The sequence below is a fragment of the uncultured Jatrophihabitans sp. genome, from assembly GCF_964252635.1.
Classification (GTDB): Bacteria; Actinomycetota; Actinomycetes; order Mycobacteriales; family Jatrophihabitantaceae; genus Jatrophihabitans.
The window spans coordinates 1-54,434 of the sequence record NZ_CAXUNP010000003.1 but is presented as its reverse complement, the minus strand read 5'-3'; the positions used below and the strand labels follow the sequence as shown (position 1 = coordinate 54,434).

General features: G+C 69.3%; 64 protein-coding genes (1 of these 64 running past the window's edge). 36 read left to right on the top strand and 28 right to left on the bottom strand.

The genetic code is table 11. From position 1 onward, the window contains the following. Together ACFFCA_RS02100 and ACFFCA_RS02095 are read right to left on the bottom strand one after the other, a co-directional pair. On the bottom strand, positions 1-1,066 hold the 5' portion of the coding sequence (locus tag ACFFCA_RS02100) for an AAA family ATPase (protein ID WP_375481332.1). It extends 731 nt beyond the left edge of the window; 1,066 of the gene's 1,797 nt are visible here — the first part of the coding sequence; its start codon is at positions 1,064-1,066; its stop codon lies beyond the left edge, outside the window. 101 nt (positions 1,067-1,167) lie between these two features. Beyond that, positions 1,168-2,154 (bottom strand): aldo/keto reductase, encoded by a 987-nt coding sequence (locus ACFFCA_RS02095; protein WP_375481330.1) that lies wholly within the window; start codon positions 2,152-2,154, stop codon positions 1,168-1,170. A 62-nt stretch (positions 2,155-2,216) separates the two neighbouring features. On the opposite strand from ACFFCA_RS02095, the gene ACFFCA_RS02090 reads away from it, so the two are divergent. The 5 genes from ACFFCA_RS02090 (at position 2,217) to ACFFCA_RS02070 (ending at position 6,365) form a co-directional block, all read left to right on the top strand. Then, positions 2,217-3,269 carry an LLM class F420-dependent oxidoreductase gene (locus ACFFCA_RS02090; protein ID WP_375481328.1) on the top strand — a complete coding sequence of 351 codons (1,053 nt, stop codon included), beginning with the start codon at positions 2,217-2,219 and terminating at the stop codon, positions 3,267-3,269. 40 nt (positions 3,270-3,309) lie between these two features. Continuing rightward, positions 3,310-4,158: an undecaprenyl-diphosphate phosphatase gene (locus ACFFCA_RS02085; RefSeq protein WP_375481326.1), complete on the top strand. Its 849-nt coding sequence runs from the start codon at positions 3,310-3,312 to the stop codon at positions 4,156-4,158. 16 nt (positions 4,159-4,174) lie between these two features. After that, positions 4,175-4,882, top strand: a complete 708-nt coding sequence (locus tag ACFFCA_RS02080; protein WP_375481325.1) for an MSMEG_4193 family putative phosphomutase — start codon at positions 4,175-4,177, stop codon at positions 4,880-4,882. An 83-nt stretch (positions 4,883-4,965) separates the two neighbouring features. Further along, the gene (locus tag ACFFCA_RS02075) at positions 4,966-5,529 is read left to right on the top strand and encodes a DUF3090 domain-containing protein (protein WP_375481527.1); all 564 of its coding nucleotides are present in this window, start codon (positions 4,966-4,968) and stop codon (positions 5,527-5,529) included. A 92-nt stretch (positions 5,530-5,621) separates the two neighbouring features. Beyond that, the gene (locus ACFFCA_RS02070) at positions 5,622-6,365 is read left to right on the top strand and encodes an SCO1664 family protein (protein ID WP_375481525.1); all 744 of its coding nucleotides are present in this window, start codon (positions 5,622-5,624) and stop codon (positions 6,363-6,365) included. Positions 6,366-6,443: 78 nt separating this feature from the next. Here the strand turns inward: ACFFCA_RS02070 and ACFFCA_RS02065 are convergent, their stop codons facing one another. Beyond that, positions 6,444-6,809, bottom strand: a complete 366-nt coding sequence (locus tag ACFFCA_RS02065; RefSeq protein ID WP_375481323.1) for a VOC family protein — start codon at positions 6,807-6,809, stop codon at positions 6,444-6,446. After that, positions 6,796-7,239: an SRPBCC family protein gene (locus tag ACFFCA_RS02060; RefSeq protein WP_375481321.1), complete on the bottom strand. Its 444-nt coding sequence runs from the start codon at positions 7,237-7,239 to the stop codon at positions 6,796-6,798. Before ACFFCA_RS02060 ends, ACFFCA_RS02065 begins: the two co-directional genes overlap by 14 nt. Before the next feature lie 44 nt (positions 7,240-7,283). Between ACFFCA_RS02060 and mshC the strand changes: the two genes are divergently transcribed. After that, complete coding sequence (mshC, locus tag ACFFCA_RS02055) at positions 7,284-8,519, top strand: cysteine--1-D-myo-inosityl 2-amino-2-deoxy-alpha-D-glucopyranoside ligase (protein ID WP_375481319.1); 1,236 nt, start codon at positions 7,284-7,286, stop codon at positions 8,517-8,519. A 224-nt stretch (positions 8,520-8,743) separates the two neighbouring features. Continuing rightward, positions 8,744-9,574 (top strand): hypothetical protein, encoded by an 831-nt coding sequence (locus ACFFCA_RS02050; protein WP_375481317.1) that lies wholly within the window; start codon positions 8,744-8,746, stop codon positions 9,572-9,574. Between the two features lie 63 nt (positions 9,575-9,637). Here ACFFCA_RS02050 and ACFFCA_RS02045 read toward each other — a convergent pair whose 3' ends face one another. Further along, a complete protein-coding gene (locus ACFFCA_RS02045; protein WP_375481315.1) occupies positions 9,638-10,567 on the bottom strand; it encodes a PAC2 family protein in 930 nt (309 codons plus the stop codon). A gap of 247 nt (positions 10,568-10,814) precedes the next feature. On the opposite strand from ACFFCA_RS02045, the gene metH reads away from it, so the two are divergent. Beyond that, entirely contained in the window at positions 10,815-14,609 is a 3,795-nt protein-coding gene (gene metH, locus ACFFCA_RS02040) for a methionine synthase (protein ID WP_375481313.1), read from the top strand. 33 nt (positions 14,610-14,642) lie between these two features. On the opposite strand, the gene ACFFCA_RS02035 is transcribed toward metH, so the two are convergent. Continuing rightward, positions 14,643-14,846, bottom strand: coding sequence for a DUF2945 domain-containing protein (locus ACFFCA_RS02035; RefSeq protein WP_375481311.1), 204 nt, complete (start codon positions 14,844-14,846; stop codon positions 14,643-14,645). Positions 14,847-14,931: 85 nt separating this feature from the next. On the opposite strand from ACFFCA_RS02035, the gene ACFFCA_RS02030 reads away from it, so the two are divergent. The 5 genes from ACFFCA_RS02030 to ACFFCA_RS02010 all read left to right on the top strand — a co-directional run bounded on the left by ACFFCA_RS02030 (position 14,932) and on the right by ACFFCA_RS02010 (position 18,859). Further along, positions 14,932-15,585, top strand: coding sequence for an NAD(P)H-binding protein (locus tag ACFFCA_RS02030; RefSeq protein ID WP_375481309.1), 654 nt, complete (start codon positions 14,932-14,934; stop codon positions 15,583-15,585). 139 nt (positions 15,586-15,724) lie between these two features. Continuing rightward, the gene (locus ACFFCA_RS02025) at positions 15,725-15,958 is read left to right on the top strand and encodes a hypothetical protein (RefSeq protein ID WP_375481307.1); all 234 of its coding nucleotides are present in this window, start codon (positions 15,725-15,727) and stop codon (positions 15,956-15,958) included. A gap of 34 nt (positions 15,959-15,992) precedes the next feature. Continuing rightward, entirely contained in the window at positions 15,993-17,120 is a 1,128-nt protein-coding gene (locus ACFFCA_RS02020; RefSeq protein WP_375481305.1) for an alkaline phosphatase family protein, read from the top strand. A gap of 72 nt (positions 17,121-17,192) precedes the next feature. Further along, positions 17,193-18,401 carry a molybdopterin-dependent oxidoreductase gene (locus ACFFCA_RS02015; RefSeq protein WP_375481303.1) on the top strand — a complete coding sequence of 403 codons (1,209 nt, stop codon included), beginning with the start codon at positions 17,193-17,195 and terminating at the stop codon, positions 18,399-18,401. Next, positions 18,401-18,859, top strand: a complete 459-nt coding sequence (locus ACFFCA_RS02010; RefSeq protein ID WP_375481301.1) for a hypothetical protein — start codon at positions 18,401-18,403, stop codon at positions 18,857-18,859. Before ACFFCA_RS02015 ends, ACFFCA_RS02010 begins: the two co-directional genes overlap by 1 nt. Here ACFFCA_RS02010 and ACFFCA_RS02005 read toward each other — a convergent pair. Then, on the bottom strand, positions 18,816-19,490 hold the full coding sequence (locus ACFFCA_RS02005; RefSeq protein ID WP_375481299.1) for a UdgX family uracil-DNA binding protein: 675 nt from the start codon (positions 19,488-19,490) through the stop codon (positions 18,816-18,818). The genes ACFFCA_RS02010 and ACFFCA_RS02005 overlap by 44 nt on opposite strands. Before the next feature lie 120 nt (positions 19,491-19,610). On the opposite strand from ACFFCA_RS02005, the gene ACFFCA_RS02000 reads away from it, so the two are divergent. Then, positions 19,611-19,961, top strand: a complete 351-nt coding sequence (locus ACFFCA_RS02000) for a VOC family protein (RefSeq protein ID WP_375481297.1) — start codon at positions 19,611-19,613, stop codon at positions 19,959-19,961. Here ACFFCA_RS02000 and ACFFCA_RS01995 read toward each other — a convergent pair. Genes ACFFCA_RS01995 through ACFFCA_RS01985 form a run of 3 tightly spaced genes read right to left on the bottom strand, consistent with a single transcriptional unit; the run spans position 19,943 to position 23,620 of the window. Beyond that, a complete protein-coding gene (locus tag ACFFCA_RS01995) occupies positions 19,943-21,535 on the bottom strand; it encodes a phytoene desaturase family protein (protein WP_375481295.1) in 1,593 nt (530 codons plus the stop codon). The genes ACFFCA_RS02000 and ACFFCA_RS01995 overlap by 19 nt on opposite strands. A 4-nt stretch (positions 21,536-21,539) precedes the next feature. Continuing rightward, positions 21,540-22,427 (bottom strand): SDR family NAD(P)-dependent oxidoreductase, encoded by an 888-nt coding sequence (locus tag ACFFCA_RS01990; RefSeq protein ID WP_375481293.1) that lies wholly within the window; start codon positions 22,425-22,427, stop codon positions 21,540-21,542. Continuing rightward, entirely contained in the window at positions 22,424-23,620 is a 1,197-nt protein-coding gene (locus ACFFCA_RS01985) for a zinc-dependent alcohol dehydrogenase (RefSeq protein ID WP_375481291.1), read from the bottom strand. The genes ACFFCA_RS01990 and ACFFCA_RS01985 overlap by 4 nt, the downstream gene beginning before the upstream one ends. A gap of 141 nt (positions 23,621-23,761) precedes the next feature. On the opposite strand from ACFFCA_RS01985, the gene ACFFCA_RS01980 reads away from it, so the two are divergent. Continuing rightward, the gene (locus tag ACFFCA_RS01980) at positions 23,762-24,211 is read left to right on the top strand and encodes an SRPBCC domain-containing protein (RefSeq protein ID WP_375481289.1); all 450 of its coding nucleotides are present in this window, start codon (positions 23,762-23,764) and stop codon (positions 24,209-24,211) included. Positions 24,212-24,229: 18 nt separating this feature from the next. Here the strand turns inward: ACFFCA_RS01980 and ACFFCA_RS01975 are convergent, their stop codons facing one another. Beyond that, a complete protein-coding gene (locus ACFFCA_RS01975) occupies positions 24,230-24,988 on the bottom strand; it encodes a DeoR/GlpR family DNA-binding transcription regulator (RefSeq protein WP_375481287.1) in 759 nt (252 codons plus the stop codon). Positions 24,989-25,130: 142 nt separating this feature from the next. On the opposite strand from ACFFCA_RS01975, the gene ACFFCA_RS01970 reads away from it, so the two are divergent. The 9 genes from ACFFCA_RS01970 (at position 25,131) to ACFFCA_RS01930 (ending at position 32,217) form a co-directional block, all read left to right on the top strand. Then, on the top strand, positions 25,131-25,385 hold the full coding sequence (locus ACFFCA_RS01970) for a hypothetical protein (protein ID WP_375481285.1): 255 nt from the start codon (positions 25,131-25,133) through the stop codon (positions 25,383-25,385). 26 nt (positions 25,386-25,411) lie between these two features. Then, complete coding sequence (locus ACFFCA_RS01965) at positions 25,412-25,864, top strand: hypothetical protein (protein WP_375481284.1); 453 nt, start codon at positions 25,412-25,414, stop codon at positions 25,862-25,864. After that, the gene (locus tag ACFFCA_RS01960) at positions 25,861-26,154 is read left to right on the top strand and encodes a WhiB family transcriptional regulator (protein WP_375481282.1); all 294 of its coding nucleotides are present in this window, start codon (positions 25,861-25,863) and stop codon (positions 26,152-26,154) included. The genes ACFFCA_RS01965 and ACFFCA_RS01960 overlap by 4 nt, the downstream gene beginning before the upstream one ends. Positions 26,155-26,282: 128 nt before the next feature. Further along, positions 26,283-26,951, top strand: a complete 669-nt coding sequence (locus ACFFCA_RS01955) for an HAD-IA family hydrolase (RefSeq protein WP_375481280.1) — start codon at positions 26,283-26,285, stop codon at positions 26,949-26,951. 48 nt (positions 26,952-26,999) lie between these two features. After that, entirely contained in the window at positions 27,000-28,241 is a 1,242-nt protein-coding gene (locus ACFFCA_RS01950; RefSeq protein ID WP_375481278.1) for a sedoheptulose 7-phosphate cyclase, read from the top strand. Further along, on the top strand, positions 28,225-29,070 hold the full coding sequence (locus ACFFCA_RS01945) for an O-methyltransferase (protein ID WP_375481276.1): 846 nt from the start codon (positions 28,225-28,227) through the stop codon (positions 29,068-29,070). The genes ACFFCA_RS01950 and ACFFCA_RS01945 overlap by 17 nt, the downstream gene beginning before the upstream one ends. Then, on the top strand, positions 29,067-29,861 hold the full coding sequence (locus tag ACFFCA_RS01940) for a TauD/TfdA dioxygenase family protein (RefSeq protein ID WP_375481274.1): 795 nt from the start codon (positions 29,067-29,069) through the stop codon (positions 29,859-29,861). The genes ACFFCA_RS01945 and ACFFCA_RS01940 overlap by 4 nt, the downstream gene beginning before the upstream one ends. Next, the gene (locus tag ACFFCA_RS01935) at positions 29,858-31,192 is read left to right on the top strand and encodes an ATP-grasp enzyme (RefSeq protein WP_375481272.1); all 1,335 of its coding nucleotides are present in this window, start codon (positions 29,858-29,860) and stop codon (positions 31,190-31,192) included. Before ACFFCA_RS01940 ends, ACFFCA_RS01935 begins: the two co-directional genes overlap by 4 nt. After that, complete coding sequence (locus ACFFCA_RS01930; protein ID WP_375481270.1) at positions 31,192-32,217, top strand: D-alanine--D-alanine ligase; 1,026 nt, start codon at positions 31,192-31,194, stop codon at positions 32,215-32,217. Before ACFFCA_RS01935 ends, ACFFCA_RS01930 begins: the two co-directional genes overlap by 1 nt. Positions 32,218-32,240: 23 nt before the next feature. On the opposite strand, the gene ACFFCA_RS01925 is transcribed toward ACFFCA_RS01930, so the two are convergent. After that, the gene (locus ACFFCA_RS01925) at positions 32,241-32,432 is read right to left on the bottom strand and encodes a hypothetical protein (RefSeq protein WP_375481268.1); all 192 of its coding nucleotides are present in this window, start codon (positions 32,430-32,432) and stop codon (positions 32,241-32,243) included. 11 nt (positions 32,433-32,443) lie between these two features. Continuing rightward, on the bottom strand, positions 32,444-33,667 hold the full coding sequence (locus ACFFCA_RS01920) for a TDT family transporter (protein ID WP_375481266.1): 1,224 nt from the start codon (positions 33,665-33,667) through the stop codon (positions 32,444-32,446). Between the two features lie 91 nt (positions 33,668-33,758). On the opposite strand from ACFFCA_RS01920, the gene ACFFCA_RS01915 reads away from it, so the two are divergent. The 6 genes from ACFFCA_RS01915 (at position 33,759) to ACFFCA_RS01890 (ending at position 37,339) form a co-directional block, all read left to right on the top strand. Beyond that, positions 33,759-34,700, top strand: a complete 942-nt coding sequence (locus ACFFCA_RS01915; protein WP_375481264.1) for a LysR family transcriptional regulator — start codon at positions 33,759-33,761, stop codon at positions 34,698-34,700. A gap of 250 nt (positions 34,701-34,950) precedes the next feature. Continuing rightward, a complete protein-coding gene (locus ACFFCA_RS01910; protein ID WP_375481262.1) occupies positions 34,951-35,748 on the top strand; it encodes a helix-turn-helix transcriptional regulator in 798 nt (265 codons plus the stop codon). Between the two features lie 65 nt (positions 35,749-35,813). After that, positions 35,814-36,083, top strand: a complete 270-nt coding sequence (locus ACFFCA_RS01905) for a hypothetical protein (protein WP_375481260.1) — start codon at positions 35,814-35,816, stop codon at positions 36,081-36,083. A 133-nt stretch (positions 36,084-36,216) separates the two neighbouring features. Then, positions 36,217-36,456 carry a helix-turn-helix domain-containing protein gene (locus tag ACFFCA_RS01900; RefSeq protein ID WP_375481258.1) on the top strand — a complete coding sequence of 80 codons (240 nt, stop codon included), beginning with the start codon at positions 36,217-36,219 and terminating at the stop codon, positions 36,454-36,456. A 37-nt stretch (positions 36,457-36,493) separates the two neighbouring features. Then, positions 36,494-36,940 (top strand): DUF2510 domain-containing protein, encoded by a 447-nt coding sequence (locus tag ACFFCA_RS01895; protein ID WP_375481256.1) that lies wholly within the window; start codon positions 36,494-36,496, stop codon positions 36,938-36,940. A gap of 36 nt (positions 36,941-36,976) precedes the next feature. Then, a complete protein-coding gene (locus ACFFCA_RS01890) occupies positions 36,977-37,339 on the top strand; it encodes a hypothetical protein (RefSeq protein ID WP_375481254.1) in 363 nt (120 codons plus the stop codon). Here ACFFCA_RS01890 and ACFFCA_RS01885 read toward each other — a convergent pair. Both ACFFCA_RS01885 and ACFFCA_RS01880 read right to left on the bottom strand, forming a co-directional pair. Beyond that, entirely contained in the window at positions 37,336-37,698 is a 363-nt protein-coding gene (locus tag ACFFCA_RS01885) for a hypothetical protein (protein ID WP_375481252.1), read from the bottom strand. The two genes, ACFFCA_RS01890 and ACFFCA_RS01885, sit on opposite strands and share 4 nt — an antisense overlap. Before the next feature lie 461 nt (positions 37,699-38,159). Continuing rightward, complete coding sequence (locus ACFFCA_RS01880) at positions 38,160-38,711, bottom strand: helix-turn-helix domain-containing protein (RefSeq protein WP_375481250.1); 552 nt, start codon at positions 38,709-38,711, stop codon at positions 38,160-38,162. A 283-nt stretch (positions 38,712-38,994) separates the two neighbouring features. Here ACFFCA_RS01880 and ACFFCA_RS01875 point away from each other — a divergent pair, with 283 nt between their 5' ends. From ACFFCA_RS01875 to ACFFCA_RS01865, 3 genes are all read left to right on the top strand, one after another. Then, positions 38,995-39,675, top strand: coding sequence for a hypothetical protein (locus ACFFCA_RS01875; protein WP_375481248.1), 681 nt, complete (start codon positions 38,995-38,997; stop codon positions 39,673-39,675). 8 nt (positions 39,676-39,683) lie between these two features. Then, positions 39,684-40,424, top strand: a complete 741-nt coding sequence (locus ACFFCA_RS01870; protein WP_375481246.1) for a hypothetical protein — start codon at positions 39,684-39,686, stop codon at positions 40,422-40,424. Between the two features lie 82 nt (positions 40,425-40,506). After that, positions 40,507-40,743 carry a hypothetical protein gene (locus tag ACFFCA_RS01865; RefSeq protein WP_375481244.1) on the top strand — a complete coding sequence of 79 codons (237 nt, stop codon included), beginning with the start codon at positions 40,507-40,509 and terminating at the stop codon, positions 40,741-40,743. Between the two features lie 227 nt (positions 40,744-40,970). Here the strand turns inward: ACFFCA_RS01865 and ACFFCA_RS01860 are convergent, their stop codons facing one another. The 11 genes from ACFFCA_RS01860 to ACFFCA_RS01810 form a co-directional block, all read right to left on the bottom strand. Then, the gene (locus ACFFCA_RS01860; protein ID WP_375481242.1) at positions 40,971-41,408 is read right to left on the bottom strand and encodes a hypothetical protein; all 438 of its coding nucleotides are present in this window, start codon (positions 41,406-41,408) and stop codon (positions 40,971-40,973) included. A gap of 172 nt (positions 41,409-41,580) precedes the next feature. Then, entirely contained in the window at positions 41,581-41,955 is a 375-nt protein-coding gene (locus ACFFCA_RS01855; protein ID WP_375481240.1) for a hypothetical protein, read from the bottom strand. A 21-nt stretch (positions 41,956-41,976) separates the two neighbouring features. Then, the gene (locus ACFFCA_RS01850; protein WP_375481238.1) at positions 41,977-46,002 is read right to left on the bottom strand and encodes a phage tail tape measure protein; all 4,026 of its coding nucleotides are present in this window, start codon (positions 46,000-46,002) and stop codon (positions 41,977-41,979) included. After that, positions 46,002-46,469, bottom strand: a complete 468-nt coding sequence (locus tag ACFFCA_RS01845; RefSeq protein ID WP_375481236.1) for a hypothetical protein — start codon at positions 46,467-46,469, stop codon at positions 46,002-46,004. Before ACFFCA_RS01845 ends, ACFFCA_RS01850 begins: the two co-directional genes overlap by 1 nt. 386 nt (positions 46,470-46,855) lie before the next feature. Next, positions 46,856-47,122: a hypothetical protein gene (locus ACFFCA_RS01840; RefSeq protein ID WP_375481234.1), complete on the bottom strand. Its 267-nt coding sequence runs from the start codon at positions 47,120-47,122 to the stop codon at positions 46,856-46,858. Then, a complete protein-coding gene (locus ACFFCA_RS01835; protein ID WP_375481232.1) occupies positions 47,119-47,787 on the bottom strand; it encodes a hypothetical protein in 669 nt (222 codons plus the stop codon). The genes ACFFCA_RS01840 and ACFFCA_RS01835 overlap by 4 nt, the downstream gene beginning before the upstream one ends. Further along, a complete protein-coding gene (locus ACFFCA_RS01830) occupies positions 47,784-48,158 on the bottom strand; it encodes a hypothetical protein (RefSeq protein WP_375481230.1) in 375 nt (124 codons plus the stop codon). Before ACFFCA_RS01830 ends, ACFFCA_RS01835 begins: the two co-directional genes overlap by 4 nt. A 972-nt stretch (positions 48,159-49,130) precedes the next feature. After that, on the bottom strand, positions 49,131-49,373 hold the full coding sequence (locus ACFFCA_RS01825; RefSeq protein ID WP_375481228.1) for a hypothetical protein: 243 nt from the start codon (positions 49,371-49,373) through the stop codon (positions 49,131-49,133). Further along, entirely contained in the window at positions 49,370-49,564 is a 195-nt protein-coding gene (locus ACFFCA_RS01820) for a hypothetical protein (RefSeq protein ID WP_375481226.1), read from the bottom strand. The genes ACFFCA_RS01825 and ACFFCA_RS01820 overlap by 4 nt, the downstream gene beginning before the upstream one ends. Next, positions 49,561-49,929, bottom strand: a complete 369-nt coding sequence (locus tag ACFFCA_RS01815; protein WP_375481224.1) for a hypothetical protein — start codon at positions 49,927-49,929, stop codon at positions 49,561-49,563. Before ACFFCA_RS01815 ends, ACFFCA_RS01820 begins: the two co-directional genes overlap by 4 nt. Continuing rightward, entirely contained in the window at positions 49,926-50,108 is a 183-nt protein-coding gene (locus ACFFCA_RS01810) for a helix-turn-helix transcriptional regulator (protein ID WP_375481222.1), read from the bottom strand. Before ACFFCA_RS01810 ends, ACFFCA_RS01815 begins: the two co-directional genes overlap by 4 nt. A 187-nt stretch (positions 50,109-50,295) precedes the next feature. Here ACFFCA_RS01810 and ACFFCA_RS01805 point away from each other — a divergent pair, with 187 nt between their 5' ends. Genes ACFFCA_RS01805 through ACFFCA_RS01795 form a run of 3 tightly spaced genes read left to right on the top strand, consistent with a single transcriptional unit; the run spans position 50,296 to position 52,687 of the window. Next, entirely contained in the window at positions 50,296-50,889 is a 594-nt protein-coding gene (locus ACFFCA_RS01805; protein WP_375481220.1) for a hypothetical protein, read from the top strand. Continuing rightward, entirely contained in the window at positions 50,889-51,998 is a 1,110-nt protein-coding gene (locus tag ACFFCA_RS01800; RefSeq protein WP_375481218.1) for a tyrosine-type recombinase/integrase, read from the top strand. Before ACFFCA_RS01805 ends, ACFFCA_RS01800 begins: the two co-directional genes overlap by 1 nt. Before the next feature lie 38 nt (positions 51,999-52,036). Beyond that, the gene (locus ACFFCA_RS01795; RefSeq protein ID WP_375481523.1) at positions 52,037-52,687 is read left to right on the top strand and encodes an HAD family hydrolase; all 651 of its coding nucleotides are present in this window, start codon (positions 52,037-52,039) and stop codon (positions 52,685-52,687) included. Here ACFFCA_RS01795 and ACFFCA_RS01790 read toward each other — a convergent pair. After that, positions 52,676-53,581, bottom strand: coding sequence for a RecB family exonuclease (locus ACFFCA_RS01790; protein ID WP_375481216.1), 906 nt, complete (start codon positions 53,579-53,581; stop codon positions 52,676-52,678). The genes ACFFCA_RS01795 and ACFFCA_RS01790 overlap by 12 nt on opposite strands. A 71-nt stretch (positions 53,582-53,652) precedes the next feature. After that, positions 53,653-54,434: signal peptidase I (gene lepB / locus ACFFCA_RS01785; protein ID WP_375481214.1), on the bottom strand; the 782-nt coding region annotated here is incomplete at its 5' end.

The following is a 54,434-nucleotide window of genomic DNA, read 5'->3' as shown; positions in this document are numbered from 1 at the left end:
TCAGCGACGTCACCGGGACCCGCGCGGAGTCGATGAGGTCGCCCAGCACCCGGCCCGGGCCGATGGACGGCAGCTGCGCGGCGTCGCCCACGAAGACGAGGTGCGTGCCGTCCGCACACGCCGACAGCAGCGCGTCAGCGAGCTCGACGTCGAGCATCGACGCCTCGTCGACGACCACGACGTCCTCGTCCAGGGGCCAGTCCTCGCCGCGGGCGAAGCCGCCGTCGAAGCTGACGCCGTCGCCGGACTGACGGGGCTGGGCACCGAGCAGGCGGTGCAGCGTCGAGGCCGGGGCGTCGCACAGCTCCTCGAGCCGTTTGGCCGCACGGCCGGTCGGCGCGGCGAGCGCGACGGACTTCCCGGCCGCCTCGGCCAGCGCCACCAGGGTCGCGACGGTGCGGCTCTTGCCGGTGCCGGGCCCGCCGGTCAGCACCGTCACCCCGCCGCCGAGCGCGGCCGCGACCGCGGTGCGCTGGGTGGCGTCGAGCTCCTTGAGGGCCTTGGCGGACTTCGCGAACGCGACCGGCTCGGCCGTGGCCAGCAGCCGGGCGATGCCCTGGGCCACGCCGTCCTCGGCCTCGGCGTAGCGGGCCAGCCCCAGCATCCCGTCGTCGGACTCGACCACGGTGGCCGCCTCGACGGCAGCGTCGATGGCGGTCTCGGGGTCGCCGGGGGAGAACTCGCGCAGGGCCCCGGCGACGTCGTCGCGGGTATCGACGGTGTGCCCGTCGCGGGCCTGGCGGGCCAGCACCCAGCCGACGAGGGCCCGGGCCCGTCGCGGGTCGTCGCGGCCGACGCCCGGGATGGCGGCGCGGGCCACCCGGTCGGCGTCGCCCGGGGTCACCCCGAGCAGGCTGAGCAGGCGCCAGGGGTCGTCGCGGACCAGGCGCGGGGCCGGTGGGCCGAAGGCCTCGACCGCCCGGCCGGCGAACCGGGCGTCGACCCCGGCCGGGACGAGCAGCTCGGCCAGCTCGTAGGCCGACGAGGCGGCGATGAACGACGAGAGCAGGCGACCGGCGCGTTGCGGGCCCACGGCGGGCAGCTTGGTGAGCGCCGCGGCGGTCACGTCCTCGGGGCCGCGGATGCCGGCCTCCTCGAGAGCCCCGGCCAGCCGCTTGCCGAGCCCGGGCCAGAGCCCGGCCGCACAGAACGCGGTGAAGACGTCGGTCAGGACACGTTCCCGGTGATCGAAACGGCCGGGGCCGACACGTCGTCGAGCGCACTGCGGATCTCGGCGGGCAGGTCGAGGGTCTCGGAGACCAGCGCGCCGGTGAGCTGGCCGAGCGTGCGGGCGCCCAGGATCGGAGCGACGACGCCGGGCCGGTCGCGCACCCACGCCAGGGCGATGGCGATCGGCGACGTGGCCAGACCCTCGGCCGCGGTGGCCACGGCCTCGACCACGCCGATGGTCGCCGGGTCGTCGAGGTCGGCGAGATGGCGCCCGCCCAGGGCGGCGCGGGAGTCCGACGGGATGCCGCCTCGGTACTTGCCGGTGAGCGCGCCGCCGCCGAGCGGGGAGTACGGCAGCACGCCGATGCCCAGCTCGGCACCGGCGGGCACGATGTCGCGCTCGGCCGAACGGTCGAGCAGCGAGTACCGCACCTGGTTGGAGACAATCGGCGCGTAGCCGGGCTTGCCGGCCTGCACGGTGGCCGCGTGGGCCATCCGCCACGCGGAGTAGTTCGACACCCCGACGTAGCGGACCTTGCCGGCCGTGACCGCGGCGTCGAGGGCCGACAGCGTCTCCTCGACCGGGACGGACGGGTCGGGGACGTGCACCTGCCAGAGGTCGAGGTGGTCGACGCCGAGCCGGCGCAGCGATACGTCGAGGTCGTGCAGCAGCTGTCGTCGCGAGCCGTCCACGCGCGCCTGCACGTCCGCGCCGTCCGCCCCGCCCACGAAGCGGTGGCCGCCCTTGCCGGCGATGACGAGCTCCTCGCGGGGCACGACGTCGGCGATCAACCCGCCGAGGATCTCCTCGGACGCGCCGTCGGCGTAACCGACCGCGGTGTCCACCAGCGTCCCGCCGGCGTCGTGGAAGGCGACCAGGAGCGCCGCGGCCTCGTCGGCGTCGGTCTCGCGCCCCCAGCGCCACGTGCCGAGCCCGAGGTGCGAGACCGTCAGGCCGCTGCGTCCGACCGTGCGCTGCTTCACGCTGAAGGAAACTACCGGCTCGCGGCGACGGCGCCCCGGACGGTGCTCGATAGGGTGGCCCGATGCGGTTGGGACTGAACGTCGGGTACTGGGGGTTGCGCGGCGATTCCGGTCAGGATCTCGCTCTCGTGCAGGAGGCCGAACGCCTCGGTTTCGCAACGGTGTGGGTCGCCGAGGCCTACGGGTCGGACGCGGTGTCGGTGCTGTCGTGGATCGCGGCCCAGACCACGTCCATCGACGTCGGCAGCGCCATCCTGCAGATCCCGGCTCGCACCCCGGCCATGACCGCGATGACCGCGGCGACCCTCGACACGCTCTCGCAGGGCCGGTTCCGCCTGGGGCTCGGGGTCAGCGGCCCCCAGGTGTCCGAGGGGTGGCACGGCGTGCGGTTCGCCAAACCGCTGGCCCGTACCCGCGAGTACGTCGACGTGGTGAACCTGGCGCTGTCCCGCCAGCGGGTCGAGTACCACGGGAGCACCTACGAGCTCCCCCTGCCCGACGGGCCCGGGAAGGCGCTGCACCTGATGCTGCACCCGGTGCGCGAGCACATCCCGCTCTACCTGGCCGCGATCGGGCCGAAGAACCTGGAGCTCTGCGGCGAGATCGCCGACGGCTGGCTGCCGGTGTTCTTCGCCACCGGCCACGTCGACGACTCCGTCGACCGGATCCGGGCCGGTCGGGCCAAGGCCGGCAAGGACCTCACCGGCTTCGACATCGCGCCCACCGTGCCGCTCGTCGTCGGCGACGACGTCGCGGCGTGCGCCGACCCGGTCCGCTCCTACGCCGCCCTCTACGTCGGGGGCATGGGCAGCCGCGAGCAGAACTTCTACAACGCTCTCGCCACCCGGATGGGCTTCGGCGACGCCGCGGTCGAGGTCCAGAACCGCTACCTGGCCAAGGACTACGACGGCGCGGCGGCCGCCGTGCCGCAGGAGTTCATCGACGCCACGTCGCTGCTCGGCCCGGTCGAGCGCATCGCCGAGCGGATGGCCGACTTCGCGGCCGCCGGTGTCGGCACGCTGTCCGTCTCCCCGTTCGGCGACACCCCGGAGCAACGCATCGACGCCCTGCGCGTCGCCGCCCAGGCCCTGGAGAAATCCGGCGTGGCCTCATGAGGGTCAGCCTCGTGAACAGCTCCCTCGCGAGGGCCCCCCGATGACGCTGCTGCAGGCGATCGTCCTGGGCATCGTCCAGGGCCTGACCGAGTTCCTGCCCATCTCCTCGACGGCGCACCTGCGCATCGTGCCGGCGCTGTTCGGCTGGCACTTCTCCTACAACCACGGCAAGAACGACCCCGGCGCGCCGTTCACGGCGATCATCCAGCTCGGCACGACCGTGGCGATCGTCGGCTACTTCTGGCGCGAGCTGCTGCAGGTGACGGTCGCCTGGTTCAGGGGCCTGCGCGACAAGCAGGTGCGGTCGAGCCTGGAGTACAAGCTGGGCTGGTACCTCATCCTCGCCACCGTCCCCGTCAGCGTGTTCGGGCTGATCTTCAGCGACCAGATCACCACCGGCGCCCGCAACCTGTGGATCATCGCCGTCACGCTCATCGCCCTGGCGCTCGTGCTGCTGGCCGCCGAGAAGGTCGGCAAGCGCGACCGCGAGGAGGAGCAGATCACCGTCGTCGACGCGGCCGTCGTCGGTACTGCCCAGGCCCTGGCCCTGATCCCCGGCGCATCCCGGTCGGGCACGACCATCACCGCCGGGCTGTTCCGTGGGCTCACCCGCGAGGCCGCCGCCCGGTTCTCCTTCCTGCTCTCCATCCCGGCCGTGGTGCTGTCCGGCGGCTACGAGGCCATCAACCCCGGCAAGGGCGGCAGCCCGGGCGTCGGGCTCACCGGCGTCGCACTGGTGCTCGCCTTCGTCGTCGGGCTGGCCTCGATCCACTGGCTGATGCGGTGGCTGTCGAACCACTCCACCTACATCTTCATCTACTACCGCATCGCCCTCGGGGTGCTTCTGATCGTCCTGTTGTCGACCGGCGTCCTGCACGCGACCAGGTGAGCTCTACCGTGAGCTCGTGAGTACCTTGCTGCTCGTCCGCCACGGGCTGACCGCGATGACCGGGCCGGTCCTGGCCGGCCGGACGCCTGGCGTCCACCTCGACGAGCGCGGTCAGAAGCAGGCGGCCGCCGTCGCCGAGCGCATCGCCGCCGTCCCGCTCACGGCCGTCGTCTCGAGCCCGCTGGACCGCTGCCTCGAGACCTCGCAGGCCATCCTCGACGCGCAGCGAGCGGCCGGTCGGGAGCCCGCGTGGCACGTCGACGAACGCATCATCGAGTGCGATTACGGCGACTGGACGGGCAAGCCGTTCAAGGAGCTCACCAAGCAGCCGATGTGGAAGATCGTGCAGTCGCAACCGTCCGCCGCGCACTTCCCGGGCGGCGAGGCGCTGACGGAGATGTCCGCGCGCGCCGTCGGCGCCGTCCGCGACTGGGACTCCCGCCTGGACGCGGACGCGGTGTGGGTGGCGTGCGCGCACGGCGACATCATCAAGGCGATCGTGGCCGACGCCCTCGGCCTGCACCTCGACCAGTACCAGCGCCTGGTACCCGACCCGTGCTCGGTGTCGGTGATCCGCTACACCGAGACCCGTCCGTACGTCATCAAGGTCAACGACACCGGCAGCGACCTGGCCGGTTTCGCGCCGCCGAAGAAGAAGCGCCAGCGGCGTTCCGCGAGCCAGGACGCCACGATCGGCGGCGGCACCGGGGGCGGCACCGTCTGACCCGGCCGGCGGCTCGGCGACGTCCGCCGCAGATCACGTCCCCGGGACGGGCGCCGCGCCGCACGAGGTCCTAGGCTTGAAGCATCATGCGGCAGCTGTATCTGTTCACCCGTCCCAACCGGTTCGTCACCGGGACCGTCGGCACGCCCGGCGAACGCACCTTCTACCTGCAGGCCGTCGAGGGCCCGCGGGTCGTGTCCGTGGCTCTGGAGAAGCAACAGGTCGAGGTCCTGGCCGACCGGCTCGAGCAGCTGCTGGACGAGATCGTCGAGCGCACCGGCACCGCGCTGCCGGCCACCGACACCGACACCGAGGCGCTCTCGCAGCCGATCGACGAGGAGTTCCGGGTCGCCGCGATGGGCCTGGCCTGGGACGGCGACGCCGGCCTGATCGTCATCGAGGCGCAGGCGCCGACCGACGAGCCGGAGGTCGCCGAGGAGACGCTGCTGGAGGACGTCGAGGAGGGGCCCGACGCCCTGCGTGTGCTCATCGAGCCTCCGCGTGCGCGGGCCTTCATCGACCGCGCCCGCCGGCTCGTGTCGGCGGGCCGCCCGCCCTGCCCGCTGTGCGGCCAGCCGCTCGCGGCGAGCGGACACATCTGCACGCGGCTGAACGGTTACCGCCGCGGCATCTCGTTGAACCCGTGACGTGACTTCTCCGGTGAGCGACGCTTGCGGAGCGAATCAGAGGTGTGAGGGCTGTGCCGGCCGAGCGTAGCGAGGGCGATCTCACACCGCCGCTGGCGCTCGAGGCGGACGACAGCCCCGGCATCAGCGTGCCGGATGCGCTCGTGCTGCTCAGCGCGGGCGAGCTGTCGATCGAGGGCCGGGTGATGGACGCGTCCAACGCCTCGTTCTACTGCGCGGTCGACGACGGCGTGCGCACCGCCGCGTGCGTCTACAAGCCGGTGGCGGGCGAGCGTCCGCTGTGGGACTTCCCCGACGGCACCCTGGCCGAGCGTGAGGTGGCGGCCTACGAGGTCTCCGCCGCCACGGGCTGGGGCATCGTCCCGCCCACCGTCTACCGCGAGGGTCCGGCCGGCCCCGGGATGGTGCAGCTGTGGATCGACGTCGACGAGGACGTCGAGATCGGGCGGCTCATGCGGCGGCGCGACCTCGAACGGCTCCGCGAGATCGCCGTGCTCGACGCGGTGATCAACAACTCCGACCGCAAGGGTGGCCACCTGCTGCCGACCGCGCGCGGCGAGGTGTACGGGATCGACCACGGCGTCACCTTCAGCGTCGAGAACAAACTGCGCACCGTGCTGTGGCAGTGGGCGGGCGCGCGGCTGCGGCCGCAGATGCTGGCCGTGCTCGCCGACCTGCGCACCGGTCTCGACGCGGAGCTGGGGGAGCGGCTGGGGGAGCTGCTCACCCGCCGCGAGGTGCGGCAGACCCGCTTCCGCGTCGAGACGCTGCTCAGCACCGGACGCCACCCCGAGCCGTCGGGCGACTGGCCGCCCGTCCCCTGGCCGCCGATCTGACCGTCGCCCGTCCGGCTTCCCGCTCGCAGTGGTCGCGATGTGCGCCCGATCAGCGACCGGACCGGGCGGGAAGGCGGGTCAGTTCTCCTGCAGCACCGAGAGCACGTTGCCGGCCGGGTCGGTGAACCACGCGATCAGCGGGCCGCCGCGGCGGTTGATGCCCCGTTCGTCGGTCCAGTCGTAGCGCACGAACTCGACGCCTCTGGTCACGAGGTCGTCGACCGCCGCCTCGATGTCGGGCACCGGGAAGTTCAGCACGGTGAACCCCGCTGGGACGTGGTCGGGCTTCGGGTAGACCAGCACGGCGCGGCCCGGCACGTGCAGCTGCAGCATGCCGTTCTCCTCCGTCACGCGCAGGCCCAGCACGTCGGCGTAGAACGCGCGGGCGGCCGGGATGTCGTCGGCACTGAACCCGCTGAACGCCGGGCTGTCAGCGAGCGTCACCGGCCACCACCTCGCCGAGACGCGTCAGCGTGCCGCGGATACCGGCGCGGTTGCGGGAGGGGAAACCCGCCAGCCTGAGCAGCAGCCGGTTCCAGACGTGCGTCGCGTCCCACTGCTCGGTCACCTCGGTGCCGCCGTCGACGGGCTGGAAGGTGTAACGCCAGATGTGGCCGTTGAAGTGCCGCCAGGCGATCCGCCGGCCGTCCTCGAACTCCACGACCGTGTTCTCGATCTTGTACGGCGCGCCCATCTTCATGTCCATACCGAACTTCGCCCCCAGCGACAGGCGCTGCGGTCCGTCGGAGCGCGTCGCCTGCACCGTCCCGGAGCCGTCGATCACCGGATGCATGGCCGGGTCCGCGACGATGTCGAACAACTGCTGCGGCTCGGCGGGGATGACGGCGTGCTCGGACACCAGGTAGGAGCTCATACGGCGCAGTCTGCCCGGTCACGGCCTGCCGATAGCGTGCACGCATGGACTCCTGGCCCAGCGTTGCGGTACCCCGACTGCCCGGTCAGGGCCTGCCGCTGCGACTGCACGACACCGGCACCGGCACCGTCCGCGAGACGGCGCCCGAGGGCGGCACGGCGCGCATGTACGTCTGCGGCATCACGCCCTACGACGCCACGCACCTCGGCCACGCGGCCACCTACCTGGCCTTCGACCTCGTGCAGCGCCAGTGGCGCGACGCCGGGCTCGACGTGCACTACGTCCAGAACATCACCGACGTCGATGACCCGTTGCTCGAGCGGGCCGCGGCCACCGGCGAGGACTGGCGGGCCCTGGCCGAGCGTGAGATCCAGCTGTTCCGCGACGACATGGCGGCGCTGCGGGTGCTGCCGCCCGACGACTACATCGGCGCCGTCGAGGCCATCCCGGAGATCGGCGCCGCGGTCGAGGCGCTGCGCGCCCAGGGCGACGCGTACGCCGTCGACGACGACCTGTATTTCCCGGTGTCCGCCGCGCCCGGTTTCGGGTCGGAATCCCACTACGACCGCGACACCATGCTGCGGCTGTTCGGTGACCGCGGCGGCGACCCCGAGCGTCCCGGCAAACGCGACGCGCTCGACTCCCTCGTCTGGCGCGGGCGCCGCCCGGACGAGCCGTCGTGGGACTCGCCGGTCGGGCCGGGACGCCCGGGCTGGCACATCGAGTGCAGCGTCATCGCCCTGAACCGGCTCGGCATGGGGTTCGACGTGCAGGGCGGCGGGTCCGACCTCGTCTTCCCGCACCACGAGCACTCCGCGGCGCACGCCGAGGCGCTGACCGGCACGGCGCCGTTCGCGCGCCACTACGTGCACGCCGGGATGATCGGCCTGGACGGCGAGAAGATGAGCAAATCGCGCGGCAACCTGGTGCTGGTCTCCAAGCTGCGGGCCGCGCACGTCGACCCGATGGCTGTGCGGCTGGCACTGCTCGACGGCCACTACCGGGCCGACCGCGAGTGGACGGGCGGCCGACTGCCGGCCGCCGAGGCGCGGCTGGCCCGCTGGCGGGCGGCCGTCGCGCTGCCGACGGCCCCGGCCGCGGACGAGGTGCTGGCCGAGGTCCGCGCGGCGCTGGCCGACGACCTCGACTCCGCTCGCGCCATCCGGGCCGTCGACCGGTGGGCCGACGCCGCCCTGGGGTCGTCGGGCACGGCGGATTCGTCGAGCGGTGGGCCGCTGGTGCGCGACCTCACCGACGCCCTCCTCGGCGTGCTGCTCTGAGGTCCGTTTCCGGCGGCGGCGCAGGGCTGTTTCTGGCGCATTCTCGAGAATTACGTCTTTCTACGTAGCGCCATTTTGGGCGACCCCGCGGCATTAATCGGAATTCCCGCCGGCACCCCGTGAACAGGGGCCATTTGCGCTATTGCCGAGTGGATCATTCCGTCGCATATTCGCGGTGCCGCTGAGGCGAAGGCCGCCTCGGCACCAACCCGCATGGGGGACGAATGACACGTACACGCACGACGATGCTCGCCGTCGGGGCGGTGACCGCGGTGACAGCAGCGGTCCTGGTGCCCGGCGCGGCCGGGGCCGCCACCGCCAAGGGCATCCCCGTCGTCAAGGTGAACCTGGGCACGTCGACGTCGCTGAGCAGGACGCACCTACGCCCCGGCCGGGTGACCTTCGAGGTGCACTCGAGAGCCGACCACACCCTGCAGATCGCCAGCCTGCACAAGGGATACACGCTGGCCGACGCCAACAAGGACATCAACGCCGGCTTCGGCGGCGACGCCGCCGCAATCCGTCGGGCGGACAAGAACGTCAACTTCAAGGGCGGCTCGGAGGCCAGGAAGGGCCACCCCAGCCGGGTGACGGTCTACCTCTCGGCCGGCACGTACCTGGCGGTCAACTTCGACAACGGTGCCTCCAAGGCGTTCACGGTGTCCGGGGCTGCGGTCAACCGCAAGACGGTCGCGACCAACAGCCGCATCACGATGCTGACCTACGGCTTCGACTCGCCGTCGCGAATTCACCGGCAGGGCGTCATGCGGTTGAGCAACCGCAGCGACCAGCCGCATTTCCTGGTCATGCAGCACGTCCGACGGAACACGACGTATGCGCAGGTCAAGAAGGCCTTCGCGAACATGTCTGGCCCCCAGCCGAAATTCGTCCTGAAGTCGGGCACCGACAGTGGCGTCCTGTCGAACACCAAGACGCAGGCGTTCAGCTACCGGCTGCCCGCCGGCAGGTACGTCATCGCCTGCTTCTGGCCGGATGACGAGACGGGCATGGAGCACGCCGCCATGGGCATGTTCAAGATCATCACGCTGTACTGATCCATCCCGGGCCGGGGTTCGTCACCGTGCGTGACGGGCCCCGGCTCGGCCCGTGCCAGGGCCTCAGCCGCCGCCGCTGGTCCAGGGCCCGCCGCCCGCGTGGCCGCCGCCACGGTCTCGGCGACGCAGGTAGCGCTCGAACTCACGGGCGATCGCGTCACCGGACGCCTCGGTCATCTCGGTGCGGTCGATCTCGTCGTCGCGCTCCTCGAGATTGCGGATGTACTCGATGACCTCTTCGTCCTCGGCGGCCATCTCGTCGACGAGCGTGCCCCACTCGTCGGCCTGCTCCGGCAGTTGCCCGAGCGGGATGGCCAGGTCGAGAACCTCCTCGACCCCGTGGAGCAGCGCCAGCGTGGCCTTGGGGTTCGGGGGCTGGGAGACGTAGTGCGGGACGCCGGCCCAGAACGAGATGGCCGGGATGCCGGTGGCCACGCAGGCGTCCTGCAGCACGCCGACGATTCCGGTCGGCCCCTCGTAACGGGAGCGCTCCAGGCCGTACCGGGCGGCGGACTCGGGGTCGTAGGCGGCGCCGGTGACCTGCGTGGGCCGGGTGTGCGGTGAGTCGGAGAGCAGCGCCCCCAGGGTGACCACGGTCGTGATCTCGAGCCGCTGGATGACCTCGAGCACCTCGTCGCAGAACGAGCGCCACCGCATGTTGGGCTCGATGCCGTGCAGCAGCACGAGGTCGAACTCAGCCCCCGGCGGGCGGCAGTAGGAGAACCGGGTGGTGGGCCAGGTGATGCGTCGTGAGATGCCGTCGACCTGCGACACCGTGGGGCGGTTCACCTGGAAGTCGTAGTAGTCGTCGGGATCGAGCTCGGCGAGCGGGACCGCGTCCCAGACCAGCTCGAGGTGCTCGATGGCCCCGCTGGCCGCGTCGCCCGCGTCGTTCCAGCCCTCGAAGGCCCCGACCAGCACAGGGTTCACGAGGTCCGGGAACTGCTCGGGGACGCCGCCACCTGCGGCGCCCGGGAAGTCGGACGTGGTCACACAGCATCCGTTCCGTGGCCAACCATGCAACCAGCCTAACGACCGGCGCCGAACCGGGTCAGGACCTGGCGACCCGGCCTGTCGCCGCGGGCCGCCGCCCCGTCGGGATGAGGCGCCGGACGCACGTCGTTGACAGGAGACGAGTACGGCACCCCGGTACCCTGGCCGTACACAGTCACCTACTCAGTTTCCTTCTCGACCGCACCCGTCTTCCTGCTCGTCTGCACCCGTCCCTGAGGATCGCCTCGTGACCGAGACCACCACCGCGCTTCGCCCCGACGCCACGGACGAGCTGACGTCTGCCCTGCAGACGCGCCTGCTCGTCATCGACGGCGCCATGGGCACGATGGTGCAGCGGCACAAGCTGGAGGAGGAGCACTACCGGGGCGAGCGGTTCGCCGACTGGCCGAGCGACGTCAAGGGCAACAACGACCTGCTCGTACTCACCCAGCCCGACATCATCCGCGGCATCCACACCGAGTACCTCGAGGCCGGCGCGGACATCGTCGAGACCGATACCTTCAACGCCCAGAAGATCTCACTCGCCGACTACGGCATGCAGGAGCTCGCCTACGAGATGAATGTGGCGGCGGCCCGCCTGGCCCGCGAGGCGTGTGACGCCATGACGGCCGTCACCCCCGACAAGCCGCGCTACGTCGCCGGTGCCATCGGCCCGTTGAACCGGACGGGCTCGATCTCGCCCGACGTGAACGACCCCGGCGCCCGCAACGTCGATTTCGACACCATGGTCGAGGCCTACCTCGAACAGGCCCGGGGCCTGGTCGACGGTGGCGCCGACGCGTTCATGATCGAGACCATCTTCGACACGCTGAACAGCAAGGCGGCCATCTTCGCCGTCGAGACGCTGTTCGAGGAGCACGGCCGGCGCTGGCCGGTGATGATCTCGGGCACCATCACCGACGCCTCCGGGCGCACGCTCACCGGTCAGGTCACCGAGGCGTTCTGGAACTCCGTCCGGCACGCCCGGCCGCTCATCGTGGGGCTCAACTGCTCGCTGGGCGCCAAGGAACTGCGGCCCTACGTGGCCGAGCTGTCGCGCATCGCCAACTGCTTCGTGCACGCCTACCCGAACGCCGGCCTGCCGAACGCCTTCGGCGAGTACGACGAGTTGCCCGAGGAGACCGCGGCGACGATCGAGGAGTTCGCGACCTCGGGCCTGATCAACATGGCCGGCGGGTGCTGCGGCACCACGCCGGACCACATCGCCGCGATCGCCGATCACCTCGAGGGTCGCGTCGTGCGCGAGCGCCCCGAGATCGCGCCGGCCATGCGGCTGTCCGGCCTCGAACCGCTCACCGTCGACGACGACTCCCTGTTCGTCAACGTCGGCGAGCGCACCAACATCACCGGCTCGGCCAAGTTCCGCAATCTCATCAAGGACGGCGACTACAACACCGCGCTGTCGGTGGCCCGTCAGCAGGTCGAGAACGGCGCGCAGGTCATCGACGTCAACATGGACGAGGGCATGATCGATGGCCTCGCCGCCATGCAGCGTTTCCTGCGGCTGATCGGTTCCGAGCCGGACATCTCCCGTGTCCCCGTGATGATCGACTCCTCGAAGTGGGACGTCATCGAGGAGGGGTTGAAGAACGTCCAGGGCAAGTCGATCGTCAACTCGATCTCCATGAAGGAAGGGGTCGAGCCGTTCATCGACCACGCGCGCCTGTGCCGCAAGTACGGCGCGGCGGTGGTGGTCATGGCGTTCGACGAGGACGGCCAGGCCGACAACCTCGAGCGGCGCCAGCAGATCTGCAAGCGCGCCTACGACATCCTGGTCGACGAGGTGGGCTTCCCGCCCGAGGACATCATCTTCGACCCCAACGTCTTCGCGGTGGCCACCGGCATCGAGGAGCACGCCAACTACGGCGTGGACTTCATCGAGGGCGCGCGCTGGATCAAGCAGAACCTGCCCTACGCCAAGATCAGCGGCGGCATCTCCAACGTCTCGTTCAGCTTCCGCGGCAACAACGCGGTGCGCGAGGCCATCCACGCCGTCTTCCTGTACCACGCCATCAAGGCCGGGTTGACGATGGGCATCGTCAACGCCGGCGCGCTGGTGGTCTACGACCAGGTGGACGCCGAGCTGCGCGAGCGCATCGAGGATGTCATCCTCAACCGCCGACCGGACGCCGCCGAGCGGCTGCTGGAGATCGCGGCCGCGCACGCCGGTTCCGGCCAGGCGCGCGAGGTCGCCGACGAGCAGTGGCGGACGCTTCCGCTGGGCGAGCGCATCACCCACGCGCTGGTCAAGGGCATCGACCAGCACGTCGAGGCCGACACCGAGGAGCTCCGCGCCGAGATCTCCGACCGCGGCGGGCGCCCGATCGAGGTCATCGAGGGTCCGTTGATGGACGGCATGAACGTCGTCGGCGACCTGTTCGGCAGCGGCAAGATGTTCCTGCCGCAGGTGGTGAAGTCGGCGCGCGTCATGAAGAAGGCCGTCGCCTACCTCATCCCGTTCATCGAGGCCGAGAAGCAGCCCGGCGACGTGGCCCGCAAGAACGGCACCGTCGTGATGGCCACGGTCAAGGGCGACGTCCACGACATCGGCAAGAACATCGTCGGCGTGGTGCTGCAGTGCAACAACTTCGACGTCATCGACCTCGGGGTCATGGTGCCGGCGCAGAAGATCCTCGACGCGGCCAAGGAGCACGACGCCGACGTCATCGGCCTGTCCGGGCTCATCACCCCGTCGCTGGACGAGATGGTCAACTTCGCCACCGAGATGGAGCGGCAGGGTTTCGACATCCCGTTGCTGATCGGTGGGGCGACCACGTCACGGGCGCACACCGCCGTCAAGGTCGATCGCGCCTATCACGGCCCGGTGGTGTGGGTGAAGGACGCATCGCGCTCGGTGCCGGTCGTGGCCGCCCTGCTCGACGAGAAGCAGAAGCCGAAGCTGCTGTCGGATCTCGACGCCGACTACGACTCGCTGCGCGAGCGGCACGCCGCGCGCAACGAGGCCAAGCCCATCCTGCCGATCGCCAAGGCCCGCGAGGACCACACCCCGATCGACTGGAGCGACTACCGCCCGCCGCGCCCGCACCTGATCTCCCAGCAGCTGCGCGACACGCACACCGACGACTACCACGAGTCGACGACGCCCACCCAGTACGTCCGGACGTTCACGGACTACCCGCTCAGCGAGCTGCGGGAGTACATCGACTGGCAGCCGTTCTTCAACGCGTGGGAGATGAAGGGCAAGTACCCGGACATCCTCAACAACCCCACGACGGCGGAGAGCGCGCGGCCGCTGTTCGAGGACGCGCAGCAGATGCTGGACCGGATGATCGACGAGCGGTGGGTTCGCGCGTCGGGCGTCTTCGGGCTGTTCCCGGCGAACGCGGTCGGCGACGACATCGAGGTGTACGACACCGAGAAGCGCACGTCGGTACGAACGACGCTGCGCGAGCTGCGTCAGCAGACCGAGCACCGCGAGGGTGTGCCGCACCGCTCGCTCGCCGACTTCGTCGCACCCAAGGACACCGGCCTGCGTGACTACGTCGGCTGCTTCGCGGTCACCGCGGGTCTCGGCAGCGTAGAGCGGGCCAACGCCTTCAAGGCCGAGAACGACGACTACAACGCCATCCTGCTCGAGTCGCTGGCCGACCGGCTCGCCGAAGCGTTCGCCGAGCGGCTGCACGAGCGGGTGCGCACCGAGTTCTGGGGCTACGCCCCGGACGAGGACCTCGACGCCCTGGCGCTGATCAAGGAGCGGTACCGCGGCATCCGGCCGGCACCGGGGTACCCGGCGTGCCCCGAGCACACCGAGAAGCAGACGATCTGGGATCTGCTCGACGTCAAGGCCAACACCGGCATCGAGCTCACCGAGAGCATGGCCATGTGGCCGGGCGCCGCCGTGAGCGGCCTGTACTTCTCGCACCCGCAGTCGCAGTACTTCGTGCTGGGGCGCATCGGGCGCGATCAGGTGCAGGACTACGCCGAGCGCAAGGGCTGGACGGTCGCCGAGGCCGAGAAGTGGCTGTCGCCGGTGCTCGGGTACCGCACCGACGACGAGTAGCCACCGCGCGGACGGAAGCCTTCCGAGCTGCGGTCAGAGCTTGCGCAGCGCGTCCGGCTTGTGCACGGCCTCGCCACCGTTGTCGCTCTCGACGAGGTACTGCGGGTCGTCCTTGCTCGCCTTCACCGACCGTCCACCGGCCTCGGTGTCGGACGTGATCTTCCGGACGACCTTTCCCTCTGCACGCCCGCCCGGACTGTTCCACGAGACGCGGTCACCTTCGGAGAAATCAGCCATACGCGGGTGATTCCCCTGGTCGGTCTCCGGTAACCGTCGCAACGTCAGTGGTCCGCCGCGACGGTCAGTGGTGCACAGTGGCGGTATGCGCGTCGTCATCGCCGGAGGTCACGGCCAGATCGCCCTGCTGCTCGCCCACCAGCTGGCGGCCGCCGGCGACCAACCCGTCAGCCTCATCCGCAACCCGGAGCACGTCGCCGACGTCGAGCAGGCCGGCGGGTGGCCCGTGGTCTTCGACCTCGAGTCCGGCAGCGCCCAGCAGCTATCGGTGCACCTGGCCGCGGCGGATGCGGTGGTCTTCGCCGCTGGTGCCGGGCCGAACAGCGGCGCCGAGCGCAAGCAGACGGTCGACCGCGACGGCGCCGTCCTGCTCGCCGAGGCGGCCCGCATCGCCGGCGTCCGCCGCTACGTCATCGTCTCCGCGCTCGGAACCGACGACTACGACCCGGACTCCGACGACGTGTTCCAGGTCTACCTGCGGGCCAAGAGCGAAGCCGACGCGGCGCTGCGCGCCACCGACCTGGACTGGACCGTCGTGCGTCCCGGCGGGCTCACCGACGAGGAGCCGACCGGCCGGGTCACCGTCGCCACGTCCACCGGTCGCGGACAGGTCCCTCGGGCGGACGTCGCGGCGGTGGTGCGCGCCTGCCTCACGCAGCCGGCCACGATCGGTCACCAGTTCGAGCTGATCGGCGGCGAGACCCCGATCGCCGACGCGCTCTCCGCGCTCGTCGGCTGACGGACCGGACGAGGCCTGCGCCCTTCGGGCCCGTCTCGGCTTGCGAAGCGTGTGAAGATCGTGTTTCGTTGTCCTGCACGACGGCACTGGGAGGGGCACCCGCAACGGGTGCCAGTGACGACACGGCGGGGGCCGAGACATGCAATTGATGATCCACACCATCCAGGTGGGCGACCTGCTCACCATGATCGGGCCGGACGGCGCCGAGAGCGAACCGTTCACGCTGGCCGAGCCGCTGGGCCTGCGTTCGGACAGCGTCTGGATCTACCGGGAGTACGACGCACCGATCGTCGTCGACCGCTGCTACGGGCTGGATTCCAGTTTCCGCCTGCACAGCCGCCGGAACGGGCACGGGGAGCGCCGGCGCCCCTGAGCGCCCGCCGGACGCGCGGTGCGAGAGTGGTCCCGTGACGGCGTCCCTGCGCGAGATCCTGCCCAGCACCGCGGCTCTGCTCGGCGTGCCCGGAGCGACCGACTCGCTGGAGCTGACGTCGTACGGGGCGCACCGCGTCGTCGTCGTGCTCGTGGACGGGCTGGGCCTGCACCTGCTGCCCCAGCTGGCCCCGCACGCACCGCTGCTCGCCTCGGTGCTGAACGGGGGGACCGGGCGCCTTCAGGCGCTGGAGTCGACCTTCCCGTCGACCACCCCCACCAGCCTGGTGACGCTCGGGACGGGTGTGACGCCGGGGGAGCACGGCGTGCTCGGCTTCACCCTCAACGTGCCGGGCACCGATCGGACGCTGACGCACATCCTGTGGCGCGACAGCCCGGACCCGGCGACGTGGCAACCGGTGCCGACCTGGTTCGAGCGCTGCACCGCGGCCGGCGTCGGGGCGACCGCCGTGCTGCCGGCCGAGTTCGAGGGCAGCGGGCTGACGCAGGCCGCCCACCGCGGCGCCCGCTTCGCGCCGGTGCGGGACGGTGAGGACGCGGCCGTGCGGATCGCGCAGGAGTGGGAGCGCCCCGGAACGCGCCTGGTGTTCGGCTACACGCCCGACCTCGACCGCGCGATGCACGTCCACGGCATCGCGTCGCCGCAGTGGCAGCAGGCGGCGGCCGACGTGGACGCCTTCCTCACCCGCCTCGTGGAGCGGATGCCCGCGGACACGATGTTGCTCGTCACCGCCGATCACGGGGGCCTGGACATCGGCCCCGACGGCCGGGTCGACCTCGCCGACGAGCCGATCCTGCGCGCGGGCGTCCGCGTGGTGGCCGGCGAGCCGCGGGTGCGTTACCTGCACACCGTCGACGGTGCGCGCGAGGACGTCCTCGCCGCCTGGCGGGAACGGTTCGGACCCGCTGCGCACGTGCAGACACGGGAGGAGGCGGTGGCGGCCGGACGGTTCGGGCCCGTGACCGACCAGCACCTGCCGCGCGTCGGCGACGTCGTGGTGACCTGCCGTGCCGACACGGCCGTCTTCGACTCCGACCGTGAGCCGGCCGAGGTCGCCACCCTGGTCGGCCTGCACGGCGCGGACTCGGCGGTCGAGACCGCCATTCCGCTGATCGCGATCGGGCCAGACGCGGGTCGGTAGAACCGAACGGGCGGCTCGGGACGAATACTGGGCAGGAGACCCGGCCATGTCCGGTTCCGGACCGAGGACACCGTGCTGCTCAAGCTCCCGCAGGACCCCCCGCCCCTGTGGCCACGTTTCCGCAGCCCGCTGCGGTCGACGGCCCTCACCGCGCGGATCGGTCGCGTCCTGGGCATCTGTTTCGGGCTATGCTTCGTCACCGGGATGCTGAGCCACTACCAGTACCACCCGTGGAGCTGGCTGCCCGAGCCCGCCGTGCCCGTGTGGCTCTACCGCGTGACCCAGGGCGTGCACGTCACGACGGGCACGATCTCGATCCCACTGCTGCTGGTCAAGCTGTGGTCGGTGTACCCGAACCTGTTCCGCTGGCCGCTCGTCACGTCGGTGAAGAACGCGCTCGAGCGACTGTCCATCGCGGTGCTCGTGGCGTCGGCGCTGGTCGAGCTCACCACCGGCTACCTCAACGTCCTGAACTGGTACCCGTGGCCGTGGGACTTCGTCCCCGTCCACCGCTTCCTGGCCTACGTCGTCATCGGTTCCCTGCTGCTGCACATCGCCATCAAGCTGCCGGACATCAAGTACGGCCTCGGCGTGCCGGTGGCCAAGGGTGACGTGCTCACCGAGAAGCCGTGGAGCGACAACCCGGACTCGTGGTCGAACAACGACCACGAGCCGCCGCCCCCGCCGGCCCCGACCGGCATCTCGCGACGCGGCGTGCTCATCGCCACGGGCACGGGTGTCGGGCTCGTCGTCGCCACCCAGGTCGGGCAGAGCATCACCCCGCTCGAACCGATCGGGCTGCTGGCCGTACGCCAGCACCAGAAGGGTCCGCTCGGTGTGCCGATCAACCGGACCGCCGACCAGGCCGCGGTCCGCGAGCTGGCTCTGGCGCCCACCTGGGCGCTGCGGGTCGAGGGTCCGCAGCCCTACGAGCTGAGCCTGGCCGACGTCCTGAACATGTCGGTGCACGAGGCGAGCTTCCCGATCTCCTGCGTCGAGGGGTGGAGCGTCGGTGCGCACTGGCAGGGGCTGAGGCTGCTCGACGTCGTGCGCCGGGCAGGCGGCGACGCGGATTCGCACGTCGAGGTCCGGTCCCTGGAGCCCAAGGGTTCCTACAACCGCTCCTTTGTGCACGGCCCGCAGGTGTCGCACGCGTTGCTCGCCACCCACCTCAACGGCGAGCGCCTGACCATCGACCACGGCTACCCGTTGCGCCTCATCGCCCCCGACCGGGCCGGCGTGCTGAACACCAAGTGGCTGACGGGGGTGCGGGTCCTGTGATGCGCACCCGGATCGCCCTCGGCGTCCTCGGAGTGGCCCTCGGCCTGTTCGGTGTGTTCCGGTTGCTGACCCAGATCGACACCCCGGACCTCATCCAGCTGCTGATCTGGCTCGTGGTCGCGGTGGCTCTGCACGACGGTGTGCTGTCGCCGGTGCTGCTGGCCGTCGGCGCGGCGCTCGCGCGGATCCCGGCCCGGGCCCGTGCGGTGCTCCAGGCGGCGCTCGTCGTCGGCGCGCTGATCACGGTCATCGCACTGCCGCTGATCCATCGCGCGTACACGTTGCCGTCGCAGAAGGCCATCCTGCGTCAGGACTACGGCGCGAACCTCGGCATCCTGCTGGCCATCGTCGCGGGTGGCGCCCTGCTGCTGTACGCGTTCAGGGTCGTGCGCACGTGGCGTCGACCGGCCGAGGTCAGTGCCCCGTCAGCAGCTCCGCCGCCAGCCGCAGATCGCTGACCAACCCGGCGCGCGTCTGTTCCCTGTCCTCGTCGGGCGCGCGCAACACGGCGGACGGGTGGACGGTCGCCAGCATGTGCGGCACCGGCGTCTCGTCCCCGGCGAACGAGCCACGGTCCGGCGGCCATGCGATGTCCACCCCGCGGTTCTGCGTCAGCCGGAACGCGGGGCCGAGCAGCGAGGCCGACGCCGTGGCCCCCAGGGCGACGAGCACCGTCGGGCGCACGGCGGCGAGCTCCGCGGCCAGCCACGGCCGGCACGCGGTCGACTGCGCTGCGCTCGGCGTCTGGTGGATGCGCCGCTTGCCGCGCGGCGCCGGTTTCCAGCGGAAGTGCTTGACGGCGTTGGTGACGTAGTACGGGGTGTCGGAGAGCCCGGCATCGGCCAGGGCGCGGGCGAGTACTTCTCCGGCCGGGCCGACGAACGGCCGACCCTCACGGTCCTCGACGTCGCCCGGCTGCTCGCCGACGAGCATCAACCTCGCTGTGGCCGGGCCTTCGCCGAACACGGTGCCGTCCACGTCCTGGTACAGCTCGCAGCCCCGGCAGTCGCGGGCGGCTGCCGCCAGGTCCACCAGGGTGCGCTCGGACGGCAGGAACTCGCCCGCACCGATGTAGCTGGGTCTCGTCATGGTCGTGCCATACCGCTGGGCGACCTCCCGCTAAACCCGGCCGCCGTCAGCGCGGACGGGGTCCTGGGGACGCTGATGCCGAGGGCGCCGCACCGGCGTCCGATCAACGAGGGAGACGCAATGGCTGTAGGAGTCGCAACGGTATGGGTCGCGGTCGAGGACATGGATCGAGCCCTGGCGTTCTACCGGGATGTGCTCGGCCTGCCCGTGCACAACCAGGGAGACGACTGGAGTGAGCTCGACGCGAACGGACTGCGCATCGGTCTGAACGCCCGCGAGAACGCCACCACCGGTGGCGGCGGAGCGGTGATCACGTTCCAGCCCGACTCGTCCATCGACGAGGAGGTCGACCGTCTGAAGGGTCAGGGCGTCGAGTTCACCGGCGAGATCAGCGAGCACCCGTGGGGCCGGATCGCGCCGTTCCGGGACAGCGAGGGCAACGACCTGCAGTTCTACGCGCCGCCGCGGTAGATCGTCCGATGGGCCAGGTCGATCACCGTCCGGTGCGGCCGGCCCAGCAGGCCCGCCCGCTTGAGCGCAGCGGCGGCCGCGTTGCCCCCCGGGGCACCGTGGACGCCGCCGCCCGGATGGGCGGACGCGCCGGCCAGGTACAGGCCGTCGATCACGGTCTCGGCGCGACCCAGCCCGGGTACCGGGCGCAGGAACAGCTGCTGATGGATCGCGGCCGAACCACCGCCGACCGCACCGTGCACGAGGTTGCCGTCGTGGGCGTGCAGGTCGGCCGGTGACTGGATGCGCTCGGCGAGGATCGAGGCGCGGAAGCCGGGGGCCTGCGCCTCGACCGCGTCCTTGACGCGTTCCACCTGCAGCGCGAGGTCGTCGTCGGTCAGCGTGCGCGGGTCGGGCACGTGTGTGTACGCCCACGCCGACTCGGTACCCGCGGGGGAGCGCGTCGCGTCGGCGGTGGTCGTCTGGCCGAACAGCGCGAACGGCTGCGTCGGCAACGTGCCGGTCGCGAGCTGGGCCGAGTACCCGGTCAACCCGTTCAGGTCGGCCCCCAGGTGCACGGTGCCGGCGCCGCGCACCGCGGCATCCCTCCAGGGGACAGCGGCGTCGAGCGCCCAGTTGACCTTGAGCGTCGCGCCGTCCCACTCGAAACGGCGCAGGTCGTCCACCAGGCGCGGCGGCAGGTGCTGGTCACCGACGAGATCCCGGTACAGGCGAGGCGCGTCGACGTCGGCGGCGATGACGCGCGTGGCGATCCGCTCGCCGGAGGCCAACCGCACGCCGCGCACCTTCCCCCCGGCGACCTCAATGGCCTCGACGTGCGCATCGGTACGCACCTGGCCGCCGCGATGCTCGAGCCGGCGCACGAGAGCGTCAACGATCGCGCCGGAGCCGCCCTCGGGGACCGGGAAGCCGACGGTCTGGGCGAGCATGCACAGCAGCCAACCGTAGACCGCCGAGCCGGCCGACTCGGGCCCGAGGTCGGTGTGCAGGGCGTTGCCGGCCAGCAGCAGCGCGGCCCCCTCACCGCCGAACGTCTCGCGTGCGTACTCCCGCACCGGGAGCACGGCGAACCGGGCGAAGCGCAACAGCTCGGCGACCCCCAGTGTGCGGACGAGGCGCGCGATGGCGCGCGGGGCCGGGAACGGCGTGAGCACGATGGTCAGCAGCGCCTCGCTGATACGTTCGTACTGCGACACCACCTGCCGCCACGCATCGCCGTCACCGGGCGCGAACCGCTCGAGCGAGGCGGCGGTGACGTCGACGTCCCGGTCGAGCAGGGCGACCCGCCCGTCAGGCAGCACGTGGGCCAGCGGGTGCGGCGCGTGCGACCAGCGCAGCCCCCAGCCGTCGAGCCCGAGGCGGTCAAGTACCGGGGAGGCGGCCGACAACGGGTAGAACGAGCTGTACCAGTCGGTGACGTAATTCGGGTGCAGACTGCGGTCCGACTTGACCGCGCCGCCGGGTGAGGACGCGGCTTCGAGCACCAGCACGTCCCACCCCGCGTCGGCCAGCACGTTGGCCGCGACCAGCCCGTTGTGGCCGGCCCCGATCACGACCGCGTCGGGTCCGCTCATGCCGTCAGGCCGCGCGGTCGGGCCAGTGCCCGAAGCGCCGGTCGGCCTCCGGGTGCGGGGTCGTGACGTTGCCGGGGTTGGGGGACTCCTTCGTCCGGGTGAGAGCCATCAACCGGAACAGCGGGCCCACGAGGCGGTCGTAGACGAACGGCAGCAGCCGGTACCCGATGATGATGACCGGGTTGGTCGGCCCGACGGGCACCGAGACGTGCTTGCGCGGGCGGTCGGCCAGCCGCTCGATGGCCGCCGCGGTGCGCTCGGGCTGCAGCACCGGGACGGGCGGGCGCGCGGAGCGGCCGGTGTAGTTCGCGGCCTGGTAGTAGATGGGCGTGTTCGTGCTGCCCGGGCTGACGATGCACACGTGCACCCCACGGGTGTGCTGGACCTCCTGCTGCAAGGTGCGCGCAACCGCCCGTTGACCCCACTTGGCCGTGGCGTAGGCGCCCATGTTCGGCACCGTCACGGAACCGAGCAGCGAGTTGACGATGATCACCGTGCCCGAACCCTGCTGGCGCAGCAGCGGCAGGACGATCCGGGCCAGGTGGGCGGTGCCGTGGATGGCGACGTCCACGACCTCTTCGAACACCTCGCGGGGGAGTTGCTCGATGGTGCCGTAGGCCATCACGGTGGCGGTGTGCACCAGCACGTCGATGCCGCCGAACCGCTGGACGGCCAGATCGGCGACGTGCTGCACGTCTGCTTCCTTGCCGACGTCCGCGGCAAGGGTGACCACGTCGTCCGCACCCTCGGTGCGGCACGACGTCGCGGCCTGCTGCAGGGCGGTCTCGTCCCGCGCGACCAGCAGCAGGCGGTCGCCCCGGCGGGCGAACGCCTCGGCGCTGGCCAGCCCGATGCCGCTCGACGCCCCGACGATCACGATGCGCTTGCTCAAGGCTTCAGGACCACCTTGATGCATCCGTCGTCCTTGGCGCGGAACATCTCGTAGCCGTGCACCGCGTCGGAGAGGGGCAGCGTGTGGGTGGTGAGGTCCAGCGTGCCGAGCGGGTCGGCCGGGTCGCTGACGATCGGCAGGATGTCGTCGGTCCACCGGCGGACGTGCGCCTGGCCCATGCGCAGCTGCACGCCGCGGTCGAACATCTCCATCATCGGCATGGGGTCGACCTCGCCGCCGTAGACGCCACTGACCGACACCGTACCGCCGCGGCGCACGCCCTTAATCGCGCCCAGCAGGGCGTCGAGACGGTCGCCGGCGAGCTTGTCGGTGACCTTCTGGCCCACTGCGTCGGGCAACAACCCGGTGGCCTTCTGCGCCAGGGAGATGAACGTGCTGCCCGGTGCGCCGCCGTGGGCCTCCATGCCGACGGCGTCGATGGTGCTGTCGGGGCCGCGACCGTCGACGCGGGAGATCAGCTCCGCCGAGATGTCCTCGACCGAACCGAGGTCGAGCGGCTCCGCGCCGTAGCGCTCGGCCAGGGCCAACCGCTCGGGCACCGAGTCGATGGCGATGACGCGACCCACCCCGAGGTACTTGGCGATCCGGACCGCCATCTGACCGATGGGTCCGAGGCCTAACACCGCGAGCGACCCGCCCTCCGGGACGTCGGCGTACTGCACCGCCTGCCACGCCGTGGGCAGGACGTCGGAGAGGAACAGGAACTGCTCGTCGGGCGTGCCGTCCGGGATCTTGACCGGGCCGAACTGAGCCTGCGGCACGCGGAGGTACTCGGCCTGCCCGCCGGGGACCGACCCGTACAGCGAGCTGAAGCCGAACAGGCTGGCGCCCTTGCCCTCGCTGGTGACCTGCGTCGTCTCGCACTGGGCGAACAGCTTGCGTCGGCACATCCAGCAGTGGCCGCAGGAGATGTTGAACGGCACCACGACGCGGTCGCCGGGGGCCAGGTTCGACACCTCGCTGCCGACCTCCTCCACGACGCCCATGGCCTCGTGACCGAGGACGTCGCCGGGCTTGAGGAACGGTCCGAGGACCCCGTACAGGTGCAGGTCCGAGCCGCAGATGGCGGTGGACGTGACGCGCACGACGGCGTCGGTCGGCTGCTCGATCGCAGGATCCGGGACGTCGGTCACCTGGACGTCCATGTTGCCTTGCCAGGTCAGGGCCTTCACGGCGTACTCCTTCACTACAGCGCCGCCGTGGGTTCGACCGACACCATCAGCGTGCCCACCGTCGCACCTGCCAAACGGAGCACCTGGCACGATGAGCGGCCGGCCCAACACCGGCCGCCCGTCGCTCGGTATGGAGTCCGTATGGCCACCAACACGACCGTGGTGCACGCCGGCGCCGCGCAGGTTTTCGCGGTGTTGTCCGACGGTTGGGTCTACAGCAACTGGGTCGTCGGCACGTCGCACATGCGGGCCGTCGAAGCCGACTGGCCGGCGGTCGGCAGCCGGCTGTTCCATGCCTCGGGTGCCTGGCCGTTCGTCGCTCGCGACGAGACCACGGTGCTCGAGTGCGAACCGCCGTCCCGGCTGGTGCTCACGGCCAAGGCGCACCCGTTCGGCGAGGCCACCATCACCCTCGAGCTGACGGACGAGGCCGCCGGCTGCCGGGTCGTGCTGACCGAGACCCCGTCCGCCGGCCCCGGCCGGTGGTTCAACAACCCGGCGGCGGAGGCGTTGCTGGTCCGCCGCAACGTGGAGACGCTGGCGCGACTCGCGGCACTCGCCGAACGTCGGACGACACCGCACGACCGCTGAGGTCGGCGGGAGCAGGGGTCAGCAGACCTCGACGTGCGTCCCGCGGCGACGGATCGCCTCGACCAGCTGTTCGTCGGCGGCCCGGTCGGTGACCAGGGTGTGGACCTGATCCATCTCGGCGAGCAACGTGGGCCCCTGCCGCCCCAGTTTCGCGGCATCGGCCAGGACGACCAGCTCCTCGGCGTGACGGAGCATGCTGTGGTGCGACCCCGCAGCCATGATCTTGGTGCCGGTGACGCCGCCCTGCGGATGCACGCCGAACGCGCCGGCGAACATCACGTCGACGTGCAGGTCGGCCATGTTCTGCTCGGTCATCGGGCCGAGCAGGGTCAGTTGCTCGCGATGCAGCACGCCGCCCAGCACGACCACCGTGATGTCCGGGTGCTCGGCGAGGGTGTGCGCGACGTCGAGACCGTTGGTGACGACGGTCAGCTCGTGCCCGGCACAGAAGGGCAGCATGGCCGCGGTGGTCGAGCCCCCGAGAATCATCACGGTCGTCCCGTCCGTCAGCCGGTCGGCAGCCGCCTTGCCGATGCGCCGCTTGACGTCGTCGGTCTCCGGCGCGGCCTGGGGCCGGGTCTCGGGGTACAGGGTGGCCCGGTGCAGGTAGGCGCCACCGTGGGCACGGCGCAGTCGTCCCTCGGCCTCCAGGTCGGCGAGGTCGCGACGAACGGTGGACGTGCTGACACCCAGGGCATCGGCGAGGTCCTCGACCTGGGCCGAGCCCGATCGGTGGAGGTGTTCGACGAGCCGGCGGCGCCGGTCGGGGACGAGCACGGGGACCTCTTCCCAGGCGCGGTTTGCCTGTGGTTGAACGGCTTTGCGCGAATCTGCGCACTTGCGATTGTTCGTGCGCATAGCCGGGTACCCATCCGGCACGGCGCAAGAACGCGTCGAACATAACCGAGAGGACCCCGCCATGACGGCTTCCACGCAGAGCGACGGCAACGCGACCGGCTCACGCACCATCAAGAACCAGCAGACGACGAGCTTCGCCGACCTCGGCAAGGAGATGTGGGCCTACCTCACGGGCAAGGGCGCCGCCATCAACTACGAGTTCGTGGACATGACCGTCGAGGTCCCGCGCGAGACCGGCACCGAGGCACCCCGCGCCACGTGGAAGCTGAACGGCACCCTGCGCATCACCACGGCCGAGGACGCATCCCGCGGGTGAGTGACGACGGTAGTCGGCGAGCACACGTGCAGTCCGATCTCCACGTCGAGGTCGAAGGCCTGCACGCCTCGCTAGTCGCCGACGGGAGACATCTGACGCTCGTGACCGACGATGCGGGGGCATTGCTCGGCCAGGCACGGTCCGCGGCCCGACAGGCCGGTGTGACGTCGTCCCCACGCCTGTTCCTGGCGGAGATGCAGCGTCGCCTCGATGACGCCGGGCTGACCGCCCGGGTCGTCGGTCGCCGCGGGGTGCTCGTCGAGACCGGCCGGGGCGCGACGGCGTGGAGTTCCCGCATCACGGGTTCACCTGACGTCCAGCTCGGGCGGGCCGGCGCGGTCGTCCCCGCCGTGTGGGCCTACGTCCTCGCCGGAGCCGGCTTGCGCGGCATTGCAGCGACCACAACGGGTCTGGTCGCTGCCGGTGTGCTCGTGGGAGTGGTACGCCACCGTCGCCCACGACGGGGCGGGTCGTCATGACCTCGCCACGCGCCGACTGGCGCGAGCGGGCCGCCTGCGCAGGCGTGGACCCGGAGCTGTTCTTCCCTGTCGGGTCGGGCATCCGGGCCAACCGCCAAGCGGTCGCTGCCAAACGCATCTGTGCCGGCTGCCCGGTGATCGAGCGGTGCCGGGACCTTGCGCTGCGCCGTGGCTTCGAGGGCATCTGGGGCGGCCTGGACGACGACGAGCGCCGCCGGTTGCGGGCCCGCCGCCCGTCCGGGGAACCGCCGCCATCGGGCTGGACCCCGGGTCAGGCCCGCTCGGCGTAGTGCCGGCCGGGCCGCCCGTCCGGCGGGGCGCATGTCTGCGCACGTACGCAAAATCTTGAGTGACTGTGATCGGTCGTGCGGGTACCTCCTCCGCGACCCAGACCCCCACCCTGAAGTGGAGAGCCACCATGGCCGCCATCCTGTTCGGATCCATCAGCAGCATCGCCGACACCTCGGAGCTGCAGCGCCAGGCGTTCAACGACGCCTTCGCCCAGCACGGGCTCTCGTGGCACTGGGACCAGGACGACTACCGCACGCTCCTGACCTCCAGTGGCGGCGCCCAACGCGTCGCCGACTACGCCGCATCACGGGGTGAGCAGGTCGACGCGGCCGCCGTGCACGCCACGAAGTCCGAGATGTTCCAGCGCAGCCTGGTGTCCTCCGGCATCGCCCCCCGCGACGGCGTCGCCGACACCATCCACGCGGCCAAGGACGCCGGCGAGAAGGTTGCTCTCGTCAGCGGGACGTCCGCCGAGAACCTCACCGCGCTGCTGTCGGCCCTGAGCCCCGAGGTGTCGGAGTCCGACTTCGACCTCGTCATGACGTCGGCCGACGTGGACAAGCCCAAGCCCGACCCGTCCGAGTACACCGATGCGGTTCAGCGTCTGCAGGAACAGCCCGAGGACTGCATCGCCGTCGAGGACAACGTGCCCGGCGTGCAGGCCGCGGTCGCCGCCGGCGTCACCTGCGTCGCCTTCCCCAACACGAACACCGTCGCACACGACTTCGGTGCCGCTCGCGAGACCGTGAGCCGCGTCGAATTCAGTGAGCTCCAGAACCTCAGGCGGAGCGCCTGAGCTGACCACCGGCCCTCCGCCGCAGCAGATCACGGGAGAGAACACCGAATGACCGGTACGACATCCGACACCGTCCAGACCGAACTGATGTGCGGGTTCACGGCGTCCGAAACGGCCTTCCACGTCGAGGCCTACGAGAAGATCGACTACTCGCTGGTCATCGTCGACGGTGCGTTCTCGGTCGACAACGACCAGATCGCGTCGAGCTACCGTCGCTTCGGCCGCTGTTTGATGGTGGTCGACGAGACGGTGTACGGCCTCTACGGCGAGCAGATCGACACCTACTTCGCCCATCACGGCATCGACCTCACGGTGTTCCAGATCCGGATCACCGAGCCCGCCAAGTCGCTCGGCACGCTCGAGAAGATCGTGGATGCGTTCGGCGAGTTCGGGCTGGTGCGCACCGAGCCCGTCCTGGTTGTCGGCGGGGGTCTGACGACCGACGTGGCCGGCATGGCGTGCGCGACGTTCCGGCGGGCGACCAACTACATCCGCGTGCCCACCAGTTTGATCGGGCTCATCGACGCGAGTGTGGCGATCAAGGTCGCGGTGAACCACGGCCACTACAAGAACCGGCTGGGCGCGTTCCACGCCTCCAAGCAGGTCGTGCTGGACTTCTCGTTCCTCAAGACCTTGCCCGTCGAGCAGGTCCGCAACGGCATGGCCGAGATCATCAAGATCGCAGTGGTGGCCAACAACGGCGTCTTCGAGCTGATGGAGAAGTACGGCGAAGACCTGCTGGCCACCCGCTTCGGGCACCTCGACGGGACCCCCGAACTGCGCGAGATCGCGAACCGCATCACCTACGACGCGATCGAGACCATGCTGGCGCTCGAGGTGCCCAACCTGCAGGAGATCGACCTGGACCGGGTCATCGCGTTCGGGCACACCTGGAGCCCCACCCTCGAGCTCACCCCCGAGGTGCCGTTCTTCCACGGCCACGCGATCAACGTGGACATGGCCCTGTCGACGACGCTCGCCGAGCAGCGCGGGTACATCTCGATCAGCGAGCGGGACCGGATCTTCTGGTTGATGAGCCGGCTGGGCCTGACCCTGGACACGCCGTATCTGACCCCGGAGCTGTTGCACCGTGGCACCGACTCGATCGTCCAGACCCGGGACGGCCTGCTGCGGGCCGCCGTTCCCCGCCCGATCGGCACGTGCTTCTTCGTCAACGACCTGTCGCGGGACGAGTTGGAAGCCACGTTGACGATCCACCGGGAGAACGCACGCAAGTACCCCCGCGAAGGGGCCGGCGAGGACATGTTCATCGATGCCGGCTCGCACTGACCCCGAGACGCAGGCACCACGGCCCGTCACGCCGGTCGGCATCTTGGCCGAGTTGTTGCGTGACGCGGTAGCGAACTGGGACGAGCTGTCCGACGAGGACCGGCGGGCGCGGGTCACCCGCGCCGCCGACCTCGCCGGCGGGCTCGATCCGTACCTGGACGAATGCACGACGGCACAGTCGCCGGCCCTGGCCGAACTTGCCCGCCGCACGGGCTCGCACGACTGGACGCACGTCGGTGACGACGTGGGCGTCCTGGTCGAGCAGGAGATGCTGTCCGGTCACGTCGAGGGTGCAGCGCTGCGAATGCTGGTGCGTATGGCCGGCGCGCGTCGCGTGCTGGACATCGGCATGTTCACCGGCTACTCCGCGCTCGCCATGGCCGAGGCCCTCCCGCCGGACGGTGTGGTCGTGGCGTGCGAGATCAACGCCGACGTCGCCGCGTTCGCGGCCGACAGCTTTCGAGCCTCACCGGCCGGACGGCGCATCACGATCGAGGTCGGGCCGGCGCACGCCACCCTGCGCGCGCTCGCCGCAGCGGGGGAGCGTTTCGACTTCGTGTTCGTCGACGCCGACAAGGCCGGGTACCTCGACTACGTCCACACGTTGCTCGACGACGGCCTGCTCGCGCCGGGCGGGACGATCTGCATCGACAACACCCTCATGCAGGGTGAGCCGTGGTTGTCGGGAACACCCAGCGCCAACGGCACCGCCATCACCGATTTCAACGCGGCCCTGGCCGGCGACCCGCGGGTCGAGCAGGTGCTGCTTCCGCTGCGCGACGGGATGACCTTGGCCCGCCGCGTGCACACCGACCAGGAGGCGCTGTGAGAACCACGCCGTTGCAACCGTTGGGTGTCGAGGTCTCCGACGTGTCGCTGGGCGCGATCACCGACGATGACATCTCCACCCTGCGCCGCCTGCTGGCCGAGCACGGCGTACTGGTCGTACCGGGCCAGGACGCGCTCGACGACGACGGGTTCGTCGCGTTCCTGTCCCGCTTCGGCGAACTCACCTTCACCACGGGTGAGACCCCGGTGCCCGAGACCCCGGCGCTCAACGTCATCAGCAACGTGGGCCGGACCACGCCGCCGAAGAGCTCGTTCCACGTCGACACCAGCTACGTCCGGGTGCCTCCGGTCTACACGGCGCTGCGGGCGGTGCAGATCCCGTCGCGCGGGGGCGAGACGCTGTTCAGCGACCAGTACCGCGCCTACGACACGCTGGACGCGGGCCTGCGGGAGGCGCTCGGTACGAGCACGGTCCGGCACGTCGCCACCGGCGTCGAGCTCGGCCCGGACGACGAGAGCGAGGCCGAGCACCCGCTGTTCCGGCAGCACCCGATCAGCGGGCGTACCAGCGTGTACCTGTCGACGCCGCAACGGTGCCGGTCGATCAGCGGCTTGTCCGAGCAGGACGCGACGCGCACCGTCGCGCAGCTCCTGGAGCACTCGACGCGCCCCGACAACATCCTGCGGCACGCGTGGTCGCCGGGTGACGTCGTCATGTGGGACAACGGGTGCGTGCTGCACCGGGCGGACCATGCGGACGTCACCGGCGACCGGGTCATGCACCGCGGCATGGTGGCCGGCCCGTACGTCGTGGAGCCGTCGACGCGATGAGTACGCCGCAGGCCGGTCGCGCGGCGCTGGTGGTGCAGGCGCGCACGGCGGCCACACTGGCCCTGCTGACCGCGGTGCTGCCGCTGAACGCGGCCGTCACCGCCGTTGCCGGCGTGCGGGCCCTCGTGTCCTGCGCCGAACGCGGCCGTCCCGACCGCCCGAGGACCGTCCTGATCAGCGGCGGCAAGATGACCAAGGCGCTGCAGCTCGCCCGCTCGTTCCACCGGGCAGGCCACCGCGTCGTGCTCGTCGAGTCGGGCAAGTACCGGCTCACCGGCCACCGGTTCTCCAACGCCGTCGACGCGTTCCACACGGTGCCGAAGCCGGACGACCCCGGTTACGCCGACGCGCTGCTGCGCATCGTGCAGCTGGAGAAGGTCGACGTGTACGTGCCGGTGTGCAGCCCGGCCGCGAGCTACTACGACGCCCTGGCCAAGCCGGTGCTCGAGCCGTACTGCGAGGTCCTGCACGGCGACGCGGACGTGATCGCCGCCCTCGACGACAAGCAGCGCTTCGCCGAGACCGCGGCGTCCTTCGGGTTGCCCGTCCCCGACTCGCACCGGGTGACCGCCGCGAAGGAGGTCGAGGAGTTCGACTTCGCCGGCGGCCGCCCGCCCTACATCCTCAAGAGCATCCCCTACGACCCGGTCCACCGGCTCGACCTCACGCCGCTGCCGCGTGACACTCCTGCGCGGACGGCGGAGTTCGCGCGGTCGAAACCGATGACGCCCGAGACGCCGTGGATCATGCAGTCCTTCGTTCCCGGCCAGGAGTACTGCACGCACAGCACCGTCCGTGACGGTCGGGTGCAGGTGTTCGCGTGCTGCGAGTCCTCGGCGTTCCAGATCAACTACGAGATGGTGGACAAGCCGGCGATGGCCGAGTGGGTCAGCACCTTCGTCGGCGCGCTGGGCATCACCGGACAGGTGTCCTTCGACTTCATCGAGGACGCCGACGGCGAGGTGTACGCCATCGAGTGCAACCCCCGGACGCACTCGGCCATCACCATGTTCTACGACGAGCCGGCGCTCGCGTCCGCCTACCTTGACGACGTCGTCGGTCCGCCGCTGGTACCGACCGCGCGGAGCCGGCCGACGTACTGGATCTACCACGAGGTCTGGCGCCTGGTGACCGAACCGAACCGGGCGGCGCGGCTGCGCACCATCCTGCGGGGCAAGGACGCCATCTTCGACTGGCACGACCCGCTGCCGTTCCTGCTCGAGCACCACCTGCAGATCCCGTGGCTGCTGCTGCAGAGCCTGCGCCAGGGCAAGGACTGGATCCGCATCGACTTCAACATCGGCAAGCTGGTGGAGCAGGCCGGCGACTGATGACCCTGCGCGTTCTGCACCTGGCGGGCTCGGCCGTCAGCGACTTCTTCTGCGACCTGTCCCGGCTCTACGCCGCCGACTGTCTCGCGGCGACCGGCGACCCCGATCGGTACGAGTTCCACGTCGCGTACGTGACGCCGGACGGCCGCTGGCGCTTCCCGGTGGACCTCGGCGACGCCGCGATCGACGCGGCCGCGCCGATGCCCGTGGCCGAGGCGGTGGCAAGGATCGTCGACCTGGACATCGACGTCATGGTTCCGCAGATGTTCTGCGTGCCGGGCATGACGTCCTACCGTGCCCTGTTCGACGTGCTGGGCATCCCGTACGTGGGAAACCCGGCCGACGTCATGGCCCTGACGGCACACAAGGGTCGTGCGCGCGCCGTGGTAGCCGCCCACGGTGTCGCCGTCCCGGCCGGGCAACTCGTGAGCCGCGGCGAGCAGCCCGACGTCAGGCTGCCGTGCGTTGTGAAACCGGTGGACGCCGACAACTCGGTGGGGGTCTCGCTGGTGCGCCGCCCCGAGCAGCTGGGCCGCGCCCTGAACCGTGCGTTCGAGCACTCCGACGCCGTCCTCGTCGAGACCTACGTCGAGGCCGGGCGTGAGGTGCGCTGCGGCATCGTCGAAAGCGGTGACGAACTGGTCTGCCTACCGCTGGAGGAGTACCGGCTGGACGCCGACCAGCCGATCCGGCAGGGAGCCGACAAGCTGGCCCGCCGCGACGACGGGCAGCTGCAACTCATGGCCAAGAGCGCCCAGGTCGCCTGGATCGTGGACGCGACCGACCCGGTAGTCGACGCCGTCCAGAAGGCCGCCCGGCGCTGTCACGTGGCGCTGGGGTGCCGCGACTACAGCCTGACCGACTTCCGCATCAACCCCGACGGCCGCCCGTGGTTCCTCGAGGCCGGGTTGTACAACTCGTTCGCGGAGACCAGCGTCGTGCCGACCATGGCCCGCGCGGCCGGAATCTCCACCGCCGGGCTGTTCAACGAGCTGGTAGAGCGGGCCGCAGGGCGCCGACGGTAGCCCGGGGGGCTCGGGCCAGGCCGTCAGGAGGGGTGGGCCGACCCGACGTGGGCGTGGTCGGCGACATGACTGCGGCAGTAGTGGCCGTCGCACTTGGGACACGTGGCGCGCGCGTCGAGGCGGCAGCCGCCCGACTCGCAGTCGCCGTACTCGGATGTCGGCCCGTACTTCGGGGCCGGATAGGTCGGCGAGGATCGTGCAGCAGAGGAAGGCATCGACAGCGACGCTACGCCCCGTGCCTCGTCCCACGGACGGTCGTGGGTGTCGGGGCACACCCGGGCGGGAGGAGAAGTGTCCCGCGCAGGCTGCCTCGTGCGGTCCGGGTGGCGACCGTGACCCAGGCCAGGACGAGCCCGGCGAAGACGACGACGGCGCCGTACCGGAACAGGTCGGCCCCCGTGTGCAGGGCCAGCCCGCTGGTGGCCGTCACGCATGTGCCGACGGGGAACGTGAAGGACCACCAGGTGAGCGAGAACGGCATCCCGGCCCGCGCGGTGCGCACCGTGACCGCACCGGCTACGCCCGCCCAGAGCAGGGCGAAGCCCCACACGGGAACTCCGTAGACGACGCCGAACGCCTGCAGGGCCGTCGAGTACGGGCGGGGCAGGGCCTGCGCGGCGACCCCACCGAGCAGGTTGGCGGCGGTGACGGACTGTCCCAGCGGTCCGAGCACGATCCACAGGGTCGGCACCATCCGCGGCTCGTCCACACCGTGCACGGCGAGCCGGTGCCAGATGAGAGTGATGACGACGAGCGAGGCGATCAGGGCCAACCCGAACATCGCGTAACACGCCATCAGGAGCGTGAGGCGGGCCTGGCCGGCGGGGGCGTGGGGGATGAGCAGGGCACCGGTGGAGGCCGACACCATCGGGGGCACGACCGGCATCAGCCAGCCGCCGAAGGCACTGCGCGCGGTGACGCCGTCGTGGCGGGTGAACTGCAGGTAGGGCACGACCGCCGCCGCGGCCAGCCCGAGGACGGTTCCGGCGAACCACAACACCCAGTCGACGTCGACGGCGACCCGCAGCCCCAGCACGTCCTTGCCGAGCAGCAGCGAGCCGGCCCCGACGGTGAGCAGGGCCATGGGGGGAACTCCGTAGAAGTGCGCCATCACTGGGTCGAGGTGGTGGCTGCGTGCCCGGGCCGGGTGGGTGACCCAGTGCGCGACCGTGGCCGCGGTGAGCGCGACGAGCAGTACCGCGGCGGCGGCCCAACCCACGGTGCCCAAGGTGCGCAGCCCCGTGAACTGGACGGGCAGCCCGGCGGCCGCGACCCCGACGATGCAGGTGCCCATGACCGCGGCGAACCAGTTCGGCGTGATGTTGGCGAACACCTGACGGGGTGAGTCGAGCTCGCGCAGCAGACCGAGGCGCGCGAGCGCGTGCGTTGCTGTTGCCGGTGCGACAGGTGGCGGGGTCACGGCGAGGGTGTCATCGAGGCTCGCGGTCATGACCTCACCCTGGGCGTGCCGGCCGACGTTCGGTAGCCCGCCTCGCCTTGTGGGGGCACAAGAAATGCTTGTGCCCGGGTAGCATGCCGCCATGAGCCCGGGACCCCGCATGCCTGACCTGGCCGCGTTCGAGGTCCTCACCGCCGTGTCGCGCAGCGGAAGCTTGAGCGGCGCCGCCCAGGCCGTCGGCACGACGCAGCAGGCGGTCTCGGCGCGGATCGCGGCCATGGAGGCCCAGACCGGCGTCCGGCTGGTGACCCGGTCCCCGCGGGGGTCGGAGCTGACCCCGTCCGGTGCGCTCGTCGTGCAGTGGGCCGACCGGTTGCTCCAGGTCGCGCACGAGGTGGAGACGGGACTGTCCTCGCTGCGGGAGAGCACGCGTCGTCGGGTCAGGGTCAGCGCCAGCCTGACCATCGCCGAACAGCTGCTGCCGGGATGGTTGGTGTCGCTGCGGGAGGCAGCCGAGCATCGGGGTGAGGACCCCATCGAGATCGTGCTGACCGCTGCCAACACCGACCACGTCGTGGAACAGGTCCGCGCCGGCGACGCAGACCTGGGCTTCGTCGAGGGACCACGGGTCCCCGGCGGTCTGGGTAGCCGGGTCGTCGCCCACGACGAGCTCCTCCTTGTCGTCCGCCCGGACCATCCCTGGAGCCGCCGTCGCAGGCCGATCGCCGTGGCCGAGCTCGCGGCGACCTCCCTGGTGACCCGCGAACCGGGCTCGGGGACCCGTGACTTCCTGGAGGCTGCGTTGCGGGCCGAACTGGGCGACGGGCACGCCCTGGCCCGCCCGGCGTTCGAGATGTCGACCGCCGCGAGCGTGCGCGCCACGGTGCTCGCCGGCGCCGCGCCCGCCGTGCTCAGCGGTCTCGCCGTGGCCGACGATGTCGCCGCCGGCCGGTTGCGCGTGGTCGCGATCGCCGACCTGGATCTGCGTCGCGACCTGCGCGCGATCTGGGACGGTGGCAGGACACCCCCGGCGGGAGCCGTCCGGGACGTGCTCACCCACATCAGGGCAGTGACGCGTGCCTGACATCGGAGACATCGCATGACGACAGTTCCCGTACCGGCCGCACTCGATGCCGTCCTGTTCGACATGAACTGGCCGTAGGGGGCGAAGGAGGGTTACCCAGAGTCGCAGCGCCCGTTTCTCGGGCCAAACCTCAAGGTTGGCCGCTAACTAGGGTGACCGACAGCTAGGAGTGTCATGTACCGGAGGTGTACCCCGCCAAGATCAACATGATGACTCGACATTGGTACCTGCAGAGCCGACTATCAGCCGCATGCCGTACTGGACCAAGGCCGACCTGGTTTACGAACGCAGCAAGCGCCTGATGACGACTGATGAAGTCGCCTACGAGCTATGTGTCGAACGTTCGACGCTCTACACCTGGCGCCAGAAAGGTGTCGGACCCGAAAGCTACAAATACCGCGGGGGCAGACGTGTGGTCTACAAGCGCGCTGCCGTAGACGCGTGGCTGGCAGGTCGCGAGCTGACCGACGACGAACGAAAGGAAGTGGTTCCGAACTTCGCCAAGACGGCCCCGGCCGGAGTTGCACCTCCGGACCGAGGCCTTGACCGAACCCACCTGCACATACAGGAGGAACGACCCATGAAAGACCGTACCGACGTGCCTGCCGGCTCCCCGGCTGCAGGCGCACCAATCGAGTTTCCAACATCCGACCAGGGGATGCACCCGTTCCCCGAGCATTGCCCTAAGTGGTGCGACCGCGACCAGCACCTGCAGTTCGCTGAGGAGAGCGAGGGCTTGTACACGGCCGACGAAATCAGTGCGCACTACCGTCACGGCGGTAACCACAGCCTCGCCGAGCTCCGGAACGGCGTGTCCCACGAGATCGAGCGAGACGGCCGTGGAACCTGGACGCTCACGACCCGGCAGCACCTTCGGGAACCGTGGCGTGGGCACGCGGGGATGGCTTCGCCGCCTCTGGTGGAGCTGTTCGTCACTGACCCCGGGTTGGGCAGCGGGTACCGGGCGACGCTCAACCTGACGACGGGTGAGGCGCGGGTGCTGGCGGCGCAGATTGTGGCGCTGTGCGATCGGGTGGACCTCCCATGACGGCCGCTAGCAGCTCCGATGCACCGGCATGCCCGTCGTGGTGCACCGTAATTCACAGCCCGGTCGTGGGCGGGTGGGACGTTGAGGCCGGCGCCGAGTTGTTCAAGCGCTGCCGTTTCGAGTTGCCCGTCATCGAGATCGAAGATGCTTCGAATGAGTTGGCAGTCGTTGTCGACCGTTGGGCAGACCTTGAGCAGCCCAACGGCGGCGAGCAGCAGTACCAGAGGCATGTTCAGCACGCCACGGTGGAGCTGAACGGCATGCATCTGAAGCCGGACGAGGCCAAACTGCTCGCGGCCTGGCTGAAGGAGGCTGCACAGCTCGCAGTCTCCTGACGTCACCAATTGATGACACGCTGCCCCGGCTGGACCCAACCAGCTGGGGCAGCGTTATGTCACCGCCATGATGCGATCCCCTGAACCGGTAGGTGTCCTTGAGGCGTTGCTCGTCGAGCTCCGGACGTTGAATATGAACCTGGAACGTCTTGGCCCGTCCCGTGTCCCACCTCCGCAGCAGCGGCGCGGGGACCTCGCCACCCGCATCTGGTTCTCCACCCGCCAGGCAGCTGAGTACGCCGGCTGCAACCCGCAGACCGTCGCCGAGGCGTGCCGCGTCGGGACGCTCGCCGCTGGGCAGCCGTTCGGCGGCGCTGGCGGCCGGTGGCGCATCCACCGCGACGCGCTCGACGCATGGATCAGCTCCACTTGACTCGCGGGCTTCCCGCACTCGACCTACGCTCTCGCGCATGAACCCAGTGGCGCAGTGGTACATCGATCCTGCCGATCCGACAAAGGAGCGCTACTGGAACGGGTCGAGGTGGCAGGACGGCTCAGTCAGGGATATCACGCCCGGCGCCTTGTCATTCGGCGAGGCCAGCATCGGCGCCCCCTCAACGGGGCGCGTGGCGCAGCCCTCCGAGCCAGCCAGGCTCTGGCTGGTCGCCGCCGCGTTCATCTGGCTCGTAGCACTCCTTGCCGTGATTGGAACGGTCATCGCGTTCTACAAGCTCCATCAGCACCGCGCCGGTATCGACTGCGACGACTACGGTTGCGGCGGGTTTACCTACAACTACCGGGACGCGTCTTACGGCGTTCTCGCCGGCGGCTTGGTGCAAGCGCTGGTGCTTGCGGTCGTCGCTTCACTGTGCCAAGCGATGGACAAGGTCAGAGCTGCCGGTCAGCTGACCCGCTGAAGTTGCGAGCCGCTGATCTCGATCTAGGCTCCGCAAGTGGCCAACAGATACGAGGAAACGCTGGCGCTGCGCGGCGCCAGACGTTTGCACCGTTCAGCGAGCGTGCTGGTGAGCGTGCTGACCGCCATATTCGTCGTGATCGGCATCGTCGGCATTGCACTCATCGCCGCGGGCGTCGCCGATCAGAGCAACAGAGTCGAATATCTGACGGCGGGTATTGCGGCGCTCGTTGGCCCCATCCTTAGCTCTCTCCCCGTCATTGTCTTCGGACACTGGGCTCAGGCTTACGCCCTGGATCTGCAGGTCCGCATGACCAGAACGGATGAGGATGAGGAGTTCGAGGACGATCCATCACCCCGGCGTCGACCCGGCACGCTACGTGCCACCCGTCGCCCCTAGGTCGACTGCAGACCCCGCGGCGTCTTGTTGCGCCAGCCTGCCCCGGTGACCATCTCGAGACCGGGTGGCAGCGGTAGCGGTCCGTCTGCCCAGCGGCCGACGTACCAGGCTGGGCGTGGTGGCCCGTGCCAGGTGCGGGGTTCGTTGGGCAGCTCGAGGCGGTTGACGTCGCCGCCGTGCACCCAGTTCGGCTTGGTCAGAGCGTGCGCCGGCACCCAGGCCGCGACCTCGAGCTCGTCGTCCTGGTCTACGAGGCGGACGCGCATCGCAACGCAGCCGTACCAGCCGGTGGTGTGGTGGCCCCAGGCGAGCAAGAACCCAGAGCCGGGCGGCTGGTGAAGGTGGACCGCCAGCGCCATCCCACGATTAGAACACACGCACTAATACACGGGGTTGGTGCACAGGTGTGGATTACGAGGCTGCCCAGATGATCAGTCCCACCACTCCGACAGCAAGCCCAAGCCAGACAACCGGCTGCGCTCCCCGCGATACCCGACGGTTGAAGTCGGCCAGTCCCGGAAAGCGGCTCGAGTTGGTCGCGCTGTCAGACCCCATGCGCAAGACGGCCGACAGACTGACGAACGCGATCAGTCCGCCCACCATTGCGGTGATAGGACCGACACCCTGCACAGCGGCCATCAGCCGTCGCCGAAATCAGCCGTGGGCCCGTACTGGCCTGCGGGCGGCCCGTCCTCGCTGCCGTAGGCCTCGCTCTGCTGGTCCGCTTCAGCCGGCGTCTCGGCCGGTCGGGCGTCATCCCCATCAGGTCCAGGTTGCTGCGGCTCAGACACGCCAACGTCTGTACCCGGCTCGGCCAGGTTCACACCACGGCCCGCTCAATCTGAGCGCGCAGCGCCTGGTGGTCGATACCGCGCCGCTTCGCCTGCGGGCCCCGCAGTACACGCTGCAGGTCGGCCCGCAGGTACAGGTAGACGCGGCCGTTCGGGTGCCGGGTGTTCGGCAGCAGCCCCTCGTCCCGCCACGTCTGCACCGTCATCCGCGACCGGCCGGCGAACGCCATCGCCTCGGCCATCGTCAGCCATTCCCGCTCGCCCACCGGCAGCTCGAGCACGGCCAGCGGGTGCGGTCGCCAGCCGGCCGGGTGCCGATCCGGTGGGATGCCGACCACGAGTGCGGGGCGGCCGTCGCCGAGCCGGGCCCGGGCCGCGGCCACCCGCTTCGCCACGGTTTGCTGGTTGATGCCGAGCGCTGCTGCGATCTCGACCCGAGTCCAGCCGGCCTCGACGATGGCCAGCATCAGTACTCCGGTCGCGGCGACCGCCCGCCGCCGTCGGTCCAGCCCGTCGGCCAGCAGCTCAAGACCCTGGGCACGGTGCAGCTGATCCACGACGTCCGGTGGCAGCGAGCGCACGACGTGATGGTGGCACGACAAGCCAGGACGAAGTCGGACGTGTAGCGTCCAGCAAACTAGTGACGGGAGAGTTGGGCGTGGTGAGGAAGCATCGGCACACCCACGAGGCGGCAATGCGGATTCGTCGGTGACGGGCCCAGGAACGACACCGGCTAGCCGTCCGCCCTCGCATCTGTACTACGTGCGCACATGGGCTGCCGCAGGGTTGGGGGGCGCCAGCGATACGCAGCAAGTAGAAGTAACTGCCTTCGCGAAGGTGGCGACGGCAGCTCAACCTTACGTCGTGGTCAACGAGTTGGTTGCCGCTCGTCTGGGTGCTGTACTGGGCTTGCCGGTCCCACCAGGAGCGGTGGTTCCGGCGGCAGGCGGGGCTGCATCTTGGATGACGATGAGCTTCCTGCCAAACCCCGGGATGCTTCCGATGATCAATCCGGGTGACGCCTACGCCGCTCACCCCTCGCTTTGCGCCGGCGTTGCCGTATTCGACCTGCTCATCGCGAACAGAGATCGCCACGCCGGCAACTTGGCTCTCACAACCGGCCCTGTACTGCACGTGGGTGGGCCAGCCGACGCGTCTCGGCTCGAGGTATTTGATCACTCGCACGCTCTGGCATACGCGACCAAGACCAACGTCCCGGTCTATCTAACGGAGATACAGGGCAGTTTCGTAATTTCCGGCGCGGAGCCCGCAGCTCCTGGTGCTCGTTGTGCTGTACTCGACAGCTTGACGTCCGTGTCAGACGTATGGGCTTGGTGTTCAAGGGTTCAATCGATGTTGACCGACGAGGTCATCGATGAGATCTGCATGGAGGCGGGCATGCTCACATCCGACTTCGACGCGGCCGCCGCGAAGGCCTTGAGAGTCTTCCTCAAACATCGTCGGGACAGCCTCAAGCCCCTTATTCTTGCGAATAAGGTAGAGTTCAAGGGCATACCAGATACTGATTGGCCCGCGACGTCATGACCAGTTCCGTGCAGATCTACCTTATTCAGCACGCTGGTGACTGGCGTCGGCGTGAGCCGCGCAATGTCGGCGTTATAGCCACTGATGGTGACGTATCTGAACTTCGGATCGTAGATCCAACGGTGACCCGCGGCCCGCAGAACGCTGTACTGGCTTACACAGACGACACCTTCGTACAATGGCATTCTTACTGGACGAAGACGTTTGAACAGGCCAAGGGCACTGATGCGATTGATTGCGTGATTGCGAATCAAAAGCAGACTTACCCAATCGTGGCGATAGGTGAGTTCTTTGGCGAGAATCACCGCCCTATAGCTGCGCTTGCGGATCAATACTTTCAAGAACTGGTCTTGCCTCCCGCTGCGGGGCAGCCTACTGAGGGGCGGCCTCTTGACCGTGTCTTGAAAGACTCCGGACTGGCGCAATCTCCACATTTGCGTCGCGGATTTCAGGTCCCGGCGGTTCGGCTTTCTGCTGCTGTGCCAATTACTTTCCCGATCGCATGGGAGAACGGTCGTACTTCGGTAGTGCAGACGATTCTGCGCGGATCTGGTGACGACACAGTTCAAGGGTCTCTGTGGAAATTTGACCATATTCCAGATGACTTCGGCCGAGTCGCAGTGGTCGACCGATACATTTACAACCGGGCCCAGCCTCTGGTCAAGCTACTGCGGTCGACTGCAGATGTTGTCAATCTCGAGGACCCGGCGGCTGGCAGCGCGCTGCGGAAAGCCCTAGGTGCTAAATAGGTCTTCCGTTTCTACCAGTCCGCGGGAGGGCTGACGATCGCGCCATCGCTGCTCGGCGTTCTACGGTTCCTATCGTGGGCGCATGGCCCGGCACCCGACGATGCGCACAGCGGACGGGCGCTGGACGGTCGAGGTGCTCACCACGCGGGGCGGGCAGGCGTTCCGGGTGAAGCGCCTCGACCAGATCCCCGCGTCAGGATCCGGGCTGCCGACGCACGGCACACTGGTGCGCACCATCGGTGAGGTCCGGGAGCTGCTGGGCGACTCGTTCGCCACACTTGCTGAGGAGCGTGGGCAGCGCTTCGAGGGCGGCCGGTGACCTCTGAAGGGCTGGCGCTGGTGCTGCTAGTGGCCGGCGTCGGTCTAATCGTGTGGTGGTGGCTCGACCGACGACGCTAACGCACGTAACCAAGTCCCGGGATGTGTCGTTAGTCCGAATTGAGGCGGCGCTGCACCGGACAGGACCCGGCGCAACGCCGCTTCGCACTGTCTACCCAGGCGGGAGTGGCCAGAGCCAGGTGCCTCGTGTCGGCTTTGAGCTGAGCCCTACCAGGCCTCGTCGTGGGTCTGGTTCCATCGGTCGAACTGGTAGCCGGTCAGCATGGCGCTTGGGGCTCCGCGTGCGTGCTGCCAATTGAGGTAGGCGTCCAGCAAGCGCAGATACCCCTCGGTTTTGCTATCACCGCCCACGAAATTTTCGACGAGGCGTTCCCCGCCGTAGACGGCCATCGGATCTTGGCCAATCAAGGCATCTGCGACCGCCGTAGCGAGTCCGTCTGAGTCGCGGTACGACCAGTCGAAATACGGCGCGATGTATCGCGGATAGGTGTCCGCGTCCTGCCTATGGTTCATCTCGATTTCGCCGAATTCCCGCATCAGCTGCACGAAGTTTGTCGGCAGCCGACGGCCTGAACTGCGGTTACTGGACGGCGGCGGGAGGTGCGGGTTCAGTTCGAACTGACGCTTGCGTCCAAAGAGGGCCACCGGCTCCTATCGCAGGTCGATATGTGCGACAGACTGTAGCCGGTGGCACCGAGGTGCTGGATAGCGAACGCCGGGCGGGAGCTCGTATCCCCCGATGACGGTCCGCCGCCCGGCGACGCAACGGCAGGGTGACCCGCGCTAGTGATCGACTAACGCAGGTCTCACATCTGGCTCAGCGGACGCCTGCGGCGAACGCGAGGGCGAACTGTTCAAGCAGTTCCGAGCCGAGGTCCAGAGCTGCCGCGTACTCCGGGAACGTCGACGCAGCCAGCGAGACCTGAAACGCCTCGAGCGAATCTAGGTAGGGGCGGCGGACGGCCGGCGTCGGAGGGTCCTCGTCACCTCGAAGGGCAGCCACTGCAGCTCGCAGACGGGTCTTCGCCTGTTCGGCCGCAGGCTGCCACTCGGCGGCGTGGCCTTTCTCCCGAACCTCGTCGCCGGCCCAGCCAGCCTCAACCGCGACCTGCTCCATCGCCGCCTGCAGCTCGTCGAGGTGCGATTCGACGCGGGTGTGCCACTGCAGGAGCAGCTGTTTAGGGCTAGGCATCAAGGGTCCTCTCGTCGGTCATCAGCGGCGTCCGTGGTTCTTGACAACTGCTAGCTTCTTCAGCGCTTGAGCGATGGCGTGCTGGTTACCACTGGCCTGAGCCTCGGCTAGCGCGATGATCGCGGCCATCAGCTGGGAGATGTCTCGCGACTGGTTCTCCACGATGTGCGTGAGCTGCGGCACGGTCTGGTTGAACTTGTCCAGCACCGCCTGCGACGACGCCGACGCCACCGAACCGGTGAACCTGGCATACGCCTGCCCAGCCTGAGCGAACGCCCCCGGCGAACCTTTCGACAGGGCCTGCAGGGTGGCGGTCTGACCGAGCGGAGCCAACGCGTTGATCAACGCCAGCTCCTGCTTGTTTTTCCCAGCCCGCTTCCGCAAACCCGCCAGCTCAGACTGGTACGCCAGGTTCGTCCCGGTCGCGCCCTTGGCCCCGGTGATGAAGTCGCCGGTGGACCCGAACGACCCAAGATCGAACGCGCCGGACAGAGTGCCGGAGATGCCGGACTGGTAGTCCTTCATCGACGCCAGGCGAGTCTGGTTCGAGATCAACCCGGTCTGCTGCTTCTCGACCCCGGCGGCTTCCTTCCGGATCCGCGCCAAAGCCCCGTCCGACCCGCCAGCCTTGTCTAGGTCGGAGAGCATCGTCGCCACCGCAGTCTTCGTGTCCGCGACCGTCCCCAGCAGCGCCTTACGCAACGCGTTCGCGTCCGACCCGTTGATCTTCACCCGCAGATTCGCGAGCTGCTTCGCGGTCGTCTTACCGATCCGCCCCTGCGCGTTCTGCGCGGCACGCAGCGACGCGTACTGCTGACCGTCAAAGATCCACACCTTCTGCCGCTTGCCCTTGGCGTTCTTGGTGTAGCCGGTCGTGATGTCACCCGGGTCAGCGCTGACCGCCAACTTCCCGGACTTCAGCTGCTTGTAGATGGCTGCTGCAGCGTTCATGCGCTGGCTGCGAGCATCTCCTGACGAACGCTCGTAATGAGCGTCGACGTAGGCGGCAGCGGCACGAGCCGACGTGGCATGCCGAAGCACGTTCAGCGTGTTGTCGTACTTCCCGCCCGATAACTCGCGCTTGATCATCGCCAGCTCGGCCTTCTGGGACGTCGGAGAGACACCCATGCGTCGGGCCAGCGCCTGCAACGCAGTCCAGCGGGATCCTTCCCACTGCTGGAACCCGTGGGCGCCTTCCTTCGGGTTGTACGCCTTCGTCGAGAACGTACCGCCGGTTTCGATCTGACTGTTGCCCGCGAAGCCTGCCGCGCCAGCCAGGGTCGCGCCCATCGAGCGCAGCAACGCAATGATGGCCGACTTGTTAGCAGTGCCAGACGCAAAGCCCGGGATTTTGATGCCGAGACGGCCAGCAATCCCAACGGACTGTTGGTTGCTGAACACGTGCACCTTCGAGCCGCGCTTCTGCACCAACTCAGGACGCGAACCGGCGCCCCCCTCACCGACCCACGACAACCCTTCGGGCATGCCGCCGCCTGTAGCGCGGCCCTCGAGCTGGGCCTGCTTGTCGGCCTGCACGTTGAAATGGAAGGTGCCTGACGGGATCTTCGCGAGCAGCGCGTTCAGGCGAGCTGTGGCCTGCGAGGTACTCACGTTGACGTTGTGCGGCCTCGCCAAGTTGCTCAGCGAGCCCAAGGCCTTGATGGCGTTGCGGTCCATCCCGGCGATGGTCCCGCTAGCGCCCGAGGCCGCAGCCTTCGTGCCGGCCAGCCCGTTCACTGCATCGTGACCGGCCTGACCCATCGAGTTGAGCTTGCCGACGGTGCCGCCAGCGGTGCCTGTCAGCTTCCCCAGACCAGCGTCGATGTTCGTCGCGGCAGTCTTCGCGGACTTCAGCTGACCAGACACCCCGACCAGACCGTTAGCCAGCTTTCCGGCAGCGTTGGACGCGTCCGTCTGAGCCTTGGTGAGCGGCTTGTGGGCTGCGGTCGCGGCGTAGGCCGACAGGGTCGCGCTGGCCATCGCACGCTGCACCGTTGTCAACGCGGTGGTGTTGCCTTCAGCTGCCAGGGTCAGGGTGCGCTGGGAAATCCCCAGCTTGAGGCCGGCGGTGTACAGCCCGTTCTGTTGCAGCGAGTTGGCCACCAGTGTCTGCGTGTTCTTGCCTACGGCGTCGTTGTCGTCCTGCATGGCCTGCGTTAGGCCCTGAATCTTCGGGATCTGCTTGTACGCCGAGTCGCCCGCCGAGAGGAATTGCGTGGCGAGCGTCGACAGGCCACCAGCGAGACCGCCGACCACGGCCCCCAGCGCGCCGCCACCGGACCCGAAACCAGTGGCGGCACCTGCCGCTGCGGAGCCGAGGACGCCCAGCGCCTGCTTGGCGCCGCTGGCGTTCGCGGTCAGCGTGCCGATCGCGACGCCGAGGGCAGCACCGCCGACTGCGCTGGACACGCCTCGCATGGCCGTGCCGACTCGTGCTGCCGTCGTCTCGGTCGCCCCGGCGACGGTCGCAAGCCGCGTCCCCACCCCGCCGACAAAGGTTCCAATGCCTCGGCCGACCAGGGCAAGGCGGCTGCCGAGGGTCAGCACAGGCCCAAGAGCTGCGACGAGGCCGGCCGACCACAGCAGCACCTTCTTCTGGGTGCCGGACAGGTGGTCGAACCACGACACTGCGCTACTCAGGCTGCTGACCATCTTCGACAGGCTGGGGATAAGGGCGGTGCCGATCTCGACCCCGAGGACCTGCAGCGACGCCTTGGCTTTGTCCAGCTTGACCGACAGTGTTCCCTGCGTCTTCGACCAGCCGAGCACGTCCGCACCCGACTTGCGAGCGGCAGCGCCGATCTCGTCGGTGGTCTTTTTGAAGTAGCCCGCCGATTCGCCACCGAGGGACAGAGCGGTACGCAGACCTTCGGCGCCGCCGAGCATCTTCTGTAGCTGCGTCGCCGCGGTCGAGACGGTCGAGTTACCGGACTTCAGCTGGTTCGAGAACCCCTGACTCGACTTGTACAGCGCCAAGAACTGCAGCGCCGACGCGCCAGCCTGACCGCCAAGGGATTTCGCGTAAGCCTGATAGTCCTTGATCGAGACGTTGCCGTCGCGCAGCCCCTTGGACTGTTTGGCCAGCGTGCCTTCGAACGTGCCGGCCATGGTGTTCAACGATTTGGTGGCCAGCTGGGCCTGTTTGAACGCTGACACCACGACTAGGCCGCCCTTGGACGACTTGGCCAGCGCACCCTCGACGATATCGAGGGTGCCGCTGATGCCGCGCTTGCCGAGGTTCTTCTGCAGGTCGACGGTGTTGATGCCGAGTTGCTGCATGGCCTGCGATGCGACGTTGTTCTGGCCGGCGAGGTTGCGCAGCAGGTTCGCGAGGTCCTGGGTGGCTTCTCGAGCTGACGTGCCGTGCTGGGTCAAGGTGGCGACCGCGCCGCCGACCTGCGCGAACGACACGTGCAACGCCGACGCGATCGGCAGCACCGTCGACAGGGCACCGGCGAAGTCCTGCATCGTGGTCTTCGCCCGACCGGACGCCACGATCAGTTGGTTCTGGTAGCCGACCGCGCCCTTCGCTGAGGCGCCGTAGGACATCATCACCGATGTCAGGGCGTTGGTGGCTGTGCCCATGTCGACGTTTTCGGCCTTCGCGCCCTGAGCAGCCGCCTTGAGCACGAGCAGCTGGTCCGCGGCTGACCACTTCCGGCCGCCGGCCTTCGCCACCGTGTAGATGCCTTCGGACAGGTCGTCGAGGCTGGTCCCCGTTGATTTGGCCATGCCCATGATGCCCTTGGAGATCGCCTGCGTCTTGGCTGCGGTCTCGCCGCCCGCGGTCTGGATGAGGGTCATGGACTTCTGGAACTTGGCTGCCTGGTCCACGCTGACCGCGCCCAGAGCAACCAGGGGCAGCGTGGCACGCTTTGTCAGCACCGAGCCGGCCTTGCCTACCCCGGCCAACGACGCCGACATGCTCTTGGTGGCCTTGCCGGTCGACGCGGCAGCCTTATCGGCAGCGCCCGCCACACGCAGGAACGCGGGCGACGCGCCGTCGCGGGCGGCAAGGTCCCAGACGAGCCCAGCCAGAGCGGCCATCAGCGGTACCCGCCCTGGATCCGGGCGCCGACACGGTTGAGCTCAGCCACGATCAACGGCGTGATTTTCACCGACTGCGCCCGCCACGTGTCGGACCACCAACCCTCGGCCGGGCTGTAGGTCTGGCTGGTCCACTGCCAGTAGCTGCGGTCGTAACCCAGCATCGACGGCACAGGGTGGCGCCACGTGCCGGTATCGGTGCGCTGGGACGCCTTGCCGCGGATCCGGACACCGGCCGTGCGTGCTCCGGACGTGACGGAGACGTTGATCTTCTGGTCGGCCTCGTACTCGTTCAGTCCGCCACGCTTGGGCAGACGATCACGTGCCGCCTGCCGGACTTCAGGAATACCGGTTCGTGCGCCAGCTCGAAGGGCACGGTTCATTTCAAGCTGTAGACCGCGCTGACCCTCAGCTCGAAGCTGAGCAGCGATAGCGGCTAGGCGCTGTGAGGCGTTGGACTGGGTCACGATGCCTCACCAGTCCCGCGGATGATCGTGAGCGAGCGCGATGGGGTAGCTGACGCCAGCACCAAGAGGTGGCGTGCGTCGACCGTTCGCGACCCGGGCACCCTTCTGCGCGGCGGCCCGCAGGTTGCACGGCACACACTCCGGTCCGCGGTAGACCGTCCGGTCGTGGTCGTCGTGTCCGAGGTGCCACGGCTTGCCGGGCGGCAGCCAGTCACCGCAGCGCCAGCAGTAGGCTCGGCCCGCATCGACCTGACGCTGGCCTGCGGCGCGTCGGGCACGATGTTCAGGCGACGCGTATTGCCGGCGACGCTCGACAGCCGCGGGCGTGTCGGCTCGTCGCCGATGCCACCCGCTGGTGTTGCCTCTGCCCACACCACGACCAGCCGTCAGCTCGCGGCCACGCTGGTGGCTGTGGCCAGTCGCTTCTCGACAGCGTCGATCTCGGGCTGGAGCTCCGCCAACCTGCCCTGACCACCAGAAATCATTGCGCGGCCCTCGGCCACGCGTTGGTGTTCGAGGACGACCGACCGCCTCAACGCGTCCGCGTACTTCTCGTCCTTCCGCAGGCAACCGATCGAGCAGTAGTCGCCCACCGCCGATGGGCGGAAGTCGACGGGACACACCCGCAGCTGGGCCGGCGCGGTCTTGTTCATGCGCTCACCTGCTCAGTCGGTTCCGGATTGGACAGCGACTTCTGCACCCAAGCCGAGAAGTCCGTCGCGGCCTGTTCCTGCGCGGTCGGCCCGTCCGGCGCGACGATGGCCTGCAGTTCGGGGTCTGAAACCCGGTCCAGCTCCGCCGGCCGCGACGGGGAGAAGTGCGCGACGTCCATGAACCGCTGCTGCGGATCGTTCAGGTTGGCCTGCAGCTCGCCCAACTGGGTCAGCGCCTGCCCCGTCGAGGGCACCGCGGCCATGTAGTCACGCAACGGCTCGGACCATCCGTTGTCGCTAGCCACCTTCGCAAACGCCTGCGCCATCAGCGTGTCACCCGTCTCGAGCGCCGACGCCAACTTGTACTTCGCCACCGCCGGGTCATCGATGCCCTCGGCACGGGACAGCGCATCGCGATACGACATCGCCTGGATCGGATCGGACGGGACACCGAACGCGGTACGCGTCAGCTCCTTGACCCGCTGCTGCTTGCGCCACGCATCGTCGCCGCTGACCTTCGCCAGAGCATCCCGGTACTCGAGGTACACCGGAGCCATCCGCTCGACCTTGCCCTGCTGACTCAACCGGCCATCCGCACTGATCTGCGCGAACTGGCCCTGGAACCGCTCATGCAACGCCTGCGCCTGCTCTCGTGCACTCGTCATGCTGCCGCCTCCCGATATCTGGCCACGAATTCATCCGCTTCACGACGACCGATGCGCCACCGGCCATCCGCCTCCTGCCGACCATGCAACCGGCCGTCGTTCAGCGCCCGAACCACCGCACGAGTCGTGATGCACAGCCGCCCGGCCACATCACTCGTCGTCACTTCCTCCTGCACGACCAACTCTGAAGCAAGTTCCGGGGTCGGCGCTGGTTTGGTTCCGACCCCGGACGCGGACTCCATGGCGGCCAGCGACAACGCGACCAGACACGCATCAATCAGTGGATCCGTGTTGCGATGACGCGCCGGCAAGTCCCGCAGACCAGCCTCGGTGTATAGCCACGACAGGAACCGTTGCGGAAACACACACACCCGAGCTCCGCGGTCACCATGCAGGTACTGCTCGTGACTTGGCCTCACGACACCACCGCCGCAGCGACACCCCTGGGGGCCCACCCCGCTGCCCACCTCGGGCGATTGACCCGCCAATACGCATCGATATATTCACGCGTTTTTTTCCAAGAATCGGAGAGAGAGACGGCATGACGGGCGGGTCCTGGCCGGCAGAGACGCCTAAGAGGGACCCCCAGGGGTGTCTGATGGCCGATTTCGGTGCGGTGCCCCCGGTTGGCTGCACAAAAAAGCCGAATGGGCGGGTGATCCGTGGTCTGAGCCAGCAGGGTGGGCGCCCAGGGGTCGTCTTCAGGTGACTTGGGGTGGCTCCGCTGGTGTTCGCAGGTCGGGCAGCCGTTGCCCTTGCGGTTCACGGTCTGCTCGGGGTGTTCGGGGCAGCGGTACTCGGGCATCAGGCCACCGCCGGTAGTGAGTCAGCGACGAGAGCGGCTTGTGCTGGTGCTCTTCTGTCGATGCGCCGTTGGGGTTGATCGCTGGTGCGGAGCACACGGACGTTTCGCTCGTGGTCGTGGGTCTTGCGTGTGCGGTCTACTGCCTCGTGCTCACCGAGGTTCGCGCTTCTTTCTTTGAGTTCGCCACCACGTGGCGCGCAACTCGGGGTAGTTGCGCGTACTAGATGGCGCGCAACTCGGTCAGTTGTCTGCCATTCGTGGCGCGCAACTTCGCCCGGGATCTGCACGATGTACCTTGCTCGTCGACCGTGGCCTCCGTGTACTTCGTGACGCAGCCATGCGGGTTCTTCGCACGCTCGTGCCAGGTGTCGGTCGACGGTGCGGAGTGGCAGCCCGGTGGCGTCGGCGAGTTCCTCACGCCAAGCGTGCAGCACACCGTCAGCACTGATGGGCAAGCTCAGCAGCGTGGCTTTGACGGCGCGCATGCCGGACGGAAACGAGGTGGCTTGGACTGCGGTGCGCCACTGCTGGCGCCGGCTCACCACAGCGCTGTCCTGTACTCGACGTGGTGGCCGTCGACTTCAAGCGCTACGAGGAGGTCGTCGATCCGCTTGGCGCTGACGAGGTACACGCCGAGCTGGTGGTTCCACTGCCAAGGGATGTTGTGGCGCTGCAGAACCGGGTGAATGACACGGATGGATCCGCGGACTGCTGCAGTGTGTTTGCCGTAGGACCAGGCGTCGATGGTGTGCGGCCGGGCGCGCCGCTTCGTGGCGGTCACGACGCGTACCTGAGCTGCTGCAGTTCGGCGAAGGTCGGCTGCTTCAGGACCTTGCTGATGGGCTTGACCATCGCGGACCACTGCGCGGCCATGTCGAGCTCGGCCTGCTTGTAGCCCAACTGCCTATTGACCTCACCGATGTAGGCGAGCTCACCGATAGACAGCGTGATCGTGGTGCCGTTCCTCGTCATGCTGCCGCACCGCCTACCCAGACGGTGATAACCGAGCCCCCACGACTTGTCCGGGCCGATGCTCGGTATCCGATCTTCCGGATGACTCCCTCACGGTGCAGCGCCATGAAGATGCCGCCGGTGCCGTTGCCGACGTCGGGCAGCCCGTACTTCTCCTGCAGCGTGTCGGCCGCGATCTCCGAGCCGTCGGCTGCTTCCTTGCGGATGGCCTGCTCCCACCAGTACCTGTTCAAAAACATGGTGGCGTCGGCGGCGACGATCGCGCCGTGGTCGTCGGTCGGTGCCATAATGGTGGTGGTCGTGGCGACCAACTTGGCGGCGCTCTCTTGGCGGGGGGCGCCGCGGTCGTGTCCGGGGCTCATCACGCGGCCTCATTGCCGGTGCCCGGGTACTGCGCGATCCACGCTCGCACCTCGTCGGCGTCATACAGGACCCGGCGGGTGCCGGGCGGTCGGTACCAACGTGGCCCCTTCTCGTGCTCGCGCCACTTCTTCAATGCGGCCACCGACACGCCGCAGTGCGTTGCGGTCTGTTCGGTTGTCATGAACATGGGTCACTCTCCTGTCCGACTAGGTCAATATCGACCTAATCAGCGAAGCACGGCGACCCGGCGACAAGGAAGTACTTGACCTAATCGATCTGGTTGTGCGAACCTAATCGCCATGCGACCGAAGTTTGAGCTAGCGACCGGCAACGCCGGGTGGGTTCGCGCCAGCGATCCGGACACCGGGATGGCTGTCTACCTGCGACTCGTCCGCGACAGCCGGGGGCAGCTGCAGGTCAGGGAGCTGTTCGTGGATGGCAGCGAGAGCGGGCCGATTACGCCCGCGGTTCTCAGTGATGTACCGCTGCGCGAAATTCAGGTGCTGCTGAACGCCCAGGATGCACAGTTTCAGGACGTGTTTGACGTAGAGCTCGGGCTTGCCGCCCCGGTAGGCGGCCCAGCAACCGGCTCGACTCTGAGCGTCCTCGCGTCACATTTCCGCACGCGATTCGGTTCTGCCGCGTCCAAGAACAATTGGTGCGCCGTCGCGCAAACATCACTCGAGAACGGCGACCCGATCGCCAAAAGGAAAACCGGCCCGGCGAAAGATCGTCCTGTCGACTACGTCTTACCGGCCCCGCCCGGGGCTGACGGATTGTCGGACGAGTTCTTAGGCCGAGTGGCACGTGCACATGCGGCAGCGGTCGCCAGGGGCGAAGCACCGAATCAGGCCATCGCCAAGCAGATCGCGACATCGCATCACACGGTTGCTCGGTGGGTCCAGGAAGCACGCAGGCGCGGCGTCATGCCGAAAGCTAGTGCGAAGGGGTCTAAATACTGATGGCTAGCGTTGAGAAGCGAATCCGCAATGGCCGGACGCGTTGGTACGCCCGCTGGCTGGACCCAACTGGCGCACCGCGATCTAGGACGTTTGACCGTAAGCTCGACGCCGAACGCTTTCTGACGACCGTTGAGTCGTCGAAGCTCATCGGCGCCTACGTTGACCCGAAACAGGCTGCACGCTCCTTCGCCGACGTCGCCGAGCAGCACTGGGCAGCGCACGCGCATACTCTTGCCGCAGACACCACGCGGCCGACGAAGCGCACCAGGCTGGACCGGCACATCCTGCCGGTCCTGGGTCATCACCCAGTCGGCGCGATCAGACCTTCGACGATGGCCGCGGCCATTGCGACCTGGTCGCGCACACTGGCGCCGGGCACCGTCGGGCAGACGCTGCGACAGGTGCGGCAAATCCTCGACGCGGCCCTGGCCGACGGGCTGATTGCATCCAATCCGGCCAAAGCGGTCAAGCCGCCGACACCGCCCCGCCGACGTGACGTCCACCTGACCGACGAGGACGTTGCTGCGGTACTCGCGGCGACGCCGGGGGAGTACCGCGCCTTGGTCGTCGCACTGGCCGGGCTCGGACTTCGGATCAGCGAGGCGTGCGGGCTGTTGGTCTCCGACGTCGACTTCATGCGCCGCGTCGTGCGCGTGCGGCAGCAGCGCCGGCCGGACGGCACGCTGGGTCAGCTCAAGACGGAGGCGAGCTCTCGCGAGATCCCGGCCGTCGACCAGGTGCTCGAAGCGCTCGCCGAGCAGACTCGCATGTGGCCGCGCCGGGACGGGCTGCTGTTCTCCACCGCGGCCGGCCGACCGCTCAGCAAGTCGGTGGCCGGTCACCTGTTCGACCGCCTTGAGGTAGCAGCAGGCCTGACGGTGTCGCCGCACTCACTGCGGCACTACTTTGGCGCTTCGCTGATCTCGGGTGGGACGTCGGTGGTCGCCGTCTCCCGTTGGCTGGGTCACTCGTCGCCCGAGATCACCTGGCGTGTGTACTCCTACCTCATGCCCAGCGACGACGAGGTTGGACGAGCTGCGATGACTGAGACCATGCGCCGCCTGGTTCCTGACGTGTACCAGATGTGTACCGACGAGGCGCTCAAGTGACCGAGAGCCCAGTAAATACGGGCGCCCAGCTAAAGGGGGTGCTGTTCGACATGGACGGCACCCTGCTGGACTCGGAGAAGGTGTGGGACGTCGCGCTGGACGACCTCGCGCAGCGCCTGGGCGGACGGCTCTCGACGCAGGCCCGGGTCGCCATGATCGGGTCCAACCTGGCCCGGTCGGTGGGGCTCGTGCACACCGACCTCGGGGTCGCCGCCGATCCTGGCGACAGCTCGGCCTACCTGCTCGACCGTGCCGAGGGGCTGTTCCGGACCAGCCTGGTGTGGAAGCCGGGCGCCCTCGAGCTCTTGATGCACTGCCGCGCGGCCGGCATTGCGACCGCGCTGGTCACCTCGACCGTGCGCCGACTGACCGACATCGCGCTCGACACGATGGGCCGGGAGCTGTTCACGGTCAGCGTCTGCGGTGACGAGACGGCGCACGCAAAACCGGCGCCCGACCCCTACCTGCGCGCGACCGTATTGCTGGGCGTGCCGGCGGGCAACTGCGTGGCCGTCGAGGACTCGCCGACGGGGATCGCGAGCGCGGAGGCCGCGGGCTGTGCCGTCATCGCGGTGCCGAGCGAGACCACCGTCGACCCCGAGCCGGGCACCTGGGTGCGCGATTCGCTGGTGGGCCTCACCGTCGAGGACCTGACCGGGTTCGTGGCGTCGCGCGCATCACGACGGTGAGGGCGGCACCGCGTCGCGGGGATCGGTCAACACGGCGTCCTGCGGGAACGGGGGCGGCGTGCCGCCCCAGGCGGGGCAGTGCGCCTTGAAGTCGCACCAGTCGCACAGCCGGCTCGGGCTCGGCCGGAAGTCGCCGGTCTGCATGGCCCGCTGGATCGCGGCCCAGATCGCCATCAGCGTGCGCTCGAACCGGGTCAGCTCGTCGGCGTCGGGGGCGTAGCTCAACGTGTCCTGGTCGGCGAGGTACATCAGGCGCAGCTGGCGGGGCACGACGCCGCGGGTGCGCCACAGCACCAGCGCGTAGAACTTCATCTGGAACAGCGCCTTGGCCTCGAACGCCTCCCGCGGGGAGGCGCCGGTCTTGTAGTCGACGACGCGCAGGTCACCCGCGCCGGACACGTCGAGGCGGTCGACGATGCCGCGCAGCCGGACGCCGTCGACGATCACCTCGACGCGCTCCTCGCGGGCGGCGGGTTCGAGGCGGGCCGGATCCTCGAGGGCGAAGTAGTTGCCGAGCAGGGTGGCGGCGGACGCCATCCACTCGGCGAACTCGGCACCGTCGGCGTCCGCCTCGAACAGGGTGGCGACGGCGGGCTCGGCCTCGCGCACCTGGGCCCAGGCCTCGGGCAGCATGCTGCGCGCGGCCTCGACCGTCCGTTGGGTCGCCGGCAGGTCGAACAGCGATTCCAACACCGAGTGCACCATGGTGCCGCGGACCGCGGCCCTGGACGGCTGCTCGGGCAACCGGTCGACGCAGCGGTAGCGGTACAGGAGGGGGCAGCTCTTGAAGTCGGCCGCGCGGGACGGGGACAGCGACCCGAGGACCACCGGGGGCAGTGCCCCGCCGTCGATGGGGGAGAGCTGGTCGGTCGCCGGGTCGCTCACCTGAGTCATGTCCCGAAGGCTAGGGGCAGCCTCCGACAGTTCCGGGAGGTCGGGACGCCGGTGTCGTCCCGCCGGTGCGGTCACGGGCTGCCGAAGCGCGACAGCGGCCACACGATGAGGAAGGCCCGGCCGACGATCTTGGACTGCGGGATGGGCCCGAAGTCCCGGCTGTCCTCGGAATCGCAGCGGTTGTCGCCCATGACGAAGTACTCGTCCATCGGCACCCGCCACTGCGACGTGCGGGTGTGCGGGGTCGACGGGGCGGGGCCGCACTTGTCGTTGATGTAGTTCTCGGTCAACCGGGTGCCGTTGACGTACACGATGCCGCGGCGCAGCGAGACGATGTCGCCGGGCAGCCCGATCACCCGCTTCACCAAGGTCTTGTACGGCTCCTTCCAGGTGTCCGGCCGGTCGAACACGACGATGTCGCCCTGGTGCGGGTCGTGGACGCGGTAGGACACCTTGTCGACAAGGATGCGGTCGTTGGTGCCGCCGCCGCCGCGCAACGCGGGCTCCATCGAGGCGGACGGGATGTAGTACGGCGCGACGACGTAGGCGCGCAGCACGACGGTGATCACCGCCACGACGCCCACGATGATGAGCAGCCGGGTGGCGATCCGCAGGCCACGGCTGCCGCGGATCCTGCGCCGGCGCCGCATCGGCTCCTTGGGCTCGGGGTCGTCGTCGCCGGGGTGCGGCTCGGTCGCGGCGATGAACCGGTCGATCGCGGGGTCGCGGTGCTCCTCGTCGGCTGCACTCGGCGATGCGTCCGTCGCCTGCTCGGGTGCGCTCGTGGTCTCGGGTGCGCTCGGGGTCTCGGGTGCGCTCGGGGTCTCGGGTGCGCTCGGGGTCTCGGGTGTGT

Coding starts and splice junctions, on each gene's coding strand:
- ACFFCA_RS01960 (WP_375481282.1), top strand. CDS start 25,861: ATGACCTCGCCACGCGCCGACTGGCGCGAGCGGGCCGCCTGCGCAGGC.
- ACFFCA_RS01885 (WP_375481252.1), bottom strand. CDS start 37,698: ATGGCGCTGGCGGTCCACCTTCACCAGCCGCCCGGCTCTGGGTTCTTG.
- ACFFCA_RS01900 (WP_375481258.1), top strand. CDS start 36,217: ATGAACCTGGAACGTCTTGGCCCGTCCCGTGTCCCACCTCCGCAGCAG.
- ACFFCA_RS02085 (WP_375481326.1), top strand. CDS start 3,310: ATGACGCTGCTGCAGGCGATCGTCCTGGGCATCGTCCAGGGCCTGACC.
- ACFFCA_RS01930 (WP_375481270.1), top strand. CDS start 31,192: ATGACCCTGCGCGTTCTGCACCTGGCGGGCTCGGCCGTCAGCGACTTC.
- ACFFCA_RS01805 (WP_375481220.1), top strand. CDS start 50,296: ATGGCTGTCTACCTGCGACTCGTCCGCGACAGCCGGGGGCAGCTGCAG.
- ACFFCA_RS01895 (WP_375481256.1), top strand. CDS start 36,494: ATGAACCCAGTGGCGCAGTGGTACATCGATCCTGCCGATCCGACAAAG.
- ACFFCA_RS01915 (WP_375481264.1), top strand. CDS start 33,759: ATGAGCCCGGGACCCCGCATGCCTGACCTGGCCGCGTTCGAGGTCCTC.
- ACFFCA_RS02035 (WP_375481311.1), bottom strand. CDS start 14,846: ATGGCTGATTTCTCCGAAGGTGACCGCGTCTCGTGGAACAGTCCGGGC.
- ACFFCA_RS01790 (WP_375481216.1), bottom strand. CDS start 53,581: ATGACTCAGGTGAGCGACCCGGCGACCGACCAGCTCTCCCCCATCGAC.
- ACFFCA_RS01800 (WP_375481218.1), top strand. CDS start 50,889: ATGGCTAGCGTTGAGAAGCGAATCCGCAATGGCCGGACGCGTTGGTAC.
- mshC (WP_375481319.1), top strand. CDS start 7,284: ATGGACTCCTGGCCCAGCGTTGCGGTACCCCGACTGCCCGGTCAGGGC.
- ACFFCA_RS02090 (WP_375481328.1), top strand. CDS start 2,217: ATGCGGTTGGGACTGAACGTCGGGTACTGGGGGTTGCGCGGCGATTCC.
- ACFFCA_RS01995 (WP_375481295.1), bottom strand. CDS start 21,535: ATGAGCGGACCCGACGCGGTCGTGATCGGGGCCGGCCACAACGGGCTG.
- ACFFCA_RS01820 (WP_375481226.1), bottom strand. CDS start 49,564: ATGACGAGGAACGGCACCACGATCACGCTGTCTATCGGTGAGCTCGCC.
- ACFFCA_RS01910 (WP_375481262.1), top strand. CDS start 34,951: ATGCCGTACTGGACCAAGGCCGACCTGGTTTACGAACGCAGCAAGCGC.
- ACFFCA_RS01835 (WP_375481232.1), bottom strand. CDS start 47,787: ATGACGAGTGCACGAGAGCAGGCGCAGGCGTTGCATGAGCGGTTCCAG.
- ACFFCA_RS02000 (WP_375481297.1), top strand. CDS start 19,611: ATGGCTGTAGGAGTCGCAACGGTATGGGTCGCGGTCGAGGACATGGAT.
- ACFFCA_RS02005 (WP_375481299.1), bottom strand. CDS start 19,490: ATGACGAGACCCAGCTACATCGGTGCGGGCGAGTTCCTGCCGTCCGAG.
- ACFFCA_RS02025 (WP_375481307.1), top strand. CDS start 15,725: ATGCAATTGATGATCCACACCATCCAGGTGGGCGACCTGCTCACCATG.
- ACFFCA_RS01925 (WP_375481268.1), bottom strand. CDS start 32,432: ATGCCTTCCTCTGCTGCACGATCCTCGCCGACCTATCCGGCCCCGAAG.
- ACFFCA_RS01935 (WP_375481272.1), top strand. CDS start 29,858: ATGAGTACGCCGCAGGCCGGTCGCGCGGCGCTGGTGGTGCAGGCGCGC.
- ACFFCA_RS02060 (WP_375481321.1), bottom strand. CDS start 7,239: ATGAGCTCCTACCTGGTGTCCGAGCACGCCGTCATCCCCGCCGAGCCG.
- ACFFCA_RS02030 (WP_375481309.1), top strand. CDS start 14,932: ATGCGCGTCGTCATCGCCGGAGGTCACGGCCAGATCGCCCTGCTGCTC.
- ACFFCA_RS02050 (WP_375481317.1), top strand. CDS start 8,744: ATGACACGTACACGCACGACGATGCTCGCCGTCGGGGCGGTGACCGCG.
- ACFFCA_RS01950 (WP_375481278.1), top strand. CDS start 27,000: ATGACCGGTACGACATCCGACACCGTCCAGACCGAACTGATGTGCGGG.
- ACFFCA_RS02010 (WP_375481301.1), top strand. CDS start 18,401: ATGCGCACCCGGATCGCCCTCGGCGTCCTCGGAGTGGCCCTCGGCCTG.
- ACFFCA_RS01810 (WP_375481222.1), bottom strand. CDS start 50,108: ATGACAACCGAACAGACCGCAACGCACTGCGGCGTGTCGGTGGCCGCA.
- ACFFCA_RS01855 (WP_375481240.1), bottom strand. CDS start 41,955: ATGCCTAGCCCTAAACAGCTGCTCCTGCAGTGGCACACCCGCGTCGAA.
- ACFFCA_RS01955 (WP_375481280.1), top strand. CDS start 26,283: ATGGCCGCCATCCTGTTCGGATCCATCAGCAGCATCGCCGACACCTCG.
- ACFFCA_RS01970 (WP_375481285.1), top strand. CDS start 25,131: ATGACGGCTTCCACGCAGAGCGACGGCAACGCGACCGGCTCACGCACC.
- ACFFCA_RS01920 (WP_375481266.1), bottom strand. CDS start 33,667: ATGACCGCGAGCCTCGATGACACCCTCGCCGTGACCCCGCCACCTGTC.
- ACFFCA_RS01840 (WP_375481234.1), bottom strand. CDS start 47,122: ATGAACAAGACCGCGCCGGCCCAGCTGCGGGTGTGTCCCGTCGACTTC.
- ACFFCA_RS01980 (WP_375481289.1), top strand. CDS start 23,762: ATGGCCACCAACACGACCGTGGTGCACGCCGGCGCCGCGCAGGTTTTC.
- ACFFCA_RS01865 (WP_375481244.1), top strand. CDS start 40,507: ATGGCCCGGCACCCGACGATGCGCACAGCGGACGGGCGCTGGACGGTC.
- ACFFCA_RS01850 (WP_375481238.1), bottom strand. CDS start 46,002: ATGGCCGCTCTGGCTGGGCTCGTCTGGGACCTTGCCGCCCGCGACGGC.
- ACFFCA_RS01945 (WP_375481276.1), top strand. CDS start 28,225: ATGCCGGCTCGCACTGACCCCGAGACGCAGGCACCACGGCCCGTCACG.